Origin of the sequence: Streptomyces dysideae, from assembly GCF_001514305.1 — a bacterium.
GTDB classification, from domain to species: Bacteria; Actinomycetota; Actinomycetes; order Streptomycetales; family Streptomycetaceae; genus Streptomyces; species Streptomyces dysideae.
Genome location: NZ_KQ949081.1, coordinates 213,125 through 268,982, shown reverse-complemented (window position 1 = coordinate 268,982; position 55,858 = coordinate 213,125). Strand labels below are relative to the sequence as shown.

Genomic DNA, 55,858 nt, shown 5'->3' with positions numbered 1-55,858 from the left:
GCATGGGGCTCCTTCCGGGTGCGGGTCGGATGTGGCTGGTCGCGCCCCTTAGGCCGGCTGCACTACCGCCAGTAGTGCGCCTACCGCCACTTGTTGTCCCGGCACGGCGTGCAGGGCCGTCAGCGTGCCTGTGGCGGGTGCCGTGATCTTGTGTTCCATCTTCATCGCCTCCAGCCACAGGAGGGGTTCTCCGGCCTGTACGGCGGCTCCCTCGGTCAGGCCGTCGGCCACTCGGATCACCGTGCCGGGCATGGGGGCGAGCAGGGAGCCCGGGGCGTGCTGGGCGGTCGGGTCGGGGAAGCGGGGCAGGGCGGTGAGGGTGGTCGCGTTCACGTGGACCTGGTCGCCGTAGCGCGCGATCTCGAACTTCCTTCGTACGCCGTCCACTTCGAGTACGACGAGACGCGCGTCGGCGTGTACGACCCGGACGCCCTCCGCGCTGAGGCCCACGCGCGTGTGGCGGTACGTGGCCTCGTGTTCCTCGCCCGCCATGGCGTAGCGCTTGGTCTGTGGCTGGGAGGGCAGGTTGCGCCAGCCGCCGAAGCGGGAGCGGCCCTGGGTGTCGGCGAGGGCGGCGGCCAGGGGGGCGTGCGGGTCGGGGTCGGTGGTGGTCAGCTCGGGGAGGTGGCGGGTGTAGAAGCCGGTGTCCATGCGGGCCGTGGTGAACTCCTTGTGCCGCAGGGAGCGGACGAGGAGGTCCCGGTTGGTCGTGGGGCCGTGGATCGTCGTCCGTTCCAGGGCGCCCGCCAGCTTGCGGATGGCGTCCGCGCGCGTGGGGGCGTGGGCGACGGCCTTCGCCAGCATGGGGTCGTAGTGGACGCCGATCTCGTCGCCGTCGTCGTAGCCCGTGTCCAGGCGGACGGACGGCGGGACGGCCAGGTGGTGCAGGGTGCCGGTCTGGGGGGTCCAGCCGGACGCGGGGTCCTCGGCGTAGAGGCGGGCTTCCACGGCGTGGCCACGCGCGTGTGGGGGGTCGGGGGTCTCCAGGGCGTGGCCTTCCGCGATGCGGATCTGGAGGGCCACCAGGTCGATGCCGTGGATCGCTTCCGTGACGGGGTGTTCGACCTGGAGGCGGGTGTTCATCTCCAGGAAGTGCGCCTGGTCGCCGGTGACCAGGAACTCGACGGTGCCGGCGCCTGTGTAGGCGACCGCTCGGGCGGCGCGGGTCGCCGTCTCGTACAGGGTCGCGGTCAGTTCGGGATTCAAACCCGGTGCGGGGGCCTCTTCGATGACCTTCTGGTGGCGGCGCTGGAGGGAGCAGTCCCGGGTGCCGAGGGTCCAGACCGTGCCGTGGGTGTCGGCGAGGATCTGCACCTCGACGTGGCGGCCGTCCTCGATGTACGGCTCGACGAAGACCTCGCCGTCCCCGAAGGCGCTCGCGGCCTCGGTGCGCGCGCCCTCCAGGGCGGCGTCGAGCTCCTCGAGACGGCGCACGATCCGCATCCCGCGGCCCCCGCCGCCCGCGGACGCCTTCACGAGCACCGGCAGGTCGCCCTGCGCGACCTCACGCAGGGGCGCGAGCCCCATCAGCTCCTTGGCGCGTGTCTTGGACGCCATCGCCTCGATCGCCTCCGGGGGCGGGCCGACCCAGATCAGGCCGGCGTCGAGGACCGCGCGGGCGAAGTCGGGGTTCTCGGAGAGGAAGCCGTAGCCGGGGTGTACGGCGTCCGCGCCGGAGGCGATCGCCGCCTGCACGACCAGGTCGGCGCGGAGGTACGTCTCGGAGGGCGCCGCTCCGGGCAGGCGTACGGCCATGTCGGCCACGCGCTGGTGGCGGGCGTTCGCGTCGGCGTCCGAGTGCACGGCGACCGTTCGGATTCCCAACTCACCGCAGGTGCGGAAGACGCGGCAGGCGATCTCGCCGCGGTTGGCGACGAGCACAGAAGTAATCACTGGGCCTCACAGGTCATCATCACGTGGCCTCACAAGTCATCGCTGGCCCCTCACATCCGGAAGACGCCGAAGCCGCCGCGCACGCCTTCGTAGGGCGCCGTGTGGATCGCGGACAGGCACAGGCCGAGAACGGTGCGGGTGTCGCGCGGGTCGATGACGCCGTCGTCGTACAGCCGCCCGGACAGGAACATGGGCAGCGACTCGGACTCGATCTGCTGCTCCACCATCGCGCGCAGGGCGGCGTCGGCCTCCTCGTCGTACGGCCGGCCCTTCGCGGCCGCCGACTGCCGGGCGACGATGGAGAGGACGCCCGCAAGCTGCTGTGGGCCCATGACGGCCGACTTGGCGCTGGGCCAGGCGAAGAGGAAGCGGGGGTCGTAGGCGCGGCCGCACATGCCGTAGTGACCGGCGCCGTACGACGCGCCCATGAGGACGGACAGGTGGGGCACCCGGCTGTTGCTCACCGCGTTGATCATCATCGCGCCGTGCTTGATGATGCCGCCCTGTTCGTACTCCCTGCCGACCATGTAGCCGGTGGTGTTGTGCAGGAAGAGCAGCGGGATGTCGCGCTGGTTGGCGAGCTGGATGAACTGGGCGGCCTTCTGGGACTCCGCGCTGAAGAGGACGCCCTGGGCGTTGGCCAGCACGCCGACCGGGTAGCCGTGCAGGGTGGCCCAGCCGGTCGTGAGGCTCGTCCCGTACAGCGGCTTGAACTCGTCGAAGTCGGAGGCGTCGACGATCCGGGCGATGACCTCGCGCGGGTCGAAGGGGGTGCGCAGATCCCCTGGGACGATGCCGAGCAGCTCCTCCTCCGCGTACTTGGGGGGCGCGGCCGGGCCGGGATCGTCGTACGCCTTGCGGTGGTTGAGGCGGGCGACCACGCGCCGTGCCTGTCGCAGGGCGTCCGGCTCGTCGACGGCGAAGTAGTCGGCCAGGCCCGACACGCGCGCGTGCATCTCGGCGCCGCCCAGGGACTCGTCGTCGCTCTCCTCACCGGTGGCCATCTTCACCAGCGGCGGCCCGCCGAGGAACACCTTGGCGCGCTCCTTGACCATGATCACGTGGTCGGACATGCCAGGGATGTACGCACCGCCGGCGGTGGAGTTGCCGAAGACGACGGCGATGGTCGGGATTCCGGCGGCGGACAGGCGGGTCAGGTCGCGGAAGATCGCGCCGCCCGGGATGAAGATCTCCTTCTGCGACGGCAGATCGGCCCCACCCGACTCGACGAGGCTGATGCAGGGCAGCCGGTTGGCGAGGGCGATGTCGTTGGCCCTGAGCGCCTTCTTCAGGCTCCACGGGTTGCTGGCGCCGCCGCGCACGGTGGGGTCGTTGGCGGTGATCAGGCACTCCACGCCCTCGACGACGCCGATGCCGGTGACCAGGGAGGCGCCGACGGTGTAGTCGCTGCCCCAGGCGGCCAGCGGGGACAGTTCCAGGAAGGGCGTGTCGGGGTCGAGGAGCAGCTCGATGCGCTCGCGGGCGAGGAGCTTGCCGCGTCCCCGGTGCCGTTCGACGTACTTGTCGCCGCCGCCCGCGAGGGCCTTGGCGTGCTCGGCGTCCAGGTCGGCGAGCTTGGCGAGCATGGCGTCGCGGTTGGCCGTGTAGTCGGGGCTGTGGGTGTCCAGGGCGGAGGTGAGGACCGTCACAGCAGAGCCTCCGGTAGGTCCAGGTGGCGGGAGCGCAGCCATTCGCCGAGGGCCTTGGCCTGAGGGTCGAAGCGGTGCTGGGCGGCGACGCCCTCGCCGAGGAGGCCCTCGACGACGAAGTTGAGGGCGCGGAGGTTGGGGAGGGTGTGGCGGGTGACGTTCAACTGGGTGCTCTCGGGGATGAGTTGGTGGAACCGGTCGGTCGTCAGCTCGTGGGCGAGCCAGCGCCAGGCGGCGTCGGTGCGGGCCCAGACGCCGACGTTGGCGTTCCCGCCCTTGTCGCCGCTGCGGGCGCCGGCGACCAGGCCGAGGGGGGCGCGCTTGCGGGGGCCGTCCGGCGGTGGCTTGGGCAGGGGTGGTTCCGGTACGGGGTCGAGTACGCGGGTGTCGTGGGGCGGGGACACGGGGATACGGCGTCCGTCGTGGAGGACTGCCACATGTGCGACGGCGCCATGGGGGACGTAGACGTCCTCGAAGACCCCATAGGGCGCGCCCTTTCCCGGTGGCGCCAGCACATGGAAGCCGGGGTAGCTGGCGAGGGCGAGTTCGACGGCGGCTCCGCTGAGCGCCCGTCCGACGGCCTCCTGGTCCGGGTCCCGTACGACGAGTCTCAGCAGCGCGCTCGCGGTCTCCTCGGTCGGGGCGTCGGCGCGGTCGGTGCGGGCGAGGTCCCAACGGATGTCGGTGGGCAGCGACTTGGCGAGCGCCGCCGTCATCTGCTCCCGCACCAGGGCGGCCTTGGCGTCGATGTCGAGGCCGGTGAGGACGAAGGCGACCTCGTTGCGGAAGCCTCCGAGCCGGTTCACGCCGACCTTGAGGGTCGGGGGCGGGGCCTCGCCTCGTACGCCCTCGACACGCACCCGGTCGGGGCCGTCCTGGGTCAGCCGGACGGTGTCGAGGCGGGCGGTGACGTCCGGCCCGGCGTACCGGGCGCCGGCCGTCTCGTAGAGCAGCTGGGCGGTCACTGTGCCGACGTCGACGAGGCCGCCGGTGCCGGGGTGTTTGGTGATGACACAGCTGCCGTCGTCGTGGAGCTCGGCGAGGGGGAAGCCGGGCCGCCGGACGCAACCCTCTTGAAAGAAGGCGTAGTTTCCGCCGGTGGCCTGCGCCCCGCACTCCAGTACGTGCCCGGCGACGACGGCCCCCGCGAGCCGGTCGTACTCGCTGGGCGTCCAGCCGAAGTGGGCGGCGGCGGGCCCGGTGACGAGGGCCGCGTCCGTCACCCGTCCCGTGACCACCACGTCGGCGCCCTCCCGCAGACAGGCCGCGATGCCGAAGCCGCCGAGGTAGGCGTGGGTGGCGAGGCTGCCTGGGTGGCCGGCGGTGAGGTCGTCGCCCTCCACATGGGCGACGCGTACGGGGATGCCGAGCCGGTCGGCCAACTCCCGTACGGCGTCGGCGAGTCCGGCCGGGTTCAGACCACCGGCGTTCGCCACGACCTGGACGCCGCGCTCGTGTGCGAGGCCCAGGCACTCCTCCAGCTGGCGCAGGAAGGTGCGGGCGTATCCGGCGCCGGGGTCCTTGAGCCGGTCCCGGCCCAGGATGAGCATGGTGAGCTCGGCGAGGTAGTCGCCGGTGAGGACGTCCAGGTCACCGCCGGTGAGCATCTCGCGCATGGCGTCGAAGCGGTCGCCGTAGAAGCCGGAGGCGTTGCCGATCCGGAGGGGTCCCGGGGCGGACGTCACCGCGCGGCCCCCTTCGGCGGGCGGCCGGCGCCGGGCGGGCCCGCGAAGGCCTGGGCGATGTCCAGCCAACGGTCGGCGTCGGGGCCGTGGGCGGTCACCGCGAGGTCGGTGCGGTGGGCGCGGTGGGTGACGAGGAGGCAGAAGTCGAAGGCGGGGCCGGTGACGCGTTGGGGGGCGTCTTCGGGGCCGTACGCCCACACGTCGCCGCTCGGGCCGACGATTTCGACGCGGAACTCCTCGGTGGGCGGGGTCAGTCCCCGTACCCCGAAGGCGTAGTCGCGGGCCCGCACACCGATCCGCGCCACATGCCGGAGCCGGTCGGTAGGTGTCCGCACCACACCCAGCGCATCGGCGACGTCCAGTCCGTGGGCCCAGGTCTCCATCAGTCGGGCCGTGGCCATAGAGGCGGCCGACATGGGTGGGCCGTACCAGGGAAACCGGGTTCCTGCGGGTGCCGCACACAGGGCGGCTGCGAGTGCCTTACGCCCGTCCCGCCACCCCGCGAGGATCTCGGCCCCCGGTTTCGTCGCCCCCTCCTCGGCGCCCTCGTCGACGAAGCGGTCGGGGGCGGCGAGGGCCTTCTCGACCTCGTGGGTGAAGGCGCCGGGGTCGGTGACGGCGAGGAGGGCGGCGCGGTCGGTCCAGGCGAGGTGCGCGATCTGGTGGGCGATGGTCCAGCGGGGTGCGGGGGTGGCGAGCGCCCACTGCTCCGGGCTCAACTCGGCGACCAGCAGGTCGAGTTCCTCGCTCTCCTCACGCAGGTCGTCGATCACGGGCGTCGGATCGAACACGATGCGCTCCCCTCGGGGCACGGCGGTGTGCGGCGTGGTGGGGAGGAGCATGGCAGCGATGCCAGAAACAAGCAAGCATGCTTGCATTAATTGAGGCGCAACAGGACGGGACCAAAATCGCCGTGCGCCGCGGTCGGCCCTCGCAGTACGGTCGGCCGGTGGACGATACGGACGGTTACTTCGGAGAGTCTGTCGCGGCGAGGTACGACGAGTCGTCGGCGGGGATGTTCGCACCCGATGCCGTGGATCCGGTGGTCGGCTTCCTGACCGAACTGGCCGGCGACGGGCGGGCCCTGGAACTGGGCGTCGGAACCGGACGCGTCGCCCTGCCGTTGGCGCGGCGGGGTGTCGCCGTGCACGGTGTCGACATGTCGCGGGCGATGGTGGCCCGGCTGCGGGCGAAGCCGGGTGGCGATGCGATCGGCGTGACGATCGGGGACTTCGCGACGGCGAAGGTGGACGGCACGTTCTCCGTGGCGTACCTGGTCTTCAACACGATCATGAATCTGACGACGCAGGAGGCGCAGGTCGCCTGTTTCCGTAACGTCGCCGACCATCTGGAGCCCGGCGGGACCTTCGTCATCGAGGTCGGGATCCCCGACCTGCGCCGGCTTCCGCCCGGGCAGAACGCCGTACCGTTCCACACGAGTCCGACGCGATGGTCGTTCGACCTGTACGACGTGGCGACGCAGGCGATGAGTTCGAACTACGTCGAGGTCGTGGACGGTCGCGGCTCCTACTGGTCCGTCCCGTTCCGGTACGTGTGGCCCGCGGAACTCGACCTGATGGCACAGCTGGCCGGGCTTCGACTGCGTGAGCGGTGGGACGGCTGGACGCGGAAGCCGTTCACCAGTGAGAGCGAACGGCACGTCTCGGTCTGGGAGAAGCCTGACAGCGACGACGAACAGCAACAACGAATACGACAACGAACAGGGGCCGGCTAGGCCGCATCGCCCTCCACCCGCTTCGCCTTCCCCCGCCCCACCTGTGTGCGCACCGCCCCCATGCTCGCCGCGATGACCAGGGCGATCGCCAGTGCCTCCACCGCGGACAGGGCCTGGTGGAGGACGAGGAAGCCGGCCGTCGCGGCGACCGCCGGTTCCAGGCTCATGAGGATCGCGAAGGTGGCGGCGGGGAGGCGGCGCAGGGCGAGGAGTTCGACGGTGTAGGGGAGGACCGAGGAGAGGATCGCGACGGCCGAGCCCAGCGCGATCGTCACCGGATCCGTCAGCTTCGCGCCCGACTCGATGACGCCGAGCGGCAGCATCAGCAGCGCCGCGACCACCATGGCGAGGGCGAGGCCGTCGGCCTGGGGGAAGCGGCGTCCCGTACGGGCGCTGAAGATGATGTACGCCGCCCACATGGCGCCGGCGGCCAGGGCGTAGGCGACGCCTATGGGGTCGAGGGCGCCGAAGCCGCCCCCGCCGAGGAGGAAGACGCCGGCCAGGGCGAGTCCGGCCCATACGGCGTTGATCGCGCGGCGGGAGGTGAGGACCGAGAGCGCGAGCGGGCCGAGCACTTCCAGGGTGACCGCGGGACCGAGGGGGATGCGGGCGACCGACTGGTAGAAGAGGCCGTTCATCGCGGCCAGGGTGATGCCGAAGACGACGACCGTGCCCCAGTCGGTGCGGGAGTGGCCGCGCAGCCGGGGCCGGCAGATCAGCAGCAGCACGAGCGCCGCCGCCAGCAGCCGCAGCGTCACCACGCCGACGGCACCGGCCCGCGGTATCAGCGCCACGGCGAGCGCACCGCCGAACTGCACCGAGATACCGCCCGCGAGCACCAGGCCGACGGGGCCGAGGGAGCCCCGGCGGTGCGGGGTGCCGGACGGCACCGGGGTGTGGTCCGCTGCGGGGGCGGCCGGGGTCGGTGAGGGCGGGGTGGCGGCGCTGGGGGTGGTCACTGGGCTTCCAAAGGGGTCGACTCAGATCTCGTACATCACGGCGTACTAGCCGGTCCAGGCTAGTGGACTTCGACAGGTGTGTGAAGCCGATTTACACCTGTCTCGGCTGATGGACTAGCGCCGCGCCATGTACAGCTCCAGCGCCTTGTGCAGCAGCCGGTTGAGCGGGAAGTCCCACTCCCCGAGGTACTCGACGGCCTCGCCGCCCGCGCCCACCTTGAACCGCAGCAGCCCCAGCAGGTGGTTGGACTCCTCCAGGGTGTCGGTGATGCCGCGGAAGTCGTAGACGGAGGCGCCGAGTTCATGGGCGTCGGCCATCATGCGCCACTGCATGGCATTGCTGGGCTGGACCTCGCGCTTGCGGCTGGTGGAGGCGCCGTAGGAGTACCAGACGTGGTCGCCGACGGTGATCATGGTTGCCGCGGCGAGGACGTCGCCCTCGTGGTGGGCGAGGTAGAGCCGCATGCGGTCGGGGTGTTCGGCGGTGAGCGCGGTCCACATGCGCTGGAAGTAGAGCAGCGGGCGCGGGACGAAACGGTCGCGCTCGGCGGTCTCGGCGTAGAGGTCGTGGAAGGCGGGCAGATCGTCGTGGCCGCCGCGGACCACCTTCACGCCAGCCTTGTCGGCCTTCTTGATGTTGCGCCGCCACTGCTGGTTGAGGCCGCGGTGGATTTCGTCCAACGACCGTCCAGCGAACGGGACTTGAGAGACGTAGCGGGGCTGTCCGGCGGCGAAGCCGTCCTCGCCGCCCGGCTCGGTCTGCTGCCAGCCGGCGCGGCGCAGCCGGTCGGCGATGTCGGAGGCGCGCGGGTCGTACGAGGTGGCCTCGGCGTCGCGCAGGCGGCGGGCGGCCGGGTCGGCGATGGCCGCCTTGACCGCGTCGGGGCTCCAGCGGCGTACGACGACGGGCGGGCCCATCTTCACCGAGAAGGCGCCCTGCCGTCTGAGGTACGCCAGCATCGGTTCGAGCCAGCGCTCGCCGAGGTCGGGGGCGTGCCAGTCGATCAGCGGGCCCTCGGGGAGATAGGCGAGGTACTTCTTCAGCTTCGGCAGCGGACGGAAGAGCACCAGCCCCGCGCCGGCCAGTCGCCCCTCCTCGTCGAACCAGCCCAGACTCTCCGCCCGCCAGTCGGGCTTCACCTCGCCCCAGGAGGGGAGCTGCATATGGCTGGCGGAGGGGCGGGCCGCGACGAACGCCAGGTGCTCGTCGCGGGTGATGGGCCGGAGGTGGAGGGGCATGCGCGGGGGCTCCTTGCAGGGGCGTAGGGGCTGGGCTCGTCAGCAGCGTACGAGGCCCCCGTCGCCCTACAAACGCTCCTCGCCCTACGAGGCCCCCTCCCGCCCGTCCCGGGGTCCGAATGCCGTCAGCGCGTCCGCGTCCGTCGCTCGGGAGTTGAGGAAGTAGTCGGCCCATTCGGCGATGTCGGGGTAGGCGCACTCCGTCGTGAGGCGGGTGATCGCCGCCGGGATGTCGTACGGCGTGACCCTCAGGTCGGCACCGGGGCCGAGCAGGCACCAGTGGGCGCCGGTGCGGCCGTACGGCATGCCGACGCTGCCTGGGTTCACGACCAGACGGCCGTGGGCGAGGCGGACGTACGGCATGTGGGTGTGGCCGCAGACCACGGTGCGGACGGTGTCGTCGAGGCCGGCGAAGACCTCCGTCCAGCGGTCGAGACGGGAGTCGACCAGGACGACCTCCTCGTCGTCGCGGGGCGTGGCGTGGCAGAAGAAGACCTCGCCGAGGCCGGGCACGGTGAGGGTGAGCGTCTTGGGGAGGGCGGCGAGGAAGTCGACGTGTTCGTCGGCGAGTTGGGATGCCGCGTACGGGCCGATGGGGTCGGGGATCCCGTCCCGCTCGCCCCGCCGGTACTCGACCAGTTCCCGGTCCGCGTTGCCGCCGACCCACAGCACCCGGTCGCCCTGTTTCCGCAACAGGTCGATCACCTCGGCCGGTTGCGGTCCCGCCGTGATGTCGCCGGTGAGCACGATGCGCTCGGCGCCGGCCACCTCCGGCTCGGCGAGTACCGCTTCCAGGGCGGGGAGTACGCCGTGGATGTCGGAGAGGACGGCCACGCGTCCAGGTTCAGCGTCCCTCACGCCCGTCCCCTCCGGTTCCCTCATGCCCGTCTCCCTCCGGTTCCCTCATGCCCGTCTCCCTCCGGTTCCCTCATGCCCGTCTCCTTCCAGCGCCTCCGCCAGCACTTCCGCCAGATGCCTGCCCCGCACGCCGGCCAGCTGCCCCAGCTGCGTCCGGCACGAGAACCCGTCCGCCAGCACGACGGCACCCTCGCCCGCCGCCCGCACCGCCGGCAGCAGCTGCTCCTCCGCGCAGGCCGCGGACACCTCGAAGTGCCCCTTCTCGAAGCCGAAGTTGCCCGCCAACCCGCAGCAGCCGCCGCTCAGTTCACCCGAGAGTCCCGCCGCCGCACGCAGCCGCCGGTCGGCCGCGTCGCCGAGCACCGCGTGCTGATGGCAGTGGGTCTGCCCGGCCGCCGGACGGTCCATGCGGGGCGGCGTCCAGTGCGGAGCCAGGCGTTCCAGCGCCTCGGCGAAGGTGAGGACCCGGTCGGCCAGGCGGTGGGCGCGCGGATCGTCGTGCAGCAGTTCCGGCAGGTCCGTGCGGAGGGCGGCGGCGCAGCTCGGTTCCAGGACGACGACCGGGGCGTCGGTCGCCAGCACCGGTGCCATGAGGTCGAGCGTGCGGCGCAGCACCGTACGGGCGCGGTCCAGCTGGCCGGTGGAGACGTACGTCAGGCCGCAGCAGACGCGACCACGGCCGTGGACGAGCGCGAGCGGGTTCAGGAAGGCCGAACGGCCGTCGGCGACGCCCCGCGACCTCGGCAGCCGCAGCGTCGGCGGGAGGGCTACGCGCAGGCCCGCCGCCTCCAGCACCCGCACGGCCGCCTGTCCCACCGCCGGCGAGAGGTGCTCGGTGAAGGTGTCCGGCCACAGGACGACCAGGTCACCGACACCGCCACCGTCCCCGCTTCCGCCGACGGACTTCGCCCGCCGTCCCCACCACCGGCTGAACGTCCCCGTCGCCAGCCGCGGGATCTCCCGCTCGGGGGCGATCCCGCCGAGCCGTTTCGCGGCCCACGCGAACGGCCGTACGGCGGCCAGGAGGTTGGCCAAGGGCGCCGTACGCGTGCGTGCCACCGCCCGCAGCCACACCGGCAGCCACCCCATGCTGTAGTGGGCGGCCGGACGCCGCCGCCCCTCGTAGTGGTGGTGCAGGAACTCCGCCTTGTACGTGGCCATGTCGACCCCGACCGGGCAGTCGGACCGGCAGCCCTTGCAGGACAGGCACAGATCCAGCGCGTCCCGCACCTCCGTCGACCGCCATCCGTCGGTCACCACCTCGCCGGCGAGCATCTCGTGCAGCAGCCGGGCACGCCCGCGCGTGGAGTGCTCCTCGGCGCCGGTCGCCCGGAACGAGGGGCACATGACCGCCGACCCCGACACCGATGTCGTACGGCATTTGGCGACGCCCACACAGCGCCGTACCGCCGCCGAGAAGTCACCGCCGTCGGCCGGGTAGCCGAAGGCCACGTCGACGGGTTCGCGCGGCAGCACGGAGAAGCGGAGGTTCGAGTCCAGGGGCGCCGGGCGGACCAGCATCCCCGGGTTGAGGAGGTCGTCCGGGTCCCACACGCCCTTCGCCCGCTCGAAGAGGGCGACCAGTTCCTCCCCGTACATCTTCGGCAGCAGTTCGGCCCGGGCCTGCCCGTCCCCGTGCTCGCCGGACAGCGATCCCCCGTGCGCCACCACGACCTCGGCGAGCTCCTCCGAGAACCGCCGGAAGCGGGCGATCCCCTTCTGCGTCATCAGGTCGAAGTCGATGCGGACGTGGATGCAGCCGTCCCCGAAGTGCCCGTACGGCGTCCCGCGCAGCCCGTGCGCGGACAGCAGCCCCCGGAAGTCCCGCAGATACGCGCCGAGCCGCTCCGGCGGCACGGCACAGTCCTCCCACCCCGGCCATGCCTCGCTCCCGTCCGGCATGCGCGTGGCCGTACCGCTCGCGTCCTCCCGGATCCGCCACAGCGCCCGCTGCCCACCCGGGTCGGTCACCACCAGCGAGTCCACGACCCCGGCGGCCCGCACGATCGCCTCCGCACGCGCGCGTGCCTCCGCCTCCGACTCCCCGCCCGTCTCGACGAACAGCCAGGCCCCACCCCGAGGCAGCACGGCCGCCGAGGCCACCAGGTCGGCCGCCATGCCCTCCACGGTCAACGGCCCGTACGGCAGCAGCCCGGCCGCCGCCTCAGCAGCGGCACTCTCATCGGCGTACGCCAACACGGCGAGCGCACGCGCGCGTGGCGCCTCCACCAGCCGTACGACCGCCTCCGTCAGCACGCCCAGCGTGCCCTCCGAGCCGCAGAAGGAACGGGCGACATCGGCGCCCTTCTCGGGCAGCAGGGCGTCGAGTGCGTATCCGGAGATACGGCGGGGCAGCTCGGGAAACCCGGTCCGCAGCCGGGCCAGATCCCCCTCCACCAGGCCCCGCAGCCCGTCCGGCGCCCCCGCCCACCCCTGCCCGAGCCGCAGTCGCTCCCCGCGCGCGGTGACCACGGCCAGCTCCCGCACGCTGTCCGCGGTCGTCCCCCACGCCACCGAGTGCGAGCCGCACGAGTTGTTGCCGATCATCCCGCCCAGCGTGCACCGGCTGTGGGTGGAGGGGTCGGGGCCGAAGCGCAGGCCGTGCGGGGCGGCGGCGTCCTGGAGGCGGTCGAGGACGAGCCCCGGCTGTACGACGGCGGTACGCGCGTCGGGGTCGATCTCCAGCAGGCGGTTCATATGGCGGGTGAAGTCCAGCACCACCCCCACTCCCGTGGCCTGCCCGGCGATCGACGTCCCGCCGCCCCGCGCCACGACCGGCACCCCACGCGCGCGGCACACCTCCAGCACGGCCGCCACGTCGTCGGCGTCCCGCGGAGCGACCACCCCCAGCGGGACACGCCGGTAGTTGGAGGCGTCCATGGTGGTCAGCGCCCGGGAGGTGACGTCGAATCCGACCTCGCCCCGGACGGCCTTGCGCAGCTCAGCCTCGAGATCCGTCATACGTCCAGCAAATCATCGACACCGTCTCACCCGACGGACTTCGTTTCGACCAGGTTTCCCCCACCGGATACCCTCCCTTCGTGGCTGAGATCCAGATTCCCGCTGACATCAAGCCCGCCGACGGACGTTTCGGCGCGGGCCCCTCCAAGGTGCGGACGGAAGCGCTGGACGCGCTGGCCGCAACCGGAACCTCTCTCCTCGGTACGTCCCACCGCCAAGCCCCCGTCAAGAACCTGGTCGGCCAGGTCCGCGAGGGCATCCGTGACCTGTTCCAGCTGCCCGAGGGCTACGAGGTCATCCTCGGCAACGGCGGCTCCACGGCGTTCTGGGACGTCGCGACGCACGGCCTGATCGAGAACAGGTCGCAGCACCTGAACTTCGGTGAGTTCAGCTCGAAGTTCGCGAAGGCCGCCAAGCTCGCGCCCTGGCTCGCCGAGCCGGACGTCATCGCCTCCGAGCCCGGCACACACCCCGACCCGGTCGCCGAGGCCGGCGTCGACGTCTACGCCTTCACCCACAACGAGACCTCCACCGGCGTCGCGATGCCCATCAAGCGCGTGGCCGGTGCCGACGAGGGTTCCCTCGTCGTGGTCGACGCCACGTCCGGCGCCGGCGGCCTCCCGGTCGACATCGCCGAGACCGACGTCTACTACTTCGCCCCGCAGAAGTCCTTCGCCTCCGACGGCGGCCTGTGGATCGGCGTGTTCTCCCCGGCGGCGATCGAGCGCGCCGAGCGCATCCACGCGTCCGGCCGCCACATCCCGGAGTTCTTCTCGCTCCCGACGGCGATCGACAACTCCCGCAAGAACCAGACGTACAACACCCCGGCGCTGGCCACCCTGTTCCTCCTCAACCAGCAGCTGGAGTGGATCAACGGCCAGGGCGGTCTGGACTGGGCGGTCCGCCGCACCGCCACCTCCGCCCGCACGCTGTACGGCTGGGCCGAGGACGTCAAGTTCGCCAACCCGTTCGTCGCGGACCCTGCGAAGCGTTCGCAGGTCATCGGCACGATCGACTTCACGGAGGAGGTCGACGCCGCCGCCGTCGCGAAGGTCCTGCGCGCCAACGGCATCGTCGACACGGAGCCCTACCGGAAGCTGGGCCGCAACCAGCTGCGCGTCGCCATGTTCCCGGCGATCGACCCGGCGGACGTCGAGGCGCTGACGAAGTGCATCGACTACGTGATCGAGAAGCTGTAGCCGTCAGCCGTCAGCCGTTCCGAGCGGTACGACGATGAGGGCGCCCGGTCGACACTGGGCGCCCTTCTTCGTGCTTCACGGACGGCTGACTTCGAGGGCCGACCGTCGGACACGTCGCGTGAGCGGGCTCCCGCGCGTCGCTCAGGGCCCCGGCCAGACCGCCGAGACGTCGTCGCGGCGCGGGTCGGGCAGCCGGATCGGGCGGACGGGAATGGTGCGTTCGCGTCCTTCGGTGACGGCCCTCCACGGGACGGGCTGCCCGGAGTAGCACAGGGCCGTCAGGGCGAAGACGCCGTCGGCGTAGACCTCGACGTACTCGCCGATGGTGAGGATGCGCAGGGCGGTGGCGGGTTCGGCCAGGATGGTCTCGCCGAGCGGGATTCCGTCCGGGCCGGTGATCCAGAGGTTCTTGCCGTCGCAGCCCACGACGAGGGCGGAACGGTTGCCGCCGGGGGCGTCGGTGCGCAGGGTGATCTCGACCGGCCCGGTGATCCCGATGTCGCCGACCGCGTGCAGTGCGGGGCCGTCCGTCTCCTCGTCGAGCCAGGCGTCCAGGCCGGACCACCATTCCAGGCGAGGAGCCGAATCGCCCTCCACCACAAGCGACTTGGGCTGGGCCAGCATGCCGCGGCAGCGCTCCCCCGTGTCGCTGAGGCCGACCCGGCGGGGCGTGGTGTGCAGGACGGCGCGGGAGCCGTCGGGGGCGGCGATGACCCGTGGGGCGTATGAGCCGGTCGGTCCGAGAGGGCCGCGGCGGGTCCAGGGGCCGCGCAGTCGGGGGGCCGTCCACGCCTCGAAGCCGCGGGTGGAGCCGATGGAGCCGAGCAGCAGCCAGCTGCCGTCGTCGAGGCGTTCCAGGACCGGGCACTCCAGTTCGTTGACGTCGCCAGGGGAGATGAGCGGCGGCTGGACTGTCCAGTGCTCCAGGTCGTCGGAAGTGGCCCAGGCGACGCAGCCGCTGACCTCGACGGGCAGGGAGGCGTCGCTCGCGCAGACCGCCATGACCCAGCCGTCCGTCTCGTCGTCGCGTACGACGAACGGGTCGCGCCAGCCCATGCGTTCACCGGTGCGGTACCAGCGCGGGTCCGCCTCGACGACCGGGCCGGTCCCGTGGCGGCGCCAGCCCGTGCCGTCCGTGCGATCGGAGTACGCCAGCCCGACGGACTGGAGCGGCCAGCCGGCCGGTGTGAGGCCGGAGACACCCGTGTAGAACATCGCCATTCCCTCGCCGTGCCGGACGGGGTGCATCGTCCACACCGCCTGCTGGTCGAAGCGGCCGGGCAGGCCGACGCCGAAAGCGGTGCCCTGCGGCTGCCAGTCGACCAGGTCGGTGGAGGTGGCCCGGCCGAAGGAGGTCTCCATCCGCAGGTGGTCGAACTCGGCCGTCCAGGGCCCCTGCAGATGCAGCACCGCATACGTGCCGTCCTCGTCGCGCAGGAGGGCGAAGTCGTTCACGCAAAGGCCGGGCGGGGCGTATCGCATGCGCAGCAGTTCCTGTCGGCTCACAGCGCCCAAACGTGTGCGCTGACCATCGATTCAAAACGGACTCTCTTTGAAATCGGCCCAAGTAAATCTGAACGCAAACGCTTGCGCAACAAGGCGGCCAGGTTTACGGTCACGTCACCCACAGATCACACCGACGTGAAACCAAGGGAGGAACTGCGCCGTGACGGCCAGCATCAACGACGTCGCCCGTGCCGCCGGAGTCTCCGCGTCCACCGTGTCCCGCGCCCTGCGTGGCCGGCCGGGCGTGTCCGACGAGGTGCGGGACCAGATCAAGGCCGTCGCCGCCCAGCTCGGCTACACCGCCTCCCGTTCCGCCTCCAGCCTGGCAAGCGGCCGTACGTTCACCATCGGCGTGCTGGTCCCGTACGTGGGCCGCTGGTTCTTCGGCACCGTGCTGGACGCCGCGGAGCAGGTCTTCAGCGCCGCCGGGTACGACGTACTGCTGTACAACCTGGGCTCCCCGGAGACCCGCAAGCGTTTCTTCACCAGGCTGCCGGTCCGCAAGCGAGTGGACGCGGTGCTGACGCTCCTCATCCCCGAGGAGGAGGAGTCGGCCGCGCTGCGCTCACTGGGAGTGCCGCTGGCCACCACGGTCGGCGGCGCCCGGCCCGGCTTCACCGTCGTCGGCATCGACGACCGGGCCGGCACCGAGAACGCCGTACGGCATCTGGTGAACCTCGGCCACCGCCGCATCGGCATGATCAGCGGGTCCAGCGGGCCGCTGCACTGGACCACCCCCATCGACCGCCGCAACGCCTATCTGGACGTCCTGGCCGATGCCGGGATCGCCCACGATCCGGCGCTGGAGGCGGACGGCGACTACACCGTCGAGGGCGGTGAGCGGGCGATGACCGAGCTGCTGGCCGTCTCCCGGCCGCCGACCGCCGTGTTCGCGCAGTCCGACGAGATGGCGATGGGCGCCCTGCGCGCCCTGCGCCGCCATCGGCTGCGGGTGCCGGAGGACGTGTCCGTCATCGGCTTCGACGACCACGAACTCGCCGACGTCGTCGGCCTGACCACCGTCGCCCAGCCGGTCGCCGACCAGGGTGCCGAAGCCGCCCGGCTGCTGCTGCGGCAACTGGACGAACTCGGTGCCGAGCCGCCGGGTCAGGTACGGATGCCCATCCGCCTCGTCCTGCGCGAGACCACCGCCCCACCCAGCCCACGCGGACCGCAGTAACCGCCCACCCCCTTCAGCCCCACCCACGCGGACCGCGGTAACCCCCCGCCCCCTCTGAGCCCCACACCCCCACACCCCCCGCCCCGGAAGCACCGCCGCACCTCGAACCCTCGCCACAGCACGGAGGCACAGACCATGAGCTCGACCAGCAGAAAGTACCGCCGCACCCGCCGGACAGCCGCTACGGGCCTGGCGCTCGCCCTGCCCCTTGCCACACTGGCCGCCTGTGGTGGGGGCGGCACCACCGATACCTCCGCGGAGGAGGGCAGCGGCAAGGGCACCATCAGCGTCTGGGCCCACCAGGGCCAGAAGAGCGAGGACGCCGCGGTGCAGGCCGCGGTGAAGTCCTTCAACTCCTCGCAGAGCGACATCAAGGTCGAGCTGAAGCTGATACCCGGCAACGACTACACCAAGACCATCACCGCCACCAACGCCTCCGAACTGCCGGACGTGATGGAGTTCGACGGCCCGACGATGGCGAACTTCGTCTACAACAAGAAGCTCGCGCCGATCGACGACTACGTCTCCGTCAAGACGATGGGCAACGCCACCGACGCGAGCAAGTCGCAGGGCGAGATCGGCGGCAAGCACTACGGCCTGGGCATGTACGACTCGGGTCTCGGGATCTACGGCAACAAGAAGCTGCTGGACGCGGCCGGGGTCAAGTACCCGACGAGCGTGGACGACGCCTGGACGGCCGAGGAGTTCACGGCCGCGCTCAAGGCGCTCAAGGGCAAGGACTCAGACGGCAAGACCCTCGACGTCCAGGAGAACAACGGCTTCGCCACCGAGTGGGGCACCTACGGCTTCGCCCCCGTCGTCTGGTCGGCCGGCGGCTCCCTGCTCAAGGGCGGCAAGGCGGAGGGCGCCCTCGACACCCCGGCCGCGGTCTCCGCGCTGAAGACCGTCCAGTCCTGGAAGACGTACGTCGACCCCAACACCGACGGCAACGCCTTCGCCAAGGGCCGCGTCGCCCTGAGCTGGGTCGGCCACTGGATGTACCCCACCTACAGCGAGGCCCTCGGTGACGACCTCGTCGTCCTGCCGCTGCCCGACTTCGGCAACGGCCCCAAGACCGGCCAGGGCTCCTGGGCCTGGGGCATCGGCGCCGACAGCAAGAACGCCAAGGCCGCCGGCACCTTCATGGACTACCTCCTCAACGACACCAACGTCACCGCGATGACGACCGCCAACGGCGCCCCGCCCGCCACGAAGTCGGCGCTCGCCGCGAGCCCCCTGTACAAGCAGGGCGGACCGCTCCAGCTCTTCTCCGACCAGCTCGCCAAGCCCTGCGGTGACAGCGACATCAACAAGACCTGCGTCGCCGTCACCCGCCCGGTGACCGCCGGATACCCCACCATCACCGCCAAGTTCGGCGAGGCCCTCAACTCGATCTACGGCGGCGCCGACCCCAAGGACGCCCTGTCCAAGGCCGCCCGCGCCATCGACCAGGACTTCTCCGACAACGCCGGCTACCAGATCCCGTAGGACCATCGGTCGAGGGGCGGGCCCCGCGCACACGGCGCCCGCCCCCGCCGGGAACAGGACCACCCGTGAAATCCGTCGAACCGGCGCCCGCCGCGCCCCACGCCCGGGAACAGGCTCCACCCGTGACCGCCGACGAACCCGCGCGCCCGGCGCGCTCCGTGCGCAAGAACCGCGACTGGTTGCACGGCCTGCTCATGTCCGCGCCCGCCGTCGTCGGGCTCATCGCCTTCGTCGGCATCCCGTTCGGCTATGCCGTCGTCCTCTCCTTCTACAACGTCCGCCTCGGCTCCCCGCTGGAGCCCACCTTCTTCGGCCTGGAGCAGTACCGGCGACTGTTCACCGACCCCGACCTGTCCGGGCCGTTCCTGCGGGCCCTGCTGAACAACCTGACGTTCGCGGTGGTCGTCGTACCGGTGCAGACGGGCCTCGCGCTCGGGCTGGCGATCCTGCTCAACCGCAAGCTCAAGGCGATCGGCGTGTTCCGGTCCCTCTTCTTCATGCCGGTCGTCTTCCCGATGGCGCTGGTCGCCGTGATCTGGCGGCTCATCCTGGCCCGCAGCGACCAGGGCATGCTCAACTCGGCCCTGGACGCGGTGAGTTTCGGCAACTGGGGTGCCTTCGACTGGCTCGGTGACTCCGCCACCGCGATGGCCTCGATCATCGTGCTGTCCATCTGGCAGGGCGTCGGCTTCCAGATGGTCATCCTGCTCGCCGGCCTCCAGCAGATCCCGGGCGAGCTCTACGAGGCCGCCTCCCTCGACCGCGCCGGCCGCTGGCAGCAGTTCCGAAACGTCACCCTGCCCGGCATCCGCGGCACCCTCGTGTTCGTCGCCATGCTGACGTCGGTGCTGTCCTTCCGGGTCTTCGACCAGGTCTACGTCCTCATCGACGGCGGCGGCCTGAACGAGGACGCCGCCCGCACCGTGATGTACCAGGCCGTCACGACCGCCTTCGACCAGAACAACGTCGGCCAGGCCGCCGCGATCACCGTCGTCTTCTTCCTGATCGTCGTCGCCCTGACCATCGTCCAGCGCCGCGTCGTCCGGCCCGACAACGAGGACTGACCATGAGCACGAACAACCCGGGCCTCACCCGCACGCCGCTGCGCCGCTTCCTCGACTACGCCGTCCTGTCCGTGCTGGCGTTCATCTTCGCGCTGCCCGTCCTCTACCTGTTCCTCGGCAGCCTCAAGCCGTCGGACGAAGTGCTCAACGGCCTGTCCGGCTTCCTCCCCACCCACCTCTCCTTCGACAACTACACGGCCGTCCTGGACAGCCTCAACTCCGACAGCACCGGCTACTTCTGGCGCTTCATGGGCGTCTCACTGCTGGTGGCGTTCGTGGTCGTCACCGGTGGCCTGTTCGTCAACTCCATGGCGGCGTACGGGCTGTCACGGCTGAAGTGGCGCGGCCGCAACGCCGTCTTCAGCCTCGTCCTGCTGCTGATGCTGGTGCCGTTCGAGTCGGTGGCCGTGCCGCTCTTCTACATGTTCAACGACCAGCGCAACACCCTCTACATCCTGGCGCTCCCGTTCATCGCCAACGCCTTCTCGGTCTACCAGTTCCACACCTTCTTCCGCTCGATCCCACCCAGCATCGAGGAAGCCGCCCGCATAGACGGCGCGGGCCCCTGGCGCACCTTCTTCGCGATCATCGTCCCGATGTCGAAGCCGGCCTTCGCCTCCGTGGCGATCCTGACCTTCCTCATCCAGTGGGGCTCGTTCCTGTGGCCGGTGCTGATGGTCTCCGACCCGTCGGTGCGACCGCTGCCGCTGGAGATGAGCGTCTTCCAGGCCCAGCTGCCGCCGGACTGGGGCCAGATCCTCGCCTTCGGTGTCCTCCTGGTCCTGCCCGTGCTGGTCGTCTTCGCGTTCTTCCAGCGCTGGTTCGTCCAGGGCGTCGCCAGCTCCGCGGTCAAGGGCTGAGCGTCCGCGACTGCCGGACGGGGCGCCCGGCGAGTACACCGGGCGCCCCGTCTCACCACACCGTCACGTCGCCGTACAGCTCACCGCCGGCACACCCCCGCCCCCAGGCGCGCCCCCGAACCCGAAGCTCGCCGAACCACCCGCCGCGACGGCCCCGTTGTGACCGGCGTCGGATGCGGTCACGGTCGACCCGGCCTGGGTGTACGACGCGTTCCACATACTGGTGACCTGCTGCGACCCGGGCCAGGTCCACGTCACCTTCCAGGACCTGAGCGGCGTCGTCCCGGTGTTGGTGACCTTCACCTCGGCGTTGAAGCCACCGCCCCAGTCGCTGCTGACGGTGTAGGCGGCGGTGCAGGCTGCCGTGCCGCCGGGACCGCCCGGGTCGGTGGGACCGCCCCCGCCGGCCGGAAAGCCCGGCGCCTTCACGCTCGCCAGGTACCCGTCCTTCACCGTGTCCACGGTCGACCAGTCGTCCTTCAGGATCCCGCCCGTGTCACCGGAGTTGGGGTTCCACGACCAGAACGTCCAGTGGAAGCTGTCCGCGCCGTACGCGTCCGTGGACCGCAGGTACGTCACCAGCGCGGCCAGCCACTTCTGGTCGACCGTGGACTGGAGCGTCGTACCGAACTCGCCGACCCACACCGGGGCGATGTTCTGCTTGAAGATGTAGCCCCAGTACTTGTCCCAGATGCCCGGCATGTTGTCCGGGAACGTGGGGTCACTGAACCAGCTCTGCTGGGCCACGCTCGTCGCGTAGTCGTGGGCGGAGTACACCAGCCGGTTCGGGACGTCCAACTGCACCGGATGATCCGCGACGCCCATCAGGTTGCCGCCCCACCAGCCCGAGACACCGTTGTACGTCTGCACGCCCTCGACGAAGATCAGCAGCTCGGGGTTGACGGACAGCACCGCGTTCCCCGCCCGCTGCGCCGCCAGGCGCCAGTCCCGCGCGGTGTCCCCGCAGCCCCAGCAGGCCGGATCGTGCGGCTCGTTGTGCAGGTCGATGCCTACGACCGTGGAGTTGCCGGCGTAACGCGTCGCCAGCGCCCTCAGGTTGGCGATCCACGTCGACTCCGGTACCGCCGACGTGTACCAGAGCGCCGACTGGCCGGCGGCGTCCGGGCGATGCCGGTCGAGGATGACCTTGAGGCCGCCCTGACCGGCGTACGCGACGATCCTGTCCAGGACCTGCAATGAATTCAGCCCCTGCAGGTCGGCGTTCTTCCCGCCGGAGAAGTCGATGCTGTCGGGGACGGTCGCGCTCTTGAAGATGTCGTCACTGAAGGGCAGGCGGATGGTGTTGTAGCCCAGCGTCTCCATCTGGTCGATCATGCTCTTGTAGTCGCGTGACCAGAGGCCGTGGACCACGTGGTTGCCGGTCTCGAAACCGAACCAGTTGATCCCGGCGATCCGGACCGGCTGCCCGGCCGCGTCCAGGATCTGGCGGCCGCTGGTGTGCCAGTACCCGGCGCCGGGCTCCGCCGCGTGGGCCGGCTGCGTACCGGCGGCGAGCCCCAGCGGCAGCACGAGCGCCGCCACGGCGGCGCACAGCGCTCTTCGTAAGCTGCGGAACATGTCGCTGCTTCCTCTCGGGAGGCGCGGGCCCGGAACGAGTGGGAGCGCTCCCACTCCCGCACCTCCCATGGAAGTCAGGTCGCAGTGAACACGTCAAGCATCCTGACGTCACCGGCTCAGCTTCTGGAACCTGCGCACCGCGAGCGGCAGGCTGCATCTTCTGGGGGCCGTGGCATCGGCGGCTCCGCCGCGGGCCCCCAGACCCCCAGCCGAATCAGCGGCTGAGCTTCCTGAATCGGCGCACCGCCAACGGCAGAAACGTCACCGTCAGGATCACCGGCCACACCCCGGCCATCAGCAGCGCGTGCTGCTCGACCCAGGAGTCCCCGCCACCCCCCGGCGTACCGAACAGGTCGCGGGTGGCGGCGGCGGTGGAGGAGATCGGGTTCCAGGCCGCCACCCAGCCCAGCCAGTCGGGCATCAGCTGCGGTGCGACGAGGATGCTGGAGATCATCGTCAGCGGGAACGCGACCGCGAACAGCCCGCCCGCCGCCTCCGGGTTGGGAACCAGCAGGCCGAGCCACACACCGATCCAGATCAGCGCGAACCGCAGCCACAGCAGCAGACCGAAGGCGGCGAGGAAGCCGAGGTCGCCGTCCGGGCGCCAGCCCATCGCGAACGCCGTCAGCATCATGATCGTCAACTCCGCGCAGGCGACCAGCAGATCGGTCACCCCACGCCCGGCGACCACCGCGGACGAGGCCATCGGCATGGAGCGGAACCGGTCGATGACGCCCTTGGTGGAGTCGTAGACGACGAGCGTGGCGGTGTTGATGAAGCCGAACGCCATGGTCATCACGAACATGCCCGGCATCAGGAAGTCCAGGTACTTCCCGCCGCCCGGGACCTTCATCGCACTGCCGAGGACATAGCCGTAGAGGAGCACCGAAAGGATCGGGAAGCCCAACTGCCGGGCGATGTTGACGGGTTGGCGCTGGTAGTGGGTGTCCATGCGCCGGGTCGCCGCCGAGCTCGGCACCGGCGCCATGTCGCTGTACCGCTACGTCCCCGGCAAGGGCGAGCTGCTCGACCTGATGCTGGACCGCGTCCAGAGCCCCTCCGAGAACCCGGCCGACCTCGGCGACGGCGGCTGGCGCTCCGCCCTGGAGGCCATGGGCCACGCGACCCTCGCCCTCTACCGCCGCCACCCCTGGCTGCTCCAGATCAACCAGTCCCGCCCGATCCTGGGCCCGAGCGCCCTCGACGGCATGGAGAAGATCCTCGCCCGGATCAAGCCGATGGGCCTGACCGACCCCGAGCTGGTCTCGGCGATCACCCTGATCGACAACTACGTCGTCGGCGCCGCCCGCACCCAGCTGTACCAGCGGGAGGCGGAGCGCCGGACGGGCCTGACGGACGCGGAGTTCTGGCAGGCGCAGACCCCGACCCTGGAGAAGGTCATGACGTCGGGCCGCTACCCCGTCCTGGCCTCCCTCGCAGAGGACACCTGGAGCACCGACTTCGACCACTTCGACTTCGGGCTGCAACGGATCCTGGACGGCCTGGAAGTACTGGTCAGGGAGCGCGGCAAAGGGTGACAAGCCGGTCGATCAGTGCCTGTATGGAGGGATGAGCACTCCACACACTCCACGTACTCCGCATACGAGCCCCGAGCTCACCCCCTTCATCAAGCAGTGGGCCGTCCTGCTCACCAGCCACAAGAGGGACGGCACAGGCGTCGGCACCCCCGTGAGCCTCGCCGTCGAGGGGGACCACGCGTACTTCCGCTCCCCGGGCAACGCCGGGAAGGTCAAGCGCCTGCGCAACAACCCCGAGGTGGAGCTCGCCCCCTCCACCGCGCGCGGCGCCCCGACCGGCCCCGAGATCCACGCGCGGGCGCGGCTGCTGGAGCACGGCAGCGCGGAGGACCGGCATGCGGCGCAGCTGCTGCGGCGCAAGCACCCGTTCCTGCAAGGGGTGTTGGTGCCGCTGACGCACAAGGCGATGCGGACGGGGACGAAGCACTACGAGGTACGCCCGCTGGAGGAGAAGCCCGAATAGGCCTCACCTCACCTCACCTCCGGCGCAGCAACCGCCGGAACCCGAACATGACGGCCGCCGCCACGGCAACGGCGATGGCACCGACCTTGAAGTTGCCGCCACCCCCGTCCGAGCCGGCGTCGCCGTCGTCGCCGTCGTCGCCGGAGGCCGAACTCCCGCCACCGGACGAGGACTTGTCACCGCCAGGCACATCTTCAGCGGTCACGGAGCTGCCCGAGCCCTCAGTCCCGTACAGGAGCCGGGTCCCGTCGGCGGAGTACGTGACGGACTCGCCCTGCCCCTGCAACGGCACGCCGAGCCGCCCGCCGCGCTTGATGTCGCCGCCGTTCCAGTCGTACCAGATGCCGCCGAAGTAGCCGCGTACGGCGAGCTGTTGGCCGTCCGGGGAGAAGGCGGCGTCGGTGGCCCAGAGGTCGACGGCGGCGGCGCGCTTGAAGACGTTGGTCCCGGAGGCGGAGAGCTGGGCGGGCGGCTCGTACAGATGCCCGCCGTCCTCCTGCTTGTCGATGATGTAGACGCGCCCGGTCTTCGGATGCACGACAAGTGACTCGGCGTCCCGGGGCCCGTCCTCGTACTTCACGACGTACTGCGTGGAGCGGATGGCCTGATCCTTCAGCGTCTTGGGCTCGGGCAACCGGTAAACCCACACATACGGCCACACGACACCATCGTTGTCACCGATGTCGCCGACGTAGAGCTGGTTGTCGGGGCCGAGGGCGATCGCCTCGATGTCGCGAGGTGTGCCGACGCCCGTCATGGTGATCGTCGCGACGGTCCTGCCGGTGCTGCTGTCGACGGCGTAGAGGTAGGCGCCCTCGTCCTGGTCGTTGTGGGTCCAGTAGATGCCGGGATGCTGACGCGAGGCCGCGAGCCCGCTGGACTCGGTGATACGCGGGTCCTCGATCGTGAACCCGTCGTCACCGTCGGCGGCGGAGGCGGGCACGGTGAACGCACCCACGAGCAGGATCCCGGCGAGAAGGGCGAACGGTCGGCGCATGCCCCCAGCCTGCCATCCCGCGGACTCTTCCACGGGGCCAGACCTTTTCACGGGCCAGACTTTTCACGGGGCGTGGCTGGACTCACACCCCGCCCGCCCCCACGATCATCCATGATGAGCGGATGCTCAGGTTCATGCCCGTCGGCGACTCCCAGACCATCGGAAGCGCGGGCGAACACACTTGGCGCTACCGGCTGTGGCAGCACCTGCGTGAGACGTACGGCGGCCCGTTCGCCCTGGTCGGCCCGCGCGAGACGCTCTACGACAAGGCGACCGAGGCCCCCACCTCCTACGAGTACGCCGACCCCGACTTCCCCAGCGCCCACCTCGCCGGCTGGGGCGAGGGCTGGCTGCACATGGCCCCGCTGATCGGCGAAGCGGTGCGCTCGTACCGGGCGGACGTGCTGCTGGTCTCCCTGGGCCTGATCGACCTGGGCTTCTACACGAACGCCGAACAGACCGCGGAGAACGTCCGGGCGTTCGTGGCGGAGGCGCGGGCGGCGAGGCCGCGGGTGCGCATCGTCGTCCTGCCGGTAATCCCGAATGTGCGGGCCGAGTCGGACGCGTCGTTCGCGGCGCAGGTCAGCCGCTTCAACGAGCTGCTGGCGAAGGCGGTCGCCGACCTGGACGAGCCGCGCTCACCGCTGCTGCTGGCGTCGCCGCCGTCCGCGTACGACATCCACCACGACACGTACGACGGGACGCATCCCAACGCGAGCGGCGAGCACAAGATCGCGGGCGCCTTCGCCGACGCGATGTACCAGGCGTGGGATGTCGGGGAGCCCTACGAGGCCTGATCCCTGATCGCCGCTACGAGGAAGTCGGCGCAGGGGCGTACGAGGGCCCGCAGTTGGCTCCAGTCCTCGGCCTCCTCCCCGGAACAGACGGCACGGGCGTGCGCGAGTACGGGCCGGTACTCGGTCGGGAGCCGCTCGCTCGCCCAGTCCACGGCGGCGTCCTTCGACCGGATGGCGCCGGTGACGAGGGTGGACCAGACGCGGGCGAGGGTGAGCAGGACGTTACGGGTGTCCCGGTCCAGCTCGTCGAGGAGCTGCGGTACGCCGGTGACGATGGCACTGCGGAGGTCCTCGTGGGGGACGGGGTCGAGGAGGTCGGCGGGCGGGGGGCCGTAGAGGGGTGCGTCCCCGTTCAGGGTCATGGTGAGGAGGGGGGCGAGGTCGGGGGCGGGCTCGGGGGAGGGGATGTGGCCGCGCTCGTACTCACCCCGTAGCCACTCGCGTAGAGAAAGTCGCAGGTGGGCGGGTAGCGCCAGGGGCGGATGTCCGGCTGGACCACGACGATCAGCTCGACGGGCCGGTTACCGTCGCCGCCGGAAACCCTCATCAACTCCCGTACCAGCAACCGGCGTTCATCGTCCGTCGTCGGCCGGCGTACGACGACCAGGATGTCGACGTCGCTGTGGGGGCGCAGGCCGCCGAGGGTGGCGGAGCCCTGGAAGTAGATGCCGAGGACGCGCCGGATGAGGGCGACGAGGGGTGGCGGGTGGGGGCTGGCATGTGGCTTTCCTCTCAGTGCCCTGGTCACCGTGCGTATCGTTGTACTGCGCGGCTGCACTGGTCCGAGGGGCAGCCGGGGAGGAGCGCCACGATGACCGTCGTAGACGACAGGATCGCCATGGCCGACGCCAATACCAAGCGCTTGGACGAGTGGTTCGAGCTACTTGAGCGGATGCCCGTCCCCGAAGGGATCAAGGTCGAGATCGTCGGGGGCAATGTCCATATGACGCCGCAGCGCGATACCCACTGGGAGATCATTCGCCGGATCGTACGGGTCGTCGAGGACAGGTTCGGGATGGACGTCAAGGTCTTCTCGGACGTACGCATCGACTTCCCCGGCCACCAGAACGGCTTCTGCCCGGACGTGGCCATGCTCAGCGCGTCTGCCACCAAGGACGACGAAGGCCGCTGGCGCCATGAGGACGTCGAGTTCATCGCCGAGGTCATCTCCCAGGGCACGGCTGCCAACGACTACGGCCCCAAGAAAACCGCGTACGCGGTCGCGGAAGTCCCCGTATACCTCATCGCCGACCCCTACCAGGGCAAGTGCCGTGTCTATACCCAGCCCAAGAACGGCGACTACACCTTCGAGGCAAAGGTCGACTTCGGCGGCGACATCAACCTCACCGACACCGTGCTCGACCTCACCCTCAAGACCGACAAGTTCCCCCGCGACTGACCCCGCCCGGCGCCGCGAAGCAACCGGCGGAAGGATCTAGGCTGCCCCTGACCACCACGGGCGACATGCCCGCGTCAATCAAAACAGGGGAGTCTCAGATATGCACGCACGCCGGATCCTCGCTGCGTCCATGATGTCCGCCGCCCTGGTCGGGACCGCGCTCATCGCCGGTACCCCCGCCATCGCCCAGACGAACGCGTCCGCGGCGAGCTGCACGGCACTGGCCCTCGAGACCGTGGTGATACGTGACCGGACGAGCCTCAACGGCACGGCCCTCGCCCAGCTCAACAAGGGGGAGACCGCGCCGTCGCCCTGCCAGATGTACTACGGCGGCTCGTACACCAAGTGCGGTATCACCAGCACCCGTTGGGTCAAGGTCACGAAGCACGGCGTCACCGGCTACGTGGTCGGCACCTGCGTGAAGCAGCCCGCCTGACCCGGACGACGCCCTCCCAGCCTCTCAGGGCAAGGCTTCTGAGAGGCTGGGAGGGCTGGATCAGGTCCATTCGCCGCCCGACGGAGGAGACCCCGCGCACATGGCCGTCATCCACCACACCACCGTCAAGCCGACCAAGCTGGAACTGCTCACTTCCTGGCTGCCCTCCCGCCCCTGGTACGAACGCGCCGCGGGCGCCCCTCAGTTGGCCAAGGCAGGCGGCTTCCGGCTGGACGACCCCGAGGGCGAGGTCGGCATCGAGTTCATGGTGGTCACCGACGACGACACCACCCCTCACCCGCCCGCCTACCTGGTACCGCTCACCTACCGCGGCGCCCCGCTCCCCGACGCGGAGCACGCCCTCCTCGGCACGATGGAGCACGGCGTACTGGGCAAGCGCTGGGCCTACGACGGCTGCCACGACCCGATCCTCCTCACCCAGTTGCTCGCCCTGATCGAGGGCCACACCCAGGCCCAGGCCCAGAGCCTCACCGACACGCCCGACGAGGAGGTCACCCGCGCCTACGCCGGTGCGGGATCCACTGCCGTGGCCTCAGACACCTCAGCCACCGACACCCAGGACGCCACGGAGCTCCTGACGCAGAACGGCGGCACCATCCGCCTCCACCGGGTACTACGCCCCACCACTCCCCTCCTCCCTCCCCAGGAAGCAATCGGCCACGTCACCGGCGCCTGGGCCCTGCCGGACGGCACCCGCGCCCACGCCTCGTTCGCCACCTTGCACCCAAGCCCCCCGGCCTGAGCGGGGGCCACGAGCAGTAATTGGAGGATTTGTTTCACCACCGTCCCTCCCCACCAGGGCCCTTCCGCTCCCGCCCTGACACAAATCCTCCAATTACCCCTGCCCACACGATGAGTGAGGCTGCCGCCAAGTTGCCTCGGCCGCCCGCCTTCCGGGCCGCTCGCTCGCTTCTCAGCCGTGCGGAGCGGGGGCGGCGAGTGCGTCCCAGAACTCGGCCTCTAGAACATCGTGTTGTCGTTCGCCGAAGTCTCCGGCACGTCCTGCAACACATCCCAGTGCTCGACGATCTTCCCGCCCCGCACCCGGAACAGGTCGACAATCGCCGTACCCCGCTCTCCCGGCGCATTCACATAGTGACTGTGCACGGCCACCAGGTCCCCCTCCGCAACGATCCGCTTGGGCGTGACCGTCAGCTTCGGGAACGCCTCGAAGTACGCCCCCAGCCCGGCCTTAACACCCTCAACCCCGTCGGCGATGGTCGGGTTGTGCTGGTGGTACTCGGGGCCGACGTACTTGTCGACGGCGGCCAGGTCCTTCTTCACCAGGAGCTGGTCGACGTACGCCGTGACGAGCCGCTTGTTGTACGCGGTCTGCCACCGCGGCCCCGGCGCCTCCGTCCGCGGCCAACTCTCCGTCGAGAACATGTCGTTGCCGTTGACGGACGTCTCCGGCACGTTCTGCCCGACATCCCAGTGCTCGGCGATCTTCCCGCCCTGGAAGCGGAAGATGTCGAAGACCGCGGAGCCCCGCGTGCCCGGCGTCATGACGACGTTGGAGTGGACCAGCACGAGGTCGCCCTCGGAGATGACCCGCTTGATGTCGTACCTGGCGTCCGGGAACTGCCGGGCGAGCGCGGCGCCCAGGTTCTTCAGGGTCTCCGCCCCGTCCGGCGCGACAGGGTTGTGCTGGATGTAGTCGGGACGCACATAGCGGTCGACGACCTCGGCGTCGCCCTCCTCGAACACGCCCTTGAGGACGCGGGTGACGACGCGCTTCTGGTACGCGAGGCGAGCGGAGTCGCCGTACCCGAAACCGAACCCGAACCCGGACCCGGCGTGGGAAACCTGGGAAACCGGCGCCGCAGAAGCAGCGGGCACGCCGGCCGCACCCGCCAGAACAACAGAAGCCGCAAGCGCGACAAGGGCCCTACGGCCATACGCGGTGGGGGTCACGATGCACTCTCTCCAGACGTTCCATGGATATTGAAAGTTCAAGCTAGCACTAACCACAGCACAGCACTTACCAGTAGTTAGTGTCAAGGCTCAAGTCGCTTGCCCAGAGCGCACTCCACGCCGCTGGCTAGGGAGTCATGAAGTACACGCAGCTCGGACGCACGGGGCTCAAGGATTTTGACGCCAGGTTGCACAGCAGCGCATCGCTGATGCTCACCGCTCCTGCGGACCCCGAGTGGAAACGACGAAGCCGCCGCCTCCAACTCGCATCGAACGCAAGCAGAAGGCGACGGCCCCCTCACAGACCCGCTACCTCACCATGCGAAGGCTTCGGGAGACGGTCCGGGACCGGGGAAGATCTCGTCCAGAGACGTCAGCAGTTCCTCGCTCAGTTCCAACTGCAGGGCGCGCAGCGCCGAGTCCAGCTGCTCCTGCGTGCGAGGGCCGACGATCGGGCCGGTGACGCCGGGGCGGGTCAGCAGCCAGGCGAGCGCCGCTTCACCGGGCTCCAGGCCGTGCTTGTCGAGGAGGTTCTCGTACGCCTGGATCTGCTCGCGTGTCTTGGTGTCCTTGAGCGCGTCGGCAGCGCGGCCGCTCGCCCGGCGCCCCTGTGTGGCCTCCTTCTTGAGGACGCCGCCGAGCAGTCCTCCGTGCAGCGGAGACCAGGGGATGACACCGAGGCCATAGTCCTGCGCGGCCGGGATGACCTCCATCTCGGCGCGGCGCTCAGCAAGGTTGTAGAGGCACTGCTCGCTGACCAGGCCCATGCGGCCGTGCCGGGCGGCGGTCTCGTTGGCCTGGGCGATCTTGTAGCCGGGGAAGTTGGAGGAGCCGACGTAGAGGATCTTGCCCTGCTGAACCAGGACGTCGATCGCCTGCCAGATCTCCTCGAACGGCGTCGACCGGTCGATGTGATGGAACTGGTAGATGTCGATGTAGTCGGTCTGCAGCCGCTTGAGGGAGGCGTCGACGGCCCGTCGGATGTTCACCGCGGAGAGCTTGTCGTGGTTAGGCCAGACGTCCCCGTCGCCCGCCATGTTCCCGTACACCTTGGTGGCGAGGACGACCTTGTCGCGCCGCCCGCCATCCTGGGCGAACCAAGTACCGATGATCTCCTCGGTGCGGCCCTTGTTCTCACCCCACCCATAGACGTTGGCCGTATCCAGAAAATTCAGACCCGCGTCGAGAGCGGCATCCATGATGCCGTGGCTGGTTGATTCGTCTGTCTGCGGACCGAAGTTCATCGTGCCGAGAACGAGTCGGCTGACCTTGAGTCCGGTGCGTCCGAGCTGGGTGTACTTCATGGGCCACAAGCCAACTGCTTCGAGTCCGCTCCAGGCAAGGGCATCAGGTTCCGCCGTCAGGAGTCGTCTCCGAGGTGCCGGTACAGCGTGGCCCGGGAGACGCCCAGAGCCTTGGCGATAGCACTGACGCTCTCTCCCTTCGCCTTCCTCGCACGGGCCACGGTCAGCACGTCCTCGTTCACGACGGACGGCCGCCCGCCGGTGTGCCCCTGCGCCTCGGCTGCGTCGAGTCCGGCGCGGGTGCGCTCCATGATGACGCTGCGCTCGAACTCCGCCATGGCTCCCACCACCTGGAGCATGAGACGGCCATCGGCCGCGCCGGGGTCGATGTTGGCCGGTGCACCCGTGAGCACCTTGAACCCGATGCTCCGCTCTCACGCGCCTCCGACACGCTCGCCGACCCCACCGCACGCGCCCAGATCCAGGCGTACGAGGCCTGCTCGACAAGCACGGCATCGAGCCCGGCGAGGCCGCCCTGGCCTGGCTGCTCACCCGCCCCGGCGTGACCGGCCCGATCGTCGGCCCGCGCACCGCCGAACAGCTCGACTCCGCGCTGCGCGCCATGGAACTGGAGCTCAGCGAGGACCTGTTGACCGGCCTGGACGAGATCTTCCCGGGCCCGGGGCCGTCGCCGGAGGCCTTCGCCTGGTGACGCCGTGGGACCAACCGATTCACCTGTTTGGCGGTGGCTCAGGTGTGGGTCGGGACGAGGTCACGGACGATCTTCGAAGAGGAGATCGACGTTCGTGACTCTCGTTCCCTCATCCTGCCGACCGGCGTCATCGTCCACGCGGACCCGGTCTTCGGCGATCCGTCCGACACGACACCCGGCAACGTGACTGTACGGTCCTCTGGCCGCTCGAAGACGCCCCCGCCGTCCTGCGCGCCTACCGGGACCACGCCGCTTCCGCACCGCCCGAGGTGGCCACCGTGGTGACGCTGCGCCGCGCGCCCGCCGCCCCCTTCCTGCCGGTCGAGACGCACGGCCGCCCGGTGTGCATGATCACCATGCTGGCACTGGCGGAGGGGGACACGGCGGAGCGGCTGCTGGCCCCGCTGCGCGCCCTCGGCCGCCCCCTGCTGGATCTGGTCCGCCTGCGCCCCTACACCGCGCTGCAGTCGATGACCGACACGGTCGTCCCGGCCGGCCGGCACTATTACTGGAAGTCGACCGGCCTGCGCGAGCTGGACGACGACGTGATCGACACCCTGACCGAACACGCCGCCCGGGCCCGTTCCCCGCGCAGCTACGCGATCCTCTTCCACCTCGGCGGCGCGGTCGCCGAGACCGACCCCGCCGCCACCGCCTTCGCCCACCGGGCCGTGCCCCACCACCTCAACGTCAACGCGGTCTGGCCGCCCCGGCAGGACGACTCCCTCGGCGCGGTCGAGCGGGCCTGGGCGCGGGACTACGTCGCCGCCCTCGCGCCGTACCAGGACGGGGTGTACGTCAACTTCCTCGACCGGGACGACCGGGCCCGGCTGTCGGAGGCGTTCGGCGCCACGGCCCGTGCCCGGCTGGCGGCACTGCGCCGCCGGCTCGATCCGGACGGGGTGTCCGGCGGCGCCTGACCGAGCCGCGCCCGCTCAGCTCACCTCACCTGCCGACCGCCGCCGCCAACGCCACCACGACGAACATCAGCACAAGCGCACCGGCCATGATCCGGTTCCGGGTTTTCGGGTCCACGCCCCGAGCCTAACCGGCCCGCCCCAGTCCCGTTCAGGCCCCACCCAGCGCCCAACCCCGCGCCCCTCCCAGCGGCTCACCCCGCGCCCAGCGGCCACCGCCCGACCGTCTCGTACCGCGGCTGCTCCCCCGGCACCCCGGACACCGGCAGATTGCTGCGCACCAGCACCAGCTCGTCCACCGTCCACGTACGGCTCGTGAAGACGTCGAGGGCGGCCAGATACTCCCGTACACCGACCGCCTCCCGGCTCCGCGCCACCGTCAGGTGGGCCTTGTACCGCCGGTGCTCCCCCATCGCCACGCCCGCCTTCCGCGCCGCCGCCTCACTGCGGTCGGCCAGCAGACCCAGGGTCGGCAGATCCCCGTCCGCGCCCACCCACAGGGCCCGCCCGTGCCCGAACTGGCCGCCGCCGCGCAACGCCAGCGGGAACGGCGGCGTACGGTGCGCGGCCCGCTCCAGCCTCGCCGACAGTTCCGGTACGAGATCGTCGTCGACCTCGCCGTAGAACGCGAGGGTGAAGTGCCAGCCGGGGCGGCCCGTCCAGCGGAGGCCGTCCGCGCGCGGTAGCGTCTTCAACTTCGCCACTTCGACGGCGAGTTCACGGCTCACGTCGCCGGGAGGCAGCACGGCTGTGAAGAGTCTCATGGGCGTCACCCTTCCAGGGAACGGTTCACCTAGGCTGCCTCCATGAAGATCACCATCAGAGAAGGCGGCCCCGACGACATCCCCGTGATACTCAGCATGCTCGACAGCTGCGTGGAGTGGCTCGTCGCGCAGGGCCGCACCGGTCAGTGGGGGACGAAGCCCCTGTCGGAGCACCAGAAGACGGTGGAGTCGGTCGCCGGGTACATGGACGAGGGCGACGTGTACATCGCCGAGGCCGACGGTGTGCCGGCCGCCACCCTCACCCTCACCGACTCACCCGGCGCCTACCTGTCCCAGCTCGCGCCGCCCGGCGAGCCCGAGCGGTACATCCACTGGCTCGCCTCCGACCGCCGCTTCAAGGGCCACGGCCTGGGCAGCGCCCTGCTCGCGCACGCCGCCGAGGAGACCAGGCGCGCGGGGGTATCCCTGCTGCGCGTCGACTGCTACGCCGGCGACGACGGCAAGCTCGTCCGCTACTACGAGAGCAACGGCTTCACCCGTACCGAGGCCTACACGGGGAAGGACGGCTGGCCGGGACGGGTCCTGGCCCGGAGGGTGTAAATCCCCCTCCGAGACCTCCAGAGACCTCCAGAGACCTCCAGAGGCCTCCGGCATCCCAGCCTCCAGCCTCCGGTGGGGGACTCACCCCACCGTCGCCAGCCGCTCCTCCCGCCGCTCCCCCTCACGCGGCACGAAGCGAACCCGCGGATGCCCGCCGTTCCACCCCACCGACAACCGCAGTCCACCCACCCGGGCCAGGATCACGCCGATGACGGCCGCGGCCATGGCCGCGATCGCACCGCCCACCGCAAGCCCGACCCGCGCGCCATAAGCGTCGGTGATCCAGCCGACGATCGGTGCGCCGACCGGGGAGCCGCCCAGGAACACCATCATGTACAGGGCCATCACCCGGCCCCGCATGGCCGGATCGGTGGACATCTGGATGGTGGTGTTCGCGGTGACGTTGACCGTCATGCCGAACAGGCCCAGCGGGATCATCAGCAGGGAGAACATCCACAGCGACGGGGTCACGGCGGCCACGATCTCTATCGTGCCGAAGATCACCGCCGCCGCACTCAGCACCCGCAGCCGCGCCGTACCGCGCCGGGCGGCGAGCAGGGCGCCGGTCACCGAGCCGACGGCCATCAGTGTGTTGAAGAGGCTGTAGGAACCGGCGCCCGCGTGGAAGACGTCGTCCGCGAAGGCCGACAGGTACACCGGGAAGTTGAAGGCGAAGGTGCCGACGAAGCCGACCAGGACGATCGGCCAGATCAGGTCGGGGCGCCCCGCGACATAGCGCAGGCCCTCGCGCAGCTGGCCCTTGCTCTTCGGGGCGCGCTCGACGGCGTGCAGCTCGCGCGCCCGCATCAGGAGCAGTCCGGTGATGGGTGCGACGAAGGACAGGCCGTTGAAGAGGAACGCCCAGCCGGTGCCGACGCCGGTGATCATGAGGCCGGCGACGGCGGGGCCGATGAGCCGGGCGGACTGGAAGTTGGCGGAGTTGAGACTGACCGCGTTCTGCAGTTGGTCCGGGCCGACCATCTCGCTGACGAAGGACTGGCGGGCCGGGTTGTCGACGACCGTGGCGAGTCCCATGGCGAAGGCGGCGACGTAGACGTGCCAGATCTCGACCTGGCCGGTGAGGGTGAGGACGGCGAGCGCGAGGCCGGTGACGCCCATCGACATCTGGGTGACGAGGAGCGTACGGCGCTTGGGCAGACGGTCGACGAGGACGCCGCCGTAGAGGCCGAAGAGCAGCATCGGCAGGAACTGCAGGGCTGTCGTGATACCGACGGCGGCCGAGGAGCCGGTGAGGGTGAGGACCAGCCAGTCCTGGGCGATGCGCTGCATCCAGGTGCCGGTGTTGGAGACGACCTGTCCCATGAAGAACAGGCGGTAGTTCCGGACCTTCAGCGAGCTGAACATCGAGGACTTGGCGGGCTTGGGGGTGGGCTGGGAGTCGGGGGTGGCTGGTGCGGGGGCGGAGTCTGCTCCGGGTCCCGTACTCAACAGGGTTCGCCTCCTCGGGAATGGCTTACAGGTGTGCGAGCTTCTCCAGCACGGGGGCGGCGGCGCGGAGTTTCGCCCACTCGTCCTCGTCGAGGCCGTCGATCAGGCCGGCCAGGAAGGCGTTGCGCTTGCGGCGGCTCTCTTCGAGCATCGCCTCGGCCTGCTCGGTCTTCGTGACGACCTTCTGGCGCCGGTCCTCGGGGTGCGGCTCCAGCCGGACCAGGCCCTTGGCCTCCAGCAGCGCGACGATGCGGGTCATCGACGGCGGCTGTACGTGTTCCTTGCGGGCGAGCTCACCCGGGGTGGCCTTGCCGCAGAGGGAGAGGGTGCCCAGCACCGACATCTCGGTGGGGCTCAGTGACTCGTCGACCCGCTGGTGCTTGAGTCGACGGGACAACCGCATCACAGCGGAGCGCAGGGAGTTCACGGCGGCAACGTCGTCGCCATGCGTAAGGTCCGGCATGTTCTTTAGAGTAACTCATTACTCTCCCTAAAGACCACCCGTGCCGCGCAAAAATGCCCGTGACCCCGCCGCCGAACCCACTCGTCACTCGTACGAGTGAGCCAATCGCGGAAAGTGACACGCGATGCGGTCCCGTGAGGTGACCCTCGTGGACATGGGGACCAGCGTGCTCAGCCTGCGGATAGACGGGGAGCTGCTCGAGCGGCTCCGGGACCATGCGGCCAAAAGGGGAATGAGCGTCCAGGACTACGTGATCCGGACGCTCATCCGCGACGACTTCGACGAACGCTTCCAGGCCGCCGTCGAGGAGACCGAGAAGTTCCACGGCCTTACTTGAACCCCCAGCCGAAGCAGGGGATTCCTGGCTCACGAAGAGAAGCGGTGCCGCGGGATCGGCGATCTTCGCGCGTAGACCCGGTCGCCTCGTAAGCTGTGCCCATGGCCAAATGGACCCCGAAGCACGAGGCGCCCGAGCCCCTTGAGGGCCCCGTCGTCGCCACCATCACCGGCGGCACGATCATCTGGTTCGTCCTCTTCCTGGTCCAGCTCCCCTTCTACGGCTGGTTCGACGACCACGACCGCACCTGGTGGGTGTGGACCTGCCTGGCCGGAGGCGGCCTCGGCCTGATCGGCATCTGGTACGTGCGGAAGCGGGACGCGGCGATCAAGCGAGCGGCGGCGGCCGAGGCGGAATCGGCCGAAGAGAGCACGAGGGCGCCCGCTGCGGAGTAAAGGGTGGGCACCAGGACGGCTGCTCCCGGCTAAGGGGATCCCCGTACAACCACGGCACCACATCACCCCACGCCCCTCCTCCTCAAGTCGGATCTTCCGCGCACTCGGCGGGTGAAGCCGTAAATCCGCACGTACCGTCGAATGCATGACGCACCTCGACGCGGGCGCCGAACTCGATCCTGTGCACCCCCATCCCCACCCCCTGCCCGCGCCGGCGACGGCCGTGGGCGGGCTGACCGCCGCCGAGGTGGCCGAGCGGGTCACGCGGGGGCAGGTCAACGACGTACCGGTGCGCAGCAGCCGGTCGATGACCGAGATCGTCCGCGCCAACGTCTTCACCCGGTTCAACGCGATCATCGGCGTGCTCTGGCTGATCATGCTGGCCGTCGCGCCGATCCAGGACAGCTTGTTCGGGTTCGTGATCCTCGCCAACACCGGCATCGGCATCATCCAGGAGTGGCGGGCGAAGAAGACCCTGGATTCGCTGGCGGTGATCGGGGAGGCGCGTCCCACCGTACGGCGGGACGGGGTCGCCGCCGAGGTCAGTACCTCCGAGATCGTGCTGGACGACCTGATCGAGATCGGGCCCGGCGACAAGGCCGTCGTCGACGGGGTGTGCGCCGAGGCCGACGGTCTGGAGATCGACGAGTCACTGCTCACCGGCGAGGCCGACCCCGTCGTCAAACGCGCCGGGGACCAGATCCTCTCCGGCAGCTTCGTCGTGGCCGGCGGCGGCGCCTTCCAGGCCACCAAGGTCGGCCGCGAGGCCTACGCCGCCCAGCTCGCCGAGGAGGCCTCCCGGTTCACGCTCGTCCACTCCGAGCTGCGCACGGGCATCTCCACGATCCTCAAGTACGTGACGTGGATGATGATCCCGGCCGCGATCGGCCTGGTCGCCACCCAGCTCTTCGTCAAGAGCAACGACCTCGACGACTCCGTCGCCCGCACCGTCGGCGGCATCGTCCCCATGGTCCCGGAGGGCCTGGTCCTCCTCACCTCGGTCGCCTTCGCCATCGGCGTCATCCGGCTCGGCCGCCAGCAGTGCCTGGTGCAGGAACTCCCCGCCATCGAGGGCCTCGCCCGCGTCGACACGGTCTGCCTCGACAAGACCGGCACCCTCACCGAGGGCGGCATGGACATCACCGAACTGCGCCCGCTGAACGGCAGCGACGAGGCGTACGTCCGTAAGGTCCTCGGCGCCCTCGGCGAGTCCGATCCCCGGCCGAACGCCTCCCTCCAGGCCATCATCGACGCCTGCCCGGACGCCGAGGACTGGCGCTGCACCGAGTCCCTCCCGTTCTCCTCCGCCCGCAAGTACAGCGGCGCCTCCTTCAGCGAGGGCGACGGCGAGGCCAGTACGTGGCTGCTGGGCGCCCCCGATGTCCTCCTCGCCTCGGACGACCCCTCCCTCGCCGAGACCGACCGCCTCAACGAACAGGGCCTGCGCGTCCTCCTCCTCGCCCGTGCCGGACGCGACCTCGACGACCCCGGTGTCGCCGACGGCGCCAAGCCCGCCGCCCTCGTCGTACTGGAGCAGCGGCTGCGGCCCGACGCCGCCGACACCCTGCGCTACTTCGCCGAGCAGAACGTCCGCGCCAAGGTGATCTCCGGCGACAACGCGGTGTCCGTGGGCGCGGTGGCGACCAAGCTCGGGCTGAGCGGCAGCACGGTCGACGCGCGCCGGATGCCCCGCGACAAGGACGGCATGGCGGACGCCCTCGACGAGGGCACGATCTTCGGGCGGGTCACCCCGAAGCAGAAGCGGGACATGGTGGGCGCGCTGCAGTCCCACGGGCACACCGTCGCCATGACCGGCGACGGTGTGAACGACGTCCTGGCCCTCAAGGACGCGGACATCGGCGTGGCGATGGGCTCGGGGTCGGAGGCGACCCGGGCGGTCGCGCAGATCGTGCTGCTCAACAACAGCTTCGCGACCCTGCCCTCGGTGGTCGCGGAGGGCCGACGGGTCATCGGCAACATCACGCGGGTGGCGACGCTGTTCCTGGTGAAGACCGTCTACTCGGTGCTGCTGGCGCTGCTGGTGGTGTGCTGGCAGGTCGAGTACCCGTTCCTGCCCCGCCACCTGACCCTGCTCTCCACCCTCACCATCGGTGTCCCGGCGTTCTTCCTCGCCCTCGCGCCCAACAAGGAACGCGCGAAACCCCACTTCGTACGGCGGGTGATGCGGTACTCGATCCCGGGCGGCCTGCTGGCCGGCGCAGCGACCTTCGTGACATACCTGATCGCCCGTCACTACTACACGGGTGAGGGCGCGTTGGACGCGGAGACCAGCGTCGCGACGCTCACGCTGTTCCTGATCTCGATGTGGGTCCTGGCGATCATCGCCCGGCCCTACACCTGGTGGCGGATCGGGCTCGTGGTCTCGATGGGGCTCGGGTTCCTGCTGGTGCTGGTGGTGCCGTGGCTGCAGGAGTTCTTCGCGCTGCGGCTGGTGGGGATGACGATGCCGTGGATCGCGGTCGGTATCTCGGTGGTGGCGGCGGTCGCCCTGGAGGTCGGATGGAAGTGGGTCGACCGCCGCTTTCCCGTTTAGGGGGTGCCCAAGGGTTACTGCACGTCGACGAAATCGCCCGCGGCCTTGACCGCCGGGGTCGTCGAGGTGCCCGCGAAGCTGTAGCGGAAGTAGCCGTCCGTCGACGCGGTGACCGTCGTCTTCAGGTTGCCGGTCGAGTTCGACTTGATCGTCTTCACCGTGGTGTAGGTGTTGCTGCCCTTCTTGCGGAACTGCAGCTTCACCGGCTGGTTGGTGTAGCCGTGGTACTTGTTGTCCTCCCAGTTGGCCCGCGAGAGCTTGCCGGTGACCGTGATGGTCTTGCCCTTCTTCACCGGCTCCGGCGAGGCGTTGACCGTCAGCTTGGAGTAGCGCTGGATCAGCGTGCTGCCGAGGGAGCCCTGGTCGGCGTATCCGACCTTCGTGATGTCGAAGTCCTCGCCCGCCGGGTCCTGGCCGTTGTACGCGATGGCCAGCGCCGCGCCCTTCCAGGTGCCCGCGTCCGAGTTGAGGAGCTCGTCGTTGGCCGGGTAGACGTCGATCTTGCCGGTGCAGGTGGCCGTGGTCGCCGTGGTCGCCGTGCACTTCGCCGGGAGGTCGCCGAAGAGCATGTTGTCCGGCGCGTCGTAGGCACCCTTGTAGAGGTAGGGGCCGGTGTCGAAGTCCGCGGCCTTGATGTCGACGTCCGCGCCGTGGGTCAGCGTGTACGTCACCGTGGTGGAGACCTTGTTGGTCGTGCCGACCTTGACCGCCTTGGCGATCTTGAAGTTGGAGAAGGTGGCGTTCAGGGCGTACGGCTCACCCTCGGCGTCCGCGCGGGAGCTGAGCGCGGTCTTGCCGGAAGCCGTGTGCGCGGCCTGGTGGAGCTTCGCGGCGTCCGCCCAGGAGGCGGAGTCGTCGGCCTGCGCGGCCGGTACGGCGAAGGCGGAGAGGGCCAGGGCGCCGGAGACGGCGGCCACAGTGGCTCGAATGCGCATGCGTTCCCCTGGTGGAGACGTGATCGAGGAGTCTGTTGACTCACGTGATCAGATGCGCGTCGGGTGGGGTTGGTTGTGTGTCGGACGTGGGTTTTTCGTGAGCTTCGCCACGAACTCCCCGATAACACCGGAGAGTTCGCGGCGATGCCCGCCTACGAACGTGTCACTTACTGCACGTCGACGAAGTCACCCGCGGCCTTGACCGCCGGGGTCGTGGAGGTGCCCGTGAAGTAGTAGCGGAAGTAGCCGTCGGTCGACGCGGTGACGGTGGTGCTCAGGTTGCCCGTCGAGTTCGTCTTGATGGTCTTCAGCGTGGTGTAGGTGGTGGTGCCCTTCTTGCGGAACTGCAGCTTCACCGACTGGTTCGTGTAGCCCTTGTAGCTGTGCGTCTCCCAGTTGGCGCGGGTGAGCTTGCCGGTGACCGTGATGGTCCGGCCCTTCTTCACCGGCTCCGGGGAGGCGTTGACCGTCAGCTTGGAGTAGCGCTGCAGCTTGGTGGTGGCCAGCGCGTCCTGGTCGACGTAACCGATGTTGTCCCAGTTGACGTCGTCGTCCAGGTCCTCGTCGTTGAAGTCGATCGCGTAGCCGATCGCCTTCCAGGTGGTGGCGTCGGCGTTGGTCAGCTCGAAGGCCGGGTAGACGTCGATGGTGCCCTTGCAGGTGGCGGTGGTCGCCGAGGTGTCGGCGCAGACCGGCCAGTCGTCGCCGTAGAGGATGTTGACCGGCGCGTCGTAGGTGCCGCGGTAGATCTCGACGTCCAGCACGAAGTCGGGGGCGTTGAGGTCGATGTCCGCGGCGTGCGTGACGGTGTAGGTGACCGGGACGGTGACCTGGTTGCTGATGCCGGCGACGATCGGCTTGCCGCTGTTGACCTTCACGTTGGAGAAGGAGAGGTCCAGCGCGTACGGGGTGCCCGTGTCCTGGGTGGCGAAGGTGCTGCGGGCGGTGTCGCCCGAAGCCGCGTCCCGGGCGGCTTCCACGGCCGCGAGGACGTCGTCCTTGCTGTACGAGGGACCGTCGGTGGCCTGCGCGGCCGGCACGACGAGGGCGGAAAGGGCCAGGGCGCCGGAGACGGCGGCCACAGTGGCTCGAATGCGCATGCGTTCCCCTGGGGGAGAAGTGATCTAGGAGTCTGCTGACTCAGGTGATCAGATTCACGACAAGGGGGAACGGTTGTACGGCTGGTGAAAAAATTGCGCCCGGCCCCGACACAAGTCCGGGACCGGGCAGTCCGGACTCAGTCGAACCAGCGGTCCCGCGCCAGTTCCGCCGTCCGCGACGGGTCCTCCAGCAGGGCCGCCACCTCGAAACGCCGCGGCCACTGCCCCGCCGCCCACGCCAGTCCCGCGGCGACACCTTCCAGGGTCGAGGCGTGCAGGACGCCGTCGTTCGTGGCCCGCCAGTCGATCTCCACGCCGTCGACGACGAGCTCGTCGTGTTCGACGTACGACGACGGGGTGCGGGGGCCGAGCAGGACCCGGACCGGCTCGGGTACGTCGTGTTCGGCGCCCTCGGAGTCCACCGACCCCGTGACGGACTCGCTCAGCCGCCGCACCTGGAACAGTTCGGCCAGCTCGGCGGCCCGTGCCGGGCGGACCGGCAGCAGGGGGACGCCGTCGGTGAAGGGCAGCAGGTCAGGCGAGTCGACGACCACCGCGTCGGCCGCGTCCACGACCTCGACGCGCCCGTCGACGACCGCCCGCAGCTCGTCCGGCAGGGTCACCTGCTCGGGGTCCAGGTCGGCCAACGCCCCGTACAGGGCGTGCAGTTGGGCGGACGTGACATCGCGGTCGGGGTCGGCGAGGCGGTCCAGCAGTTCGGCGGCGCCGCCCGGCTCGTCGAGCAGCGCGGCCACGGACGTCCGTACGCCCAGCGCCCGCAGGACCTGCTCGTCGTCGAAGCCGGTCGCGTCGGCCTCCTCATAGAGGCCGCGCAGGAGCGGGTCACCGCCGGAGGCGAGGAGACCGGCGGGGCGGCGGCCGTCGAGGACCGGGTTTCCGCGCAGCCACCAGGCCGTGTAGGGCCGTACGACCTCGTGCGTGCCGTCGGGCAGCAGGATCCGCACCGGCTGGACGAGCGCGTCCCGCAAGGGCGGCACGGACAGCAGGGCGAGCGCCTGCGGCCACTTGTCCTCGTCCACCAGGTCCAGGTCGCGTACGGCGACCAGCTCGGTGGCGACCGGCGGTACGGGCGTGTCCGGGAAGCGGTCGAGGATGTCCTCGCACCACACGTCCACGGCGTCGAGCAGCCCGGCGTCGTCGGGTTCGGCGAAGTCGCCCTCGCGGGGCTCCAGTTCGTCGGGGTCGAGGACCACGTCGGTGGCGCGGACGAGAGCGAAGTTGGCCAGGACGCCACAGGCCGCCAGCGGCTGCTCGCCCCACTTCTCGGCCAGGTCGGCGTCGACGAAGGCGAGTTCGTCCTCCCGCATGACCTGGGCGAAGGGGCTACCGGGGAGGACCAGCTCGCCCGCCGGGACCAGCTCTCCCTCCTCGTCGGGCAGCGCGAGGGCGCCGAGCCAGGGCTCGTCACCGGGTTCGAGGCCCGCCCCGCGTACGAGGGCGAGGACGGCGTCCGCCAGCTCCTCGGCGTCGGGAGCGTCCTCCTCCCAGCTCACGCCGCCCTCGTCGTCGAGGGACGCGGCGACGGCGGCCCGTACCTGCGGGGTGGTGAGGACGGCGCGCGGGGTGGCCGGGAGGGCGCCGAGCTTCTCCAGGAGGGGGTGCGTGGCGTCCGGGTGGGCGACCTTGAGGCCGAGCCGGGCGAGCACCTCCGCGTCGATACGGGCGCCGTCGTCCGGGGTGGGCAGGAGGACCTGGCGGGGCCCGATGGTCGTACGCCCGTCGGCGAGCGGGACGGGCAGCCCGGAGAGCCGGTCCGGATCGACCCCGGCGAGGCTGTCGTAGAGCCGACGCCACCAGTCCGGCGCCTTCTCCAGCCCGGCGAGCCGGTCGACGGCGTCGGTGAGCGGGACGCGGGCGACGCCCAGCGTACGGAGTTCCACCCGGCGTTCGAGCCCGGCGGGCAGCAGCGTGGGCAGCACCTCGGCGAGGACCCGGACGGTGTCGGCACCCGCGCCCTCGACGATCTCGGCGTCCCGGGGGCGCAGGGACTCGGGAAGGTCGTCGTGTTCGTCGTGTTCGTCGCCCTGGGGCTCGACGGCGGGGGGCAGGAAGGCCGGGTGGGCGGGCGGGAGAAACGCAGTCCGGGGCAGCCGGGCGAGGATCGCCTGACGCAGGGACCCGTCCAGCTCGCCCTTGCCCAGCGGGCCGGGGACGAGGCCGATGATGCCGGCGGTCACCGGGCGCCAGCCGGCGAGGAGTTCGGCGTAGGCGTCGGCCGCGCGCTCGACGAGGTAGTCGGTGAGCGGGCCGGGGGCGGCGTGCCGGCGGGTGGTGTCGAGGGGGAAGGAGGCGATGAGGAGGGCGGGGACGCCGAGGGCCTCGTCGCTCGGGGTGGGCGCGTGCACGACGGGCGCGGTGCGGGGGTGGGCCGGGGTGCCGTCGGAGTCGGCGGGGACAGCCCATGTCACCGACCAGTGGGGGCGCAGCCGCTCCTCCACGGGGCGGTCGGCGAGGAGGTCGGGCGTGAGGGGGCCGGCCGCGGAGACGGTACGCCAGCGGGTGGCGCCGTCCCGCGAGTCCTCAACGACGGTGAGGTCGCCGTCCGTGGAACGGCGCAGAGTACGGACGGAACCGGTCTCGATCACGACCTCCTCGAGCCCGGGCAGGGCGAGGAGCAGGGCGTCGTCGACGGCGTGCAGCAGGCGTTCGGCGAGATCGGCGGCGGCGGCGTCGCGCAGGGGGAGGATGACGGCCGTGTCGTACGGGTCGGGGGCGGTGCCCTCGGCGGCGAACGGCAGCCGGAGCAGCGGCACGTGCCCGTCACGCCGGCGGATCTCGTCACCGAGGCCGGGGCTGTGCCGGGCGGTGTCGGAGGCCAGCTCGCGGGCCTCGGCGAGGGACCAGCGGACACCGCCGTGCCGGCCGACGACGGCGGGCTCGTCGGTGACGGAGAGGACGGCGGCGAACCCGACGCCGAAGCGGCCGACCGCGCTGTCGTGGGTGTCGCGCTTGGCGGAGGCCCGCAGGGTGGACAGCGACTCGACGCCGGCCGCGTCGAGGGGGGCGCCGGTGTTGGCGGCGACGAGGACGCCGTCGCGGAGGGTGAGCCGAAGCCTTCCGGGCACCCCAGCCCTGGCGGCAGCGTCGGCGGCGTTCTGAGCAAGCTCGACGACGAGCCGGTCCCGATATCCCCCGAGGACGAGATCTTCCTCGGCGTTGGCGTCCTCGCGGAAACGGGCGGGGCTGGTCGCCCAGGCGTCGATGACGCCGCGCCGCAGACGGGCCGTGCCGAAGGGGTCGGCACCTTCAGCAGCGGGCCGCACGAACTTGCTCACGTTCACACTCTCCATCATCGGCGTGAGGACGAAGGTACCCCCCGTGCGCCCGACGGCCGACACCTGGAGGTCGCTCCCATGAACCGTCTGAACCGTCGCATACTCGTGTCCATGGCGGGCGGCGGCGCCCTCGCCGCCGTCCTGCCCCCGAACAGCCGCCCCTGCGGCAGGGAGAACCGCCGCCGGTCGGCCGGGAGGAGATCGCGGCCCTGCACCGCGCCGTCGCGGTGGTCCGGCACGGCGACTCGCGCCACGGCGGCGGCAGCGCCCAGGCGCAGGCGGCGGCCCACCTGCTCGACCAGTGGGCCCTCCCGCTGTTCGGCCGGCCGCTCACCGCGAGCCGCGAACGCGAGCTGTGCGCGGTCTGCGCCGAACTGGCCCGTCTGGCCGGATGGGCCGCGCTCGACACCGGACGGCACGCTGCCGCTCGCCGCCACTTCGACCGCGCCCTGTACTGGGCCCGCGCGGCGGACGACCCCGACGCGACCGCCTACGTCCTGACCATAGGCAGCAAGGAGGACTTCCTGCCGCTGCTCCAGCCGCTGAGCGAGGCGGGCTTCCGCGCTGTGGCGGTCGACGGACGCGGCCAGCACGAGAGCCCCGGCCCGGCGGACGAGGAGGCGTACGCACAGCACGAACTCCCCGCCGAGGTCGCGGACTTCCTCCACCGCCGGTGGCTGAACACCGTTCCTGAGCAGCTGACCACGACCGGCCGCCAACTCGTCACGGAACCGGACCGGGTCGCCGAACTGGCCGCAGTGCCGCTCCCCAAACTGGTCCTCTCCGGGAGCGACGACTACGCCTGGCCCGTCCCCTGGCAGAACACCATGGCCACCCGCCTCGCCGCCGACCGAACGATCATCGAAGGCGCCGACCACTCCCCCAACGTGGAGCGCCCCGCCGAGACGGCCCGCGCGCTCATCGCCTTCTGGCAGAAGATCAGCGCTCGGAGGCGTACGCCAGGAACTCCGTCCAGGCTCCCGGCGTGATGGTGAAACGGGGGCTGGTGTCGCGGTACTTGGAGTCGCGGACGTGGATGGTGCGGGGCGCTACCGCGATCTCGACGCAGGACTCGCCATCGTTGCCGCCGCTGTAGCTGCTCTTGAACCACGCCAGTTCGGAAGCATCCCCGGCGGCGGTCTTGCGGATCATGTCTCTCCCAGCAGTTGCTCGATGAGGGCCAGCGACTCCCTTGGGGAGAGAGCCTGCGCCCGGATGGTGCCATACCGCAGCTCAAGGATGCGCAGTTGCTTCGGGTCTGAGGTAGGGCGGCCGTTGAACGCCCCGTCGGAGCGCCCCACCGCCGTGCCGTCCGGGAACTTCAGCATCTCGATCCTTCCGTCCAGACCGGAGTGGACCTCGCAGCTCAACGGCATCACTTGAAGTACGACGTTGTGCAACCGCCCGACCTCAAGCAGGTGTTCGAGCTGCCGCCGCCACACCATTGTGCCTCCGATGGGACGCCGTAGCGCCGCCTCTTCCAGGACGAAGTGGATCGAAGGAGCCGGGTCCCGTTCGAAGACCGACTGCCGGGCCAGGCGGGCGGCCACCATGCGTTCTACGTCGTCGGGCGAGTACGGCGGCTGCGCCGCCCCGATCACGGCACGAGCATGCTCCGGCGTCTGCAACAGCCCGGCGATGATGTTGCACTCGTACACGCCGATCTCGATCGCCTGGGTCTCCAGCTTGCCCAGCTCCCGCACCTTCTTCGGGTACCGGACCTTCTTCACGTCCTCCCACGTCGCCGAGATCAGCCCACCGGCCCCCAACACCTCGTCGGCCCTGTCCAGATACTCCTGCCGAGGGATCCTCTTCCCGCCCTCGATCTTGTAGACCATGTCCTCGCCGTACCCGACAGCGTCCCCGAACTCGGCGGCCCGCATCCCCACCGCCTCCCGCCGCAGCTTCAGCTGCCGCCCGACGGTCGCGATGACCGCGACCCCCCACTCGTCGTCCGGATCGACCTCCCAACCCGGCTCATCCGCCTCGGTCTTGAGCCGCACGCCGTCGCCATCGACCGTCGTCATGCCCTACCCCTCCGTCGTACCGCCGCAGTGCAGCAGCGCCCTACCCGTACGCCCGTCCCGACAGCCCGGACACGACCGGACAAGCTCCGGACAGTCACCGTACGCACCCGCTGAGTCACTGTTCACAGTAGGCACGCAGGGCCACGCTGAGTGACGTGAATCAAGGAACCGCCCTCCCCGACGCCCAACTCCACAACCCCATCCACAACTTCAGCGTGCAACTGTCCCCCACCCCACGCGGCGCCCGCCTCGCCCGCCTCCTGGCCACCGAGCAACTCCGCAGCTGGGGCCTGCCGTTGGACCCGGCGGCGCACATCGTGGCCGAACTGGCGGCCAACGCCGTCACACACGGCCGCATCCCCGGCCGGGACTTCCTGCTGCTCCTCCACGTCGTCGGCGACACCCTCCGCATCGAGGTCACGGACACCTGCGGTGACCTCCTGCCGTACCCCCAACACCCCGTCCCTGAGGCGGAGTCGGGCCGCGGCCTGCTCCTCGTGGACGCGTTCGCCGACCGCTGGGGAGTCGCCGAAGGACCCGCCCCGCGCAAGACCGTGTGGGCCGAAATCGCCCTCTCACCGATCCTCAGAAATCCATGCTCCGGTGGCACGAGCGATCTCCCCCAAGAAACACGAGAGGGAAAGAACCCGACCAAACCCCACCCCTCCCTCCCACCCGCAGCGCAAACTCACCCAAGCGGGTGAACATCACCAACTCGGCTGGATTCGGGGCAGGTTGTCTGCCTTACGCTCGCCGCAACACAACCGCAGACATACGACGGCCCCCGCCGGGACGGCAATCCCAGTGCGAGGGCCTGACCACCAAGGAAGAAAGCCCTTCCCGATGGATACGCAGAACCCTAGCGCGCCCCCGCACGCCCAGTCCCGCCTTGCCGCCAACAAACACCCGAACCGGCGGCACGCTCACTCCGGCGGCGGCTTGGTCCACGACAACACCCGCCACACCACCCGCTTCACGGTGATCGGCAACCACCTCGCCCAGCACCCGGAGCTGTCGGGCCTCGCGATCGGGCTGGGCGTGTACATCCAGTCCCTCCCCGCAGGCGCCCGCGTCGACATCAAGACCCTCGCCGCCCGCTTCCCCGAGGGCACGACCCGTATCGCCGCCGCCCTGCGCGAGCTGGAGACCCACGGCTACCTGCGCCGACAACGCGAACGCATCCCCAGTGGCCGCATCATCACCCGCACGATCTCCTGCAACCAGCCCGGCCGCCACCAAGCCGACGACAACGGCCCCGTACGACCGCCACACGCGCCCCGGAGAAAGCGAACCCCGTCACCCCGCAAGCCCCTCCCCGCCGTACCGCAACCCGCCTACCCGGCCCCCACCCTCCTCCAGACGGCCACCGGCCTCCTCGCCGACCTCCGCCGCCACGACCCCCACCTCCTCCTCTCCGCCTGCGACACGGCCCACCTCGCCCCCGGAGTCGCCGCCTGGCTGGAGCGCGACGTCAGCCCCACCGCCGTACGCCACGCCCTGACCAGCGACCTCCCACCCGAGCGCCTACGACGGCCCGCAGCCCTCCTGGCCCACCGCCTCACCGCCCAGCTGCCACCCCCGCCCCCGTTCCGCGCCCCGGCCGCCCCACTGCCGGCCGTCCGCCACCCGTTCCAGACCTGCGACGGCTGCGACCGCCCGTTCCGCGCACCCGCACCCGGCCGCTGCCGCGACTGCCGTATGCCCGATCCCGTACCGGCCGCCTGAACGGCAGCCCAAGCGCAACACACCGAAGAAAGGCCCGAACCCACACCATGGTCAGCTCGTCCCACGAGGCGATGCACCGCATCTTCCAGGACCACCCGGGACTCTTCTCCCGGATCTCCGAGACGCTGGGCGTCGACCTCGCCCCGCCCACCTCGGTCACCGTCCTGCCCAACGACCTCACCGAGACCAGCCCCGTCGAACGCCGTGTGGACACGCTCCTGCGGTGGGAGAGGAAGGACGACGAGCCGTTACTCCTCGCGGTCGAGGCCCAGGGCAAGAAGGACCCGAACAAGCACGCCAGCTGGGCGTACTACGCCTCGTACCTGCTCACGAAGTACCGGCTGCAACCGATGCTGCTGGTCGTCTGCCAGGACCGCGCCACCGCGGAATGGGCCGCCCGCCCGGTCGACTTCGGCCCTCGCCGATGGCCCCTGCTCACCCTGCGCCCGCTCGTCGCGGGACCGCACAACATGCCGGTGATCACCGACCCGGCCGAGGTCCGCAAGGACCTGGCGCTCGCCACACTCTCCGCGATCACCCACGCCAAAAATCCGGACGTCGGGGCCATACTGAAAGCTGTCACGACCGTGCTGCGGGACACACCGCAGGCCATCGCCGACCCGATCATCGAACTCATCTCACAAGGCCTGGGCAAGCGCCCGGCCGCGGAAATCTGGAGGAACCTGGTGGCCGTGGACCTCTCCTTCTACAAGTCGTACATCGCGGAAGAGATCCGGGACGAAGGCCGGGACGAAGGCCGGGCCGAGGGCCGGGCCGAGGACATCCTGCGGCTCCTGGACCGTCGCGGCATCGACATCTCGCACGCCGACCGCGAGCGCATCACGTCCTGTGACGACCTGGACATCCTGGGCCGCTGGTTCGACCGGGCCATCACGGCCGCATCCACAACCGAGGTCTTCGCTGACCAGTAGCCCCGGCCCAGGCGCAGGGCCCGGTCTGAGCCTGCCGAGCCCCGCGCCTTGGGCGGACGCCCAGCCGCCCCCCATCACCAGCGCCCATGCCCATGCCCATGCCCATGCCCATGAGATCCTGCGCCGTCGGCACCGACGCGCCGTCACCGCCCCGACCGCCGAAGAGATCTTCGACGCCGAGTAGCCACCGCCGGCGGAGCCGACCTCGCTACGAGTGCCCCAGCTCCGCCGCATCCTCGTCGGAGACGACCGGCACGGACCCCGAATCCGCCGCCGGCCGCAGCGGGAACGGATCCACCCGCGTCTCGTCGATCACCGGCGGAGCCGGCCGCGGCGGCTTGGGCATGACCGCCGCCTCGGAGTGCCCCCCGCAGCCGTAGGTCAAGGACACCACCCGGCCGTCGGCCGGGGAGAACTCGTTGGCGCAGACGCCGAAGGCCTGACCCAGGGACCCGCCGATCGGGGCCAGGAAGCCGCAGCTCACGCAGGACGCGGGGGCTGCCTGGGCCATCGGGGTCTTGGCGCCGTGCGCCTCCTCCCAGCGGTCCGCGGCGACATGGAGGCCGTAGCGGGACAGGACGCGGGCGCGACGCATGCCCAGTTCCTCGGCGACCGCCGCGATCGAGCCGCGGGAGGGGACGGCCGGGAGATGGGCGGGAGTGCCCCCGGTGACCTCCGCGTCCTCCGCCTCCACCAGTTCGGCCATCTCCTCCGAGACCGGCGAGCTCGGCACCGGCTCGTCCTCGCCGGAGTAGCCCGGCTCCAGCCGGAGGTCCTCGGCGTCCGTGGGGAGCAGGTCGCCGGGGCCCATGTCGCCGGGACGCAGCCGCTCACTCCACGGCACCCACTCCGGCGCGAGCAGCGCGTCCGGGCCGGGCAGCAGGACGACCTCGTCCAGCGTCACGACCTTCGCGCGCGACGCCCGGGCGACCGTCACCGCCCAGCGCCAGCCCCGGTACCCGAGTTCCTTGCACTCGAAGAAGTGCGTGACGACCCGGTCGCCCTCGGTCGTGAGCCCCGCGTGCTCGCCGACGACGCCGGGCGCGGCTGCCTCCTCGGCTGCGGTGCGGGCGAGGTCGATCGCCTCGGCGCACAGACGGTCGGGGGTGCGGCTTCGCGTGGTCGCTGCGCTCACAGGTATCGCTTCTCTCCTACGCCGTCTCTCGGGTGCGGCTGCCTCAGTGCGACGGGGCGGACGGAGCGGACCGGAGGGCCGCGTCGACGTCCGCGCCCGTCCACGCTCGGGCGCACCTGTCATCCATTCTGCGGGATGGCTGAGATACGCACGCTACCTGTTCACCGGCGCTCGGCCTACACCGACGGGACGTTTGTGCCGCACGGACCCGTCACGGACCGGTCACTGACCGGTCACTGACCGGCCTCCGCCCCGTGCCGGTCGGCGGGAAAGTGCGCGCCCATACGCGCGGTAACCACACTACGCACCGCTTTCTCGGGGCACTATGACGTCGTGGCAGCCGAGAAGACGCCCCATGGTGCCCCCGGGATCGGTGGGTCCAAAGGGGTCAAGGGGAGCAGCCGGGCCAATGGGACGGGCCGGGTGCGCGGTCCCGTTCGCGCGCTCGGCCGTGCCCTGCACTTCCCGGTGACCGGAACGGCCCGGGGGATCCGCAAGGCGACCCATGCGCACGGGGCTGGCGAATCGGGCCTGGGCAAGCTGATCGAGCTGCACGGTGTGAACGGCGCGGGGGATGTGATGATCACCGTCGCCCTCGCCTCCACGGTCTTCTTCTCCGTCCCGACCGACGAGGCCCGCGGCCGGGTCGCGCTGTACCTCGGGATCACGATGGCGCCGTTCACGCTGCTGGCGCCGGTGATCGGCCCGCTCCTGGACCGTCTCCCGCACGGCCGCCGCGCGGCGATGGCGGGCGCGATGCTGGCCCGCGCGATGCTGGCGCTGATCCTGTCCGGTGCGGTCGTCGCAGGGACGTTCGAGCTGTATCCGGCGGCGCTCGGCGTGCTGGTGGCGTCGAAGGCGTACGGCGTCGTCAGAAGCGCCGTGGTGCCCCGGCTCCTGCCACCCCGCTTCTCCCTCGTGAAAGCCAATTCCCGGGTCACCCTCGGCGGCCTGCTCGCCACCGGCGTCGCCGCCCCGATCGGCGCGGGGCTGCACGCTCTCGGGCCGCGCTGGCCGCTCTACGGCGCGTTCGTGATCTTCATCGCGGGTACGTTCCTGTCGTTCTCCCTCCCCCCGAAGGTCGACTCGGCCAAGGGCGAGGACACCGCGCTGCTGGCGGCCGACGAGGAGCATCTGCACGGCCCGCACCTCAAACCGGTCAAGCGCCCCGGTCTGCGCACGGTCGGCATCGCCGTCACCCACGCCCTGGGCGCCAACGCGGCCCTGCGCTGCCTCTCCGGCTTCCTGATCTTCTTCCTGGCGTTCCTGCTGCGCGAGCACCCGATGTCCGGCCAGAGCGCCGCCGTCTCGCTCGGCATCGTGGCCGTGTGCGCCGGTACGGGCAACGCGTGCGGTACGGCGGTCGGGGCGTGGCTGCGGTCACGGGCGCCGGAGATCATCATCGTGACCGTGGTGGCGTTCGTGCTGGCGGCGGCGATCACGGCGGCGATCTTCTTCGGCGCGGTGCTGGTGGCGTTCCTCGCGGCGATCGCCGGCTTCGCGCAGGCGCTGGCCAAGCTGTCGCTGGACGCGCTGATCCAGCGGGACGTGCCCGAGCTGGTGCGTACGTCGGCGTTCGCGCGGTCCGAGACGCTGCTGCAGATGGCCTGGGTGCTCGGCGGCGCGGTCGGCATCGCGCTGCCCCTGAACGGCACGCTGGGCCTGCTGGTGGGCGCCGGGATCGTCGCCACGGGCTGGCTGACGACCGTACGGGGTCTGATCCGCTCGGCCCGGCAGGGCGGCACCGCCCGGCCGCACGTGGCGTAACGCACCGCCCGCCGGGCCCCACGCGGGTACGGCACGCCGTACCCCACGTAGAGAGAGCACTGGACGTGCCCGATAGCCTTCGGCCATGACCACGATGCCCCGCGGCATTGCCGCTGATGTACACAGCGCTGTGCGACGCCGCCGCGCCGTCGCTGTTGCCGGCGCCGTTTCCGCCGGACTGCTCGTCCTGTCCGCCTGCGACAAGCCGACGCCGCGCGCCACCGTCACGGTGGGCAAGAGCTCGATCAGCTCCGAGGCCGAGTGCTACAAGGACGGCGACAACCTTGGCCAGCAGGAGGCCGCCAAGTGCGCCCTCAAGAAGTCGTCCGACACGATCAAGGTCGCACAGAGCGAGACGCTGCGCATCGGTGTCGACCCGGAGGTCGCCGACACGGGCTGGGCGCTGTGGATCAACGGCCAGCAGGTCACCAACGTCTACAAGAAGACGTACTACTCGTTCCAGGGCGTCGACCTGTTCGCCGACCAGCAGGGCCAGGCCGCGCCGAAGCAGCTGTACATCAGCATCGTCGAGCAGAACAAGACGGCCTCGGGCCCCAGCTCGGAGTTCAAGGGCGTGTGGAACTTCAAGCTCGAGAACTCGGACGCCTGATCCGCGCCCGGCCATGCGCATCCTCGTAGCCACCGCGGTCCCGGCGGAACGGGACGCGGTGGCGCGGGCGTTCGCGGAGTCCGGCCGTGAGGTCGAGGTGCTCGCCGCCGGTGTGGGCCCCGCCCGCGCCGCCGCCACCACGGCCACCGCCCTCACCAGGGCTGCCCTCGAAGGCGCCCCGTACGATCTGGTCGTCTCCGCGGGCATCGCCGGCGGCTTCGCGCCCGACGCCCCCGTCGGGTCCCTCGTCGTCGCCGACGAGATCACGGCCGCCGACCTCGGCGCCGAGACCGCCGACGGCTTTCTGCCGGTCACCGAGCTGGGCTTCGGCACCGTCACCCACCGTCCGCCCGAAGTGCTCGTACGAGAGGTGGCGGCGGCCACCGGAGCACGCCCCGGCGCCGTCCTCACGGTCTCCACGGTGACCGGCACGGCCGCCCGCGCGACCGCCCTCCGCGAACTCCACCCCACGGCCCTCGCCGAGGCCATGGAGGGCTTCGGCGTCGCCGAGGCGGCCGCCGCGCACCGCACGCCCGTCCTGGAACTGCGCGCCGTCTCCAATCCCGTCGGCCCGCGCGACCGCGCCGCCTGGCGGATCGGCGAGGCCCTCGCCGCGTTGACGGAGGCTTTCGGGAAGCTCGCACCCGTACTGAAGGGTTGGAACCCACATGACCACCGGTGAGCAGCCCCTGCAGATCGCGTACTCCCCCTGCCCGAACGACACCTTCGTCTTCGACGCCCTCGCCCACGGCCGGGTCCCGGGCGCGCCCGCCCTCGACGTCACCTTCGCGGACATCGACATCACCAACGGCATGGCCGAGCGCGGTGAGTCGGACGTGCTGAAGGTGTCGTACGCCGTGCTGCCGTACGTCCTCGACGAGTACGCACTGCTGCCCTGCGGCGGCGCGCTGGGCCGGGGCTGCGGGCCGCTGGTGCTGACGCGGGAGTCGGGCGTCGACCTGACGGGCCGTACGGTCGCCGTGCCGAGCGAGAAGTCGACGGCGTATCTGCTGTTCCGGCTGTGGGCCGCGGACACGCTGCCGGACGGGGTCGGCGAGATCGTCGTACTGCCGTTCCACGAGATCATGCCGGCCGTGCGGGACGGGAAGGTCGACGCGGGACTCGTCATCCACGAGGCGCGCTTCACGTACCGCAACTACGGCCTGCACAAGCTCGCCGACATGGGCGAGCACTGGGAGGACACCACCGGGCTGCCCATCCCGCTGGGCGCGATCATCGCCAAACGGTCGCTGGGGACAGGGGCGTTGACGCTGCTGGCCGACTCGATCCGGGTGTCCGTACGCGCCGCCTGGGACGACCCCGAGGTCTCCCGCCCCTACGTCATGGAGCACGCCCAGGAGATGGACCCGGCCGTCGCCGACCAGCACATCGGGCTGTACGTCAACGAGTTCACCCACGACCTGGGCGTGGACGGCTACGCGGCGGTCAGGGGGCTGCTGACGCGCGCGGCGGCCGAGGGGCTGGTGCCGCCCCTCGGCCCGGACGCGCTGGACTTCCCCTGAAACTCCAGAAGATCTGTACGTCAGATCTATACGTCGAGCTGGTCGGCGACCGCCCGCAGCAGGCCGGCGATCTGCTTGCCGGACGCCTTGTCGGGGTAGCGGCCCTTCTCGAGCATCGGCGTGATGTTCTCGAGGAGGGTCGTCAAGTCCTGGACGATGGAGGCCAGTTCGTCCGGCTTCTTGCGGGTCGCGGCCGCGACCGAGGGGGTCGGGTCCAGAACGGTCACCGAAAGGGCCTGGTCACCGCGCTGACCGGCGACGACACCGAACTCCACTCGCTGTCCCGGCTTGAGCGTATCGACTCCGGCGGGGAGGACCGAGGAATGGACGAAGACGTCGCCGCCGTCGTCGCGGGAGAGAAAGCCGAAGCCCTTCTCGCTGTTGAACCACTTGACCTTGCCAGTCGGCAAAGCACACGCTCCCTCGATCACTCCCGGACTGGACCCGGACGCTGTTGAACTGCCGTCGAAACACCTTACCGGGGGTCTCTCCAACCCAACACGCCTTAAAACGAGACTGAGCCCCTGCCTGTGTCGGCAGAGGCTCAAAAGGGTGGGGGAAGTGTGAGGGGCTTAACTCTCCTTGGCTTCCGCCTTGATGCGGAAGACCGTCGCACGGCCGATACCGTGCTTGGCCGCAACCTTCATGACGCTCATGCCGTCTTCCAGGTCTGCCAGGACGGCCGAACGGTCAATCTCCCTGGGACGTCCCCACGTCTTCCCGTTGGCCTCACGAGAGGCGCGCGCAGAGGCGCGGCGCTCACGCTGGAAGACGAGTTCCATCTCAGCGAACGTACCGAGCATCAGAAGCCCCATGTCCGTAGTCGGACCACCTATGCGAGTGTCAATGGTCATCGCTCTCCCAATGACCAGATGAACACCCTTCTCCCTCAACTCAGCGACGAGAGCCAAGACCTTGTGCGACAGCGGCCAGACCCTCACGCTCCTCGCCGTGACCGTCACCGCCGCTGTGGTGAAACAGTAACCGGCGCCTTGCGCGTCCTGCGGTGTGGCCAGTTGGCTGGCCAGGGCACGGCCAGCGGGCCGGAACAGGGTGGTGCTGCGGCCGTTGTACTGCAGGTGGCCCACCTGGTCGTAGCGGCCGAGCAGCGGTGTGCGGGGGGCTCCGTTCACGTCACGCGGATGTTCCGGCGACAGGCGGACCCTGCATGCCGGGTCCGCAAAAGGTGTCAGCCGCAGCTGTGGTAGCCGTAGCCCGCCTGGCGCCAGTCTCCCCGGCGGTCGAGGAAGGTGTACTTGCCGTCCGGGTTCCGGATGATGCTGAAGGTGTGCTCGTCCCCGTTGTACTGGAGGGTCAGTGCCTTGCCCGAGGCGGTGCTGCCGCCCACGTAGGAGAGATTCCTGGCCGCCCTGCCGAACGTCGCTCCACCGACGGTCGAGTCCGTTCCGAGGCGCCAGCCTGACTGCAGCGACCAGGTCGCCCGGGCGGTGTTGGTGCCGAATATCCCGTCGATCTTGTCCTTGGTGAAGGTCTCGCTCGTGCTGGTTCCCGCGTACGACACACCCTCGGCCCATAGGATCTTCTGCCACAGGCAGGTGGCGTTGGAGCTCGCGTACGAGGTCCGGGAGAGGATCCCCTCGTCGTTCCAGTCGTCGGAGAAGTCCCCGTACCCACGCACCCAGCCGTCCGACGTATGGGCCGACGCCGGAGAGACGCAGACGCCCAGCGTCAGTGCGGCCGCCGCGGCCGTGACGGCCGCGATCACTTTCGTGTACTTCATGTTCCACCGTGTACTTCTCATGAGTGATCTTCCCCCGTGCTTGTCAGTTGTTCTGGGTGCGTTCAAGTCGGCGTGCCTTGACGCGCCGGGAGGGGTGGGCCGGGTCTCGGACCGCCCCCGCTCCGCGGGTCCGCCCGACGCCGGGCAGAGGGGAGAGCCGTTCGGCGACGCGGGCGAGGGTGTCGCTGTCCGGCCCCGCGGCGATGTGGAAGTGCGACCGCTTGACCGGATCGAGGTCGCCGCCCCATACGA

At 70.5% G+C, this 55,858-nt stretch carries 51 protein-coding genes and 5 pseudogenes (1 of these 56 only partly in view); 26 read left to right on the top strand and 30 right to left on the bottom strand.

The genetic code is table 11. The features are described from left to right. The 5 genes in view from AQJ91_RS14750 to AQJ91_RS14730 are tightly spaced (at most 50 nt apart) and all read right to left on the bottom strand, a layout consistent with a single transcriptional unit that may run on beyond the window. Positions 1–4, bottom strand: the 5' portion of a protein-coding gene (locus AQJ91_RS14750) for an acyl-CoA dehydrogenase family protein (RefSeq protein ID WP_067020925.1). Its footprint begins 1,130 nt before the window's first position; the window shows 4 of its 1,134 coding nt (coding positions 1–4); the start codon lies at positions 2–4; its stop codon lies beyond the left edge, outside the window. 44 nt (positions 5–48) lie between these two features. After that, positions 49–1,893, bottom strand: coding sequence for an acetyl/propionyl/methylcrotonyl-CoA carboxylase subunit alpha (locus AQJ91_RS14745; protein WP_067020923.1), 1,845 nt, complete (start codon positions 1,891–1,893; stop codon positions 49–51). Between the two features lie 50 nt (positions 1,894–1,943). Continuing rightward, positions 1,944–3,542 carry an acyl-CoA carboxylase subunit beta gene (locus AQJ91_RS14740; RefSeq protein WP_067020919.1) on the bottom strand — a complete coding sequence of 533 codons (1,599 nt, stop codon included), beginning with the start codon at positions 3,540–3,542 and terminating at the stop codon, positions 1,944–1,946. Further along, positions 3,539–5,227 carry an acyclic terpene utilization AtuA family protein gene (locus AQJ91_RS14735; protein ID WP_107122440.1) on the bottom strand — a complete coding sequence of 563 codons (1,689 nt, stop codon included), beginning with the start codon at positions 5,225–5,227 and terminating at the stop codon, positions 3,539–3,541. The genes AQJ91_RS14740 and AQJ91_RS14735 overlap by 4 nt, the downstream gene beginning before the upstream one ends. Beyond that, positions 5,224–6,018 (bottom strand): TIGR03084 family metal-binding protein, encoded by a 795-nt coding sequence (locus AQJ91_RS14730; RefSeq protein WP_067021123.1) that lies wholly within the window; start codon positions 6,016–6,018, stop codon positions 5,224–5,226. Before AQJ91_RS14730 ends, AQJ91_RS14735 begins: the two co-directional genes overlap by 4 nt. A 158-nt stretch (positions 6,019–6,176) precedes the next feature. On the opposite strand from AQJ91_RS14730, the gene AQJ91_RS14725 reads away from it, so the two are divergent. Continuing rightward, positions 6,177–6,962, top strand: a complete 786-nt coding sequence (locus tag AQJ91_RS14725; RefSeq protein WP_067021120.1) for a class I SAM-dependent DNA methyltransferase — start codon at positions 6,177–6,179, stop codon at positions 6,960–6,962. Here the strand turns inward: AQJ91_RS14725 and AQJ91_RS14720 are convergent. The 4 genes from AQJ91_RS14720 to AQJ91_RS14705 all read right to left on the bottom strand — a co-directional run bounded on the left by AQJ91_RS14720 (position 6,959) and on the right by AQJ91_RS14705 (position 12,979). After that, positions 6,959–7,921 carry an EamA family transporter gene (locus AQJ91_RS14720; protein WP_067020917.1) on the bottom strand — a complete coding sequence of 321 codons (963 nt, stop codon included), beginning with the start codon at positions 7,919–7,921 and terminating at the stop codon, positions 6,959–6,961. The two genes, AQJ91_RS14725 and AQJ91_RS14720, sit on opposite strands and share 4 nt — an antisense overlap. A 114-nt stretch (positions 7,922–8,035) precedes the next feature. Beyond that, positions 8,036–9,160, bottom strand: coding sequence for a lipid II:glycine glycyltransferase FemX (locus AQJ91_RS14715; protein ID WP_067020914.1), 1,125 nt, complete (start codon positions 9,158–9,160; stop codon positions 8,036–8,038). Positions 9,161–9,244: 84 nt separating this feature from the next. Continuing rightward, positions 9,245–10,042 carry a metallophosphoesterase family protein gene (locus AQJ91_RS14710; RefSeq protein ID WP_067020912.1) on the bottom strand — a complete coding sequence of 266 codons (798 nt, stop codon included), beginning with the start codon at positions 10,040–10,042 and terminating at the stop codon, positions 9,245–9,247. A gap of 21 nt (positions 10,043–10,063) precedes the next feature. Further along, entirely contained in the window at positions 10,064–12,979 is a 2,916-nt protein-coding gene (locus AQJ91_RS14705) for an FAD-binding and (Fe-S)-binding domain-containing protein (RefSeq protein WP_067020910.1), read from the bottom strand. An 80-nt stretch (positions 12,980–13,059) separates the two neighbouring features. Here AQJ91_RS14705 and serC point away from each other — a divergent pair, with 80 nt between their 5' ends. Then, entirely contained in the window at positions 13,060–14,178 is a 1,119-nt protein-coding gene (gene serC / locus AQJ91_RS14700; protein WP_067020908.1) for a phosphoserine transaminase, read from the top strand. Between the two features lie 141 nt (positions 14,179–14,319). Here the strand turns inward: serC and AQJ91_RS14695 are convergent, their stop codons facing one another. After that, positions 14,320–15,684: a glycoside hydrolase family protein gene (locus AQJ91_RS14695; RefSeq protein WP_234382257.1), complete on the bottom strand. Its 1,365-nt coding sequence runs from the start codon at positions 15,682–15,684 to the stop codon at positions 14,320–14,322. 160 nt (positions 15,685–15,844) lie between these two features. On the opposite strand from AQJ91_RS14695, the gene AQJ91_RS14690 reads away from it, so the two are divergent. The 4 genes from AQJ91_RS14690 (at position 15,845) to AQJ91_RS14675 (ending at position 20,276) form a co-directional block, all read left to right on the top strand. After that, positions 15,845–16,864 carry a LacI family DNA-binding transcriptional regulator gene (locus tag AQJ91_RS14690; protein WP_067020904.1) on the top strand — a complete coding sequence of 340 codons (1,020 nt, stop codon included), beginning with the start codon at positions 15,845–15,847 and terminating at the stop codon, positions 16,862–16,864. Between the two features lie 135 nt (positions 16,865–16,999). Then, positions 17,000–18,352, top strand: a complete 1,353-nt coding sequence (locus tag AQJ91_RS14685) for an ABC transporter substrate-binding protein (RefSeq protein ID WP_067020899.1) — start codon at positions 17,000–17,002, stop codon at positions 18,350–18,352. A gap of 122 nt (positions 18,353–18,474) precedes the next feature. Then, a complete protein-coding gene (locus AQJ91_RS14680) occupies positions 18,475–19,416 on the top strand; it encodes a carbohydrate ABC transporter permease (protein WP_234382255.1) in 942 nt (313 codons plus the stop codon). Between the two features lie 2 nt (positions 19,417–19,418). Further along, entirely contained in the window at positions 19,419–20,276 is an 858-nt protein-coding gene (locus AQJ91_RS14675; RefSeq protein ID WP_079084912.1) for a carbohydrate ABC transporter permease, read from the top strand. A 63-nt stretch (positions 20,277–20,339) separates the two neighbouring features. On the opposite strand, the gene AQJ91_RS14670 is transcribed toward AQJ91_RS14675, so the two are convergent. Next, complete coding sequence (locus tag AQJ91_RS14670; protein WP_067020891.1) at positions 20,340–21,854, bottom strand: cellulase family glycosylhydrolase; 1,515 nt, start codon at positions 21,852–21,854, stop codon at positions 20,340–20,342. Positions 21,855–22,068: 214 nt separating this feature from the next. Further along, a pseudogene (locus tag AQJ91_RS14665) lies at positions 22,069–22,812 on the bottom strand (ABC transporter permease); the annotation flags it as partial. Here AQJ91_RS14665 and AQJ91_RS14660 point away from each other — a divergent pair. Both AQJ91_RS14660 and AQJ91_RS14655 read left to right on the top strand, forming a co-directional pair. Beyond that, positions 22,799–23,392: pseudogene (locus AQJ91_RS14660) on the top strand (TetR/AcrR family transcriptional regulator C-terminal domain-containing protein); the annotation flags it as partial. The pseudogenes AQJ91_RS14665 and AQJ91_RS14660 sit on opposite strands and share 14 nt — an antisense overlap. A 31-nt stretch (positions 23,393–23,423) precedes the next feature. Then, a complete protein-coding gene (locus AQJ91_RS14655; protein ID WP_067020883.1) occupies positions 23,424–23,855 on the top strand; it encodes a PPOX class F420-dependent oxidoreductase in 432 nt (143 codons plus the stop codon). Positions 23,856–23,868: 13 nt separating this feature from the next. Here the strand turns inward: AQJ91_RS14655 and AQJ91_RS14650 are convergent, their stop codons facing one another. Further along, positions 23,869–24,852 (bottom strand): hypothetical protein, encoded by a 984-nt coding sequence (locus AQJ91_RS14650; protein ID WP_067020880.1) that lies wholly within the window; start codon positions 24,850–24,852, stop codon positions 23,869–23,871. A gap of 122 nt (positions 24,853–24,974) precedes the next feature. On the opposite strand from AQJ91_RS14650, the gene AQJ91_RS14645 reads away from it, so the two are divergent. Next, positions 24,975–25,649, top strand: coding sequence for an SGNH/GDSL hydrolase family protein (locus AQJ91_RS14645; RefSeq protein WP_067020877.1), 675 nt, complete (start codon positions 24,975–24,977; stop codon positions 25,647–25,649). Here the strand turns inward: AQJ91_RS14645 and AQJ91_RS14640 are convergent. Continuing rightward, a pseudogene (locus tag AQJ91_RS14640) lies at positions 25,637–26,334 on the bottom strand (aminoglycoside adenylyltransferase domain-containing protein). The gene AQJ91_RS14645 and the pseudogene AQJ91_RS14640 sit on opposite strands and share 13 nt — an antisense overlap. A 126-nt stretch (positions 26,335–26,460) precedes the next feature. Between AQJ91_RS14640 and AQJ91_RS14635 the strand changes: the two are divergent. The 3 genes from AQJ91_RS14635 to AQJ91_RS14625 all read left to right on the top strand — a co-directional run bounded on the left by AQJ91_RS14635 (position 26,461) and on the right by AQJ91_RS14625 (position 28,247). Then, on the top strand, positions 26,461–27,048 hold the full coding sequence (locus AQJ91_RS14635) for a Uma2 family endonuclease (RefSeq protein WP_067020874.1): 588 nt from the start codon (positions 26,461–26,463) through the stop codon (positions 27,046–27,048). 100 nt (positions 27,049–27,148) lie between these two features. Then, complete coding sequence (locus AQJ91_RS14630; RefSeq protein ID WP_067020872.1) at positions 27,149–27,484, top strand: hypothetical protein; 336 nt, start codon at positions 27,149–27,151, stop codon at positions 27,482–27,484. Positions 27,485–27,584: 100 nt separating this feature from the next. Beyond that, a complete protein-coding gene (locus tag AQJ91_RS14625) occupies positions 27,585–28,247 on the top strand; it encodes a maltokinase N-terminal cap-like domain-containing protein (protein ID WP_067020870.1) in 663 nt (220 codons plus the stop codon). A gap of 218 nt (positions 28,248–28,465) precedes the next feature. Here the strand turns inward: AQJ91_RS14625 and AQJ91_RS14620 are convergent, their stop codons facing one another. From AQJ91_RS14620 to AQJ91_RS14610, 3 genes are all read right to left on the bottom strand, one after another. Continuing rightward, complete coding sequence (locus AQJ91_RS14620) at positions 28,466–29,344, bottom strand: nuclear transport factor 2 family protein (RefSeq protein ID WP_324618001.1); 879 nt, start codon at positions 29,342–29,344, stop codon at positions 28,466–28,468. A gap of 389 nt (positions 29,345–29,733) precedes the next feature. Continuing rightward, positions 29,734–30,723, bottom strand: coding sequence for an aldo/keto reductase (locus tag AQJ91_RS14615; protein ID WP_067020866.1), 990 nt, complete (start codon positions 30,721–30,723; stop codon positions 29,734–29,736). Positions 30,724–30,779: 56 nt separating this feature from the next. Continuing rightward, a complete protein-coding gene (locus tag AQJ91_RS14610; RefSeq protein WP_324618002.1) occupies positions 30,780–31,088 on the bottom strand; it encodes a helix-turn-helix domain-containing protein in 309 nt (102 codons plus the stop codon). Between the two features lie 12 nt (positions 31,089–31,100). On the opposite strand from AQJ91_RS14610, the pseudogene AQJ91_RS49380 reads away from it, so the two are divergent. Next, positions 31,101–31,375, top strand: a pseudogene (locus AQJ91_RS49380) (aldo/keto reductase); the annotation flags it as partial. A gap of 278 nt (positions 31,376–31,653) precedes the next feature. Beyond that, positions 31,654–32,295, top strand: coding sequence for a hypothetical protein (locus tag AQJ91_RS14605; protein WP_159054562.1), 642 nt, complete (start codon positions 31,654–31,656; stop codon positions 32,293–32,295). A 191-nt stretch (positions 32,296–32,486) separates the two neighbouring features. Here AQJ91_RS14605 and thpR read toward each other — a convergent pair whose 3' ends face one another. Next, positions 32,487–33,056: an RNA 2',3'-cyclic phosphodiesterase gene (thpR, locus tag AQJ91_RS14600; protein WP_067020861.1), complete on the bottom strand. Its 570-nt coding sequence runs from the start codon at positions 33,054–33,056 to the stop codon at positions 32,487–32,489. Positions 33,057–33,098: 42 nt separating this feature from the next. Here thpR and AQJ91_RS14595 point away from each other — a divergent pair, with 42 nt between their 5' ends. Continuing rightward, positions 33,099–33,617, top strand: coding sequence for a GNAT family N-acetyltransferase (locus tag AQJ91_RS14595; RefSeq protein WP_067020860.1), 519 nt, complete (start codon positions 33,099–33,101; stop codon positions 33,615–33,617). Between the two features lie 81 nt (positions 33,618–33,698). On the opposite strand, the gene AQJ91_RS14590 is transcribed toward AQJ91_RS14595, so the two are convergent. Then, positions 33,699–35,066, bottom strand: a complete 1,368-nt coding sequence (locus AQJ91_RS14590) for an MFS transporter (protein ID WP_079084911.1) — start codon at positions 35,064–35,066, stop codon at positions 33,699–33,701. Positions 35,067–35,091: 25 nt separating this feature from the next. Beyond that, positions 35,092–35,529, bottom strand: coding sequence for a MarR family winged helix-turn-helix transcriptional regulator (locus AQJ91_RS14585; RefSeq protein ID WP_067020849.1), 438 nt, complete (start codon positions 35,527–35,529; stop codon positions 35,092–35,094). 154 nt (positions 35,530–35,683) lie between these two features. On the opposite strand from AQJ91_RS14585, the gene AQJ91_RS14580 reads away from it, so the two are divergent. From AQJ91_RS14580 to AQJ91_RS14570, 3 genes are all read left to right on the top strand, one after another. Further along, the gene (locus AQJ91_RS14580; RefSeq protein ID WP_067021114.1) at positions 35,684–35,866 is read left to right on the top strand and encodes a hypothetical protein; all 183 of its coding nucleotides are present in this window, start codon (positions 35,684–35,686) and stop codon (positions 35,864–35,866) included. 101 nt (positions 35,867–35,967) lie between these two features. After that, positions 35,968–36,261, top strand: coding sequence for a DUF2530 domain-containing protein (locus tag AQJ91_RS14575; RefSeq protein ID WP_067020845.1), 294 nt, complete (start codon positions 35,968–35,970; stop codon positions 36,259–36,261). Positions 36,262–36,406: 145 nt separating this feature from the next. Next, entirely contained in the window at positions 36,407–38,815 is a 2,409-nt protein-coding gene (locus AQJ91_RS14570) for a cation-translocating P-type ATPase (protein WP_067020842.1), read from the top strand. A gap of 14 nt (positions 38,816–38,829) precedes the next feature. Here AQJ91_RS14570 and AQJ91_RS14565 read toward each other — a convergent pair whose 3' ends face one another. From AQJ91_RS14565 to AQJ91_RS14555, 3 genes are all read right to left on the bottom strand, one after another. Next, entirely contained in the window at positions 38,830–39,750 is a 921-nt protein-coding gene (locus AQJ91_RS14565) for a hypothetical protein (RefSeq protein ID WP_067020839.1), read from the bottom strand. 167 nt (positions 39,751–39,917) lie between these two features. After that, positions 39,918–40,850, bottom strand: a complete 933-nt coding sequence (locus AQJ91_RS14560; RefSeq protein WP_067020836.1) for a hypothetical protein — start codon at positions 40,848–40,850, stop codon at positions 39,918–39,920. A 137-nt stretch (positions 40,851–40,987) separates the two neighbouring features. Next, positions 40,988–44,146: a sacsin N-terminal ATP-binding-like domain-containing protein gene (locus tag AQJ91_RS14555; RefSeq protein WP_067021111.1), complete on the bottom strand. Its 3,159-nt coding sequence runs from the start codon at positions 44,144–44,146 to the stop codon at positions 40,988–40,990. A 227-nt stretch (positions 44,147–44,373) separates the two neighbouring features. Between AQJ91_RS14555 and AQJ91_RS14550 the strand changes: the two genes are divergently transcribed. Then, complete coding sequence (locus AQJ91_RS14550; protein WP_407696852.1) at positions 44,374–45,135, top strand: alpha/beta fold hydrolase; 762 nt, start codon at positions 44,374–44,376, stop codon at positions 45,133–45,135. On the opposite strand, the gene AQJ91_RS14545 is transcribed toward AQJ91_RS14550, so the two are convergent. Together AQJ91_RS14545 and AQJ91_RS14540 are read right to left on the bottom strand one after the other, a co-directional pair. Then, entirely contained in the window at positions 45,086–45,298 is a 213-nt protein-coding gene (locus tag AQJ91_RS14545; protein ID WP_067020832.1) for a DUF397 domain-containing protein, read from the bottom strand. The two genes, AQJ91_RS14550 and AQJ91_RS14545, sit on opposite strands and share 50 nt — an antisense overlap. Next, complete coding sequence (locus tag AQJ91_RS14540) at positions 45,295–46,173, bottom strand: helix-turn-helix domain-containing protein (protein WP_067020829.1); 879 nt, start codon at positions 46,171–46,173, stop codon at positions 45,295–45,297. The genes AQJ91_RS14545 and AQJ91_RS14540 overlap by 4 nt, the downstream gene beginning before the upstream one ends. A gap of 155 nt (positions 46,174–46,328) precedes the next feature. Here AQJ91_RS14540 and AQJ91_RS14535 point away from each other — a divergent pair, with 155 nt between their 5' ends. From AQJ91_RS14535 to AQJ91_RS14525, 3 genes are all read left to right on the top strand, one after another. Continuing rightward, a complete protein-coding gene (locus AQJ91_RS14535; RefSeq protein ID WP_067020822.1) occupies positions 46,329–46,877 on the top strand; it encodes an ATP-binding protein in 549 nt (182 codons plus the stop codon). Positions 46,878–47,016: 139 nt separating this feature from the next. Beyond that, positions 47,017–47,898 carry a helix-turn-helix domain-containing protein gene (locus AQJ91_RS14530; RefSeq protein ID WP_067020817.1) on the top strand — a complete coding sequence of 294 codons (882 nt, stop codon included), beginning with the start codon at positions 47,017–47,019 and terminating at the stop codon, positions 47,896–47,898. 47 nt (positions 47,899–47,945) lie between these two features. Beyond that, on the top strand, positions 47,946–48,830 hold the full coding sequence (locus AQJ91_RS14525; protein ID WP_067020814.1) for an RpnC/YadD family protein: 885 nt from the start codon (positions 47,946–47,948) through the stop codon (positions 48,828–48,830). Positions 48,831–49,038: 208 nt separating this feature from the next. Here the strand turns inward: AQJ91_RS14525 and AQJ91_RS14520 are convergent, their stop codons facing one another. Continuing rightward, positions 49,039–49,965 (bottom strand): DUF3027 domain-containing protein, encoded by a 927-nt coding sequence (locus AQJ91_RS14520; protein WP_067020811.1) that lies wholly within the window; start codon positions 49,963–49,965, stop codon positions 49,039–49,041. A 579-nt stretch (positions 49,966–50,544) separates the two neighbouring features. On the opposite strand from AQJ91_RS14520, the gene AQJ91_RS14515 reads away from it, so the two are divergent. The 4 genes from AQJ91_RS14515 to AQJ91_RS14500 all read left to right on the top strand — a co-directional run bounded on the left by AQJ91_RS14515 (position 50,545) and on the right by AQJ91_RS14500 (position 53,865). Then, complete coding sequence (locus tag AQJ91_RS14515) at positions 50,545–51,732, top strand: MFS transporter (protein ID WP_407696857.1); 1,188 nt, start codon at positions 50,545–50,547, stop codon at positions 51,730–51,732. Positions 51,733–51,817: 85 nt separating this feature from the next. Beyond that, a complete protein-coding gene (locus tag AQJ91_RS14510; protein ID WP_234382250.1) occupies positions 51,818–52,342 on the top strand; it encodes a hypothetical protein in 525 nt (174 codons plus the stop codon). Positions 52,343–52,355: 13 nt separating this feature from the next. Next, positions 52,356–53,024 carry a futalosine hydrolase gene (locus AQJ91_RS14505; protein ID WP_067020805.1) on the top strand — a complete coding sequence of 223 codons (669 nt, stop codon included), beginning with the start codon at positions 52,356–52,358 and terminating at the stop codon, positions 53,022–53,024. Beyond that, on the top strand, positions 53,011–53,865 hold the full coding sequence (locus AQJ91_RS14500) for a 1,4-dihydroxy-6-naphtoate synthase (protein ID WP_067020802.1): 855 nt from the start codon (positions 53,011–53,013) through the stop codon (positions 53,863–53,865). The genes AQJ91_RS14505 and AQJ91_RS14500 overlap by 14 nt, the downstream gene beginning before the upstream one ends. A 26-nt stretch (positions 53,866–53,891) precedes the next feature. On the opposite strand, the gene AQJ91_RS57770 is transcribed toward AQJ91_RS14500, so the two are convergent. From AQJ91_RS57770 to AQJ91_RS14480, 4 genes and pseudogenes are all read right to left on the bottom strand, one after another. After that, complete coding sequence (locus tag AQJ91_RS57770; RefSeq protein ID WP_067020799.1) at positions 53,892–54,275, bottom strand: cold-shock protein; 384 nt, start codon at positions 54,273–54,275, stop codon at positions 53,892–53,894. 162 nt (positions 54,276–54,437) lie between these two features. Beyond that, complete coding sequence (locus AQJ91_RS14490) at positions 54,438–54,998, bottom strand: helix-turn-helix domain-containing protein (RefSeq protein WP_067020792.1); 561 nt, start codon at positions 54,996–54,998, stop codon at positions 54,438–54,440. Between the two features lie 56 nt (positions 54,999–55,054). Beyond that, positions 55,055–55,606 carry a peptidoglycan-binding domain-containing protein gene (locus AQJ91_RS14485; RefSeq protein ID WP_067020787.1) on the bottom strand — a complete coding sequence of 184 codons (552 nt, stop codon included), beginning with the start codon at positions 55,604–55,606 and terminating at the stop codon, positions 55,055–55,057. Positions 55,607–55,649: 43 nt separating this feature from the next. Beyond that, positions 55,650–55,858, bottom strand: a pseudogene (locus AQJ91_RS14480) (hypothetical protein); the annotation flags it as partial.

What these genes read in the sequence shown, in the direction of transcription:
- AQJ91_RS14715 (WP_067020914.1), bottom strand. Translation starts at nt 9,160, where the DNA reads ATGCCCCTCCACCTCCGGCCCATCACCCGCGACGAGCACCTGGCGTTC.
- AQJ91_RS14710 (WP_067020912.1), bottom strand. Translation starts at nt 10,042, where the DNA reads ATGAGGGAACCGGAGGGGACGGGCGTGAGGGACGCTGAACCTGGACGC.
- AQJ91_RS14705 (WP_067020910.1), bottom strand. Translation starts at nt 12,979, where the DNA reads ATGACGGATCTCGAGGCTGAGCTGCGCAAGGCCGTCCGGGGCGAGGTC.
- AQJ91_RS14685 (WP_067020899.1), top strand. Translation starts at nt 17,000, where the DNA reads ATGAGCTCGACCAGCAGAAAGTACCGCCGCACCCGCCGGACAGCCGCT.
- AQJ91_RS14675 (WP_079084912.1), top strand. Translation starts at nt 19,419, where the DNA reads ATGAGCACGAACAACCCGGGCCTCACCCGCACGCCGCTGCGCCGCTTC.
- AQJ91_RS14670 (WP_067020891.1), bottom strand. Translation starts at nt 21,854, where the DNA reads ATGTTCCGCAGCTTACGAAGAGCGCTGTGCGCCGCCGTGGCGGCGCTC.
- AQJ91_RS14655 (WP_067020883.1), top strand. Translation starts at nt 23,424, where the DNA reads ATGAGCACTCCACACACTCCACGTACTCCGCATACGAGCCCCGAGCTC.
- AQJ91_RS14650 (WP_067020880.1), bottom strand. Translation starts at nt 24,852, where the DNA reads ATGCGCCGACCGTTCGCCCTTCTCGCCGGGATCCTGCTCGTGGGTGCG.
- AQJ91_RS14645 (WP_067020877.1), top strand. Translation starts at nt 24,975, where the DNA reads ATGCTCAGGTTCATGCCCGTCGGCGACTCCCAGACCATCGGAAGCGCG.
- AQJ91_RS14635 (WP_067020874.1), top strand. Translation starts at nt 26,461, where the DNA reads ATGACCGTCGTAGACGACAGGATCGCCATGGCCGACGCCAATACCAAG.
- AQJ91_RS14630 (WP_067020872.1), top strand. Translation starts at nt 27,149, where the DNA reads ATGCACGCACGCCGGATCCTCGCTGCGTCCATGATGTCCGCCGCCCTG.
- AQJ91_RS14625 (WP_067020870.1), top strand. Translation starts at nt 27,585, where the DNA reads ATGGCCGTCATCCACCACACCACCGTCAAGCCGACCAAGCTGGAACTG.
- AQJ91_RS14615 (WP_067020866.1), bottom strand. Translation starts at nt 30,723, where the DNA reads ATGAAGTACACCCAGCTCGGACGCACCGGACTCAAGGTCAGCCGACTC.
- thpR (WP_067020861.1), bottom strand. Translation starts at nt 33,056, where the DNA reads ATGAGACTCTTCACAGCCGTGCTGCCTCCCGGCGACGTGAGCCGTGAA.
- AQJ91_RS14595 (WP_067020860.1), top strand. Translation starts at nt 33,099, where the DNA reads ATGAAGATCACCATCAGAGAAGGCGGCCCCGACGACATCCCCGTGATA.
- AQJ91_RS14585 (WP_067020849.1), bottom strand. Translation starts at nt 35,529, where the DNA reads ATGCCGGACCTTACGCATGGCGACGACGTTGCCGCCGTGAACTCCCTG.
- AQJ91_RS14580 (WP_067021114.1), top strand. Translation starts at nt 35,684, where the DNA reads ATGGGGACCAGCGTGCTCAGCCTGCGGATAGACGGGGAGCTGCTCGAG.
- AQJ91_RS14575 (WP_067020845.1), top strand. Translation starts at nt 35,968, where the DNA reads ATGGCCAAATGGACCCCGAAGCACGAGGCGCCCGAGCCCCTTGAGGGC.
- AQJ91_RS14570 (WP_067020842.1), top strand. Translation starts at nt 36,407, where the DNA reads ATGACGCACCTCGACGCGGGCGCCGAACTCGATCCTGTGCACCCCCAT.
- AQJ91_RS14565 (WP_067020839.1), bottom strand. Translation starts at nt 39,750, where the DNA reads ATGCGCATTCGAGCCACTGTGGCCGCCGTCTCCGGCGCCCTGGCCCTC.
- AQJ91_RS14560 (WP_067020836.1), bottom strand. Translation starts at nt 40,850, where the DNA reads ATGCGCATTCGAGCCACTGTGGCCGCCGTCTCCGGCGCCCTGGCCCTT.
- AQJ91_RS14545 (WP_067020832.1), bottom strand. Translation starts at nt 45,298, where the DNA reads ATGATCCGCAAGACCGCCGCCGGGGATGCTTCCGAACTGGCGTGGTTC.
- AQJ91_RS14540 (WP_067020829.1), bottom strand. Translation starts at nt 46,173, where the DNA reads ATGACGACGGTCGATGGCGACGGCGTGCGGCTCAAGACCGAGGCGGAT.
- AQJ91_RS14530 (WP_067020817.1), top strand. Translation starts at nt 47,017, where the DNA reads ATGGATACGCAGAACCCTAGCGCGCCCCCGCACGCCCAGTCCCGCCTT.
- AQJ91_RS14525 (WP_067020814.1), top strand. Translation starts at nt 47,946, where the DNA reads ATGGTCAGCTCGTCCCACGAGGCGATGCACCGCATCTTCCAGGACCAC.
- AQJ91_RS14515 (WP_407696857.1), top strand. Translation starts at nt 50,545, where the DNA reads ATGATCACCGTCGCCCTCGCCTCCACGGTCTTCTTCTCCGTCCCGACC.
- AQJ91_RS14510 (WP_234382250.1), top strand. Translation starts at nt 51,818, where the DNA reads ATGACCACGATGCCCCGCGGCATTGCCGCTGATGTACACAGCGCTGTG.
- AQJ91_RS14505 (WP_067020805.1), top strand. Translation starts at nt 52,356, where the DNA reads ATGCGCATCCTCGTAGCCACCGCGGTCCCGGCGGAACGGGACGCGGTG.
- AQJ91_RS14500 (WP_067020802.1), top strand. Translation starts at nt 53,011, where the DNA reads ATGACCACCGGTGAGCAGCCCCTGCAGATCGCGTACTCCCCCTGCCCG.
- AQJ91_RS14485 (WP_067020787.1), bottom strand. Translation starts at nt 55,606, where the DNA reads ATGAAGTACACGAAAGTGATCGCGGCCGTCACGGCCGCGGCGGCCGCA.